Source organism: Nitrospira sp. Kam-Ns4a (genome assembly GCF_965152595.1).
On the sequence record NZ_OZ224218.1, the window covers coordinates 3,879,475 to 3,925,625 of the forward strand.

The window sequence follows — 46,151 nt, forward strand, 5'->3', positions numbered from 1 at the left end:
GGAACATCCGCAGCAGGATCGCGAAGGCCGCGCCCTTGGGGGCGATCGAGAGGAACGCGGTCACCGGCGTCGGCGCGCCATGGTAGGTGTCGGGAATCCACGAGTGGAACGGCACCGCGCCGATCTTGAAGCCCAGCGCGGCGAAGATCAGCAGGTACCCGATGACGAGCCCCGGAGTCACCCCGGCGCCGGCGATGTCCGAGAAGACCAGCTTGCCAGTCTCGCCGTACACCAGGCTGATCCCGTAGGCGAGCAGCGCGGCCGCGAACACCCCCAGAATGAAGAACTTGAGCCCCGCCTCGTTCGACGCCACGTCGTCCCGCAGGTAGGCGACGAGGACGTAGAAGCCGAACGTGGAAAACTCCAGCGTGATGAACACGGACAGCAGGTCGTTGGCCGAGGCCATGAACATCATGCCCAGGGCCGACATCAGCACGAGGAAGTAGTATTCGCCGCGGAAGAACCGGAACCGACGGACGTAGTCAATCGAAGCCAGGACGACCAGGATCGTGGCGCCGACCACGAAGATCTTGAAGAACACGGCCAGGCGGTCCACGACGAACATGTCGCGGAAGAGCGTCCCGCCGATCCCGGCGAGGTCGAACCAGAAGAGCGTGACCAGCACGCCGGCCAGGCCCGCGACGCTCAGATAGGCGAGCCGCTCTTTCGGCAGCCGCGGCATCGCGAAGTCCACGATCAGGACCACGCAGAGCCAGATCGTGAGCAGCAGCTCCGGCAGCATCAGGAGGAGATCCGAGCCGGACAGGGTCAGGTTGAAGGTCATTCTGCTCCTCGTGACGCGAGCACCCGGTGCGCTGCCGGGTACCCCTTGCATTCTGTGGAGCAACGGGGGCCCAACGGATCCTCGGTGACGGGTGACGGTCCATTGACCATTGACCGTTGACCGTTGACCATTGGCTGCGCGGCCACCGGCACGACCTTCGTGATGCGCGCGACCAGCGGGTCCACCCCGGACCGGATCACGTCGTAGAAGTGGCCGGGCACGATGCCGAAGGTGATGCTGCAGGCGATCATCAGCAGCAGCGGCAGGCGGTCCACGGTGGCGACGGCGTCGTGCGCGTGGGTGTAGTGCGCGTCCATCGGGCCGTAGAAGACGCCCCGCATCATCCGGAACAGGTAGGCCATCGTGAGCACGATCCCGACGACCGCCACGATCACCTGGAACGGATACTTGTTCCAGCTCCCGACGAGAATCATGATCTCCGCGATGAAGTTGACCGTCCCTGGCATGCCGATCGAGGCCATGCAGGCGACGAGGAAGCACCAGGCCACGAACGGCATGCGGTTGACCAGCCCGCCGAGCGAGGGGATGTCGCGCGTGTGCGTCTGATCATAGACCCAGCCGGCCATGGCGAACAGCATCCCGGTGGCGAGCGCGTGGGCGAACATGTAGAGCACCGCGCCCGTCAGGCTGATGTAGTCCAGCGCCGCCATGCCGAGAAAGACGTACCCCATGTGGCTGGAGCTGGAGTAGCCGATCACGTACTTGGTGTCCTTGGCGTAGAAGGCCACGAACCCGCCGTAGATGATGCTGAAGATGCAGAGCACCGCGGCGATCGGCATGAGCTCGCGGGTGGTCTCCGGCAGGATCTCGTACCCCACGCGGATGATCGAGAAGTGGCCCAGCTTCATCAGCACGCCCGCGTGCAGCATGCTGGTCGCGGCCGGCGCGGCGGCGTGCCCGACGGGCGACCAGGAGTGGAGCGGCCAGAGCGGCGCGATCGAGGCGAAGCCGAAGAAGATCAGCAGCCAGATGATGGTCGCGAGCGTCCCGGAGAAGTGCGCCTGCTCGCGCAGCACCAGGATGTCGAAGGTGTTCAGCCCGGAGAACTTGTAGATCAGCAGGATGCCCATCAGCGCGACGACCGCGCCCGCGGACAAAAAGAGGGTCAGCTTCATCGCGGCGTATTCCTTGCTGTTCGCCGCGAAGTTGAGGATGAACCCTACCGAGTCCCGTTTCTTTAACCCCTCGGGGTCGGTCATGTCCAGGTACCCCTTGGTGTGGCTGCCCCACACGCCGAGCAGGAGGTACATCGGGATCACCGACATCTCGTAGAAGAAGTACAGGAAGAACAGGTCCAGCGACATGAACACGCCGATCGTCGCCGCGGCGAGGATCAGCAGGAAGATGTAGAACTCCTTCGTGCGGTCCGTGATGTGCCAGGAGACGAAGACACCCGCGAAAAGCAGGATGGCCGAGGCCAGGACCAGCGGCGTGCCGATGCCGTCCACGCCCAGGTAGAAGGCGATGCCGAGCTCCTTCGACCACTCGTAGCGCTGGAGAAACTGGAACCCGCCCTTCACCGGATCGTAGGCGTAGAACAGATAGAACGAGGCGAGCAGGCAGATGCCGGCGGACACGGCCGCGACCAGCCGCACCTGGAGCGCCTGGCGGTTCGGGACGAAGATGAGCGCGATCGCCCCGGCAAACGGCGCGAACAGAATGATGAGAAGCGTGTAGTCGCTCATGCTACCCTTCGAGAGACGAGGCGAGGCCGGGGAGATACGGGACCGCGGAGAGCGCCCCGTCGCCCACTCGCCGCATCTCCGTGTCGGCCGGCCGCGGTTTCGCCTCGGGCCTCTCCGCCACCGCCGTCGTGCCCTTCTCCAATCGCTCGACCAGCGCCTGGACGGACCCGTTCATCATGCGCAGGAACGGCGCCGGGTAGAGTCCGATCCAGAAGATCATCACGCAGAGCGAGACGACGATCACCCGCTCCCGCACGTTCAGGTCCGGGACCGCCTGGCCGGCACCCCGGGTCAGCGGCCCGAACATCGCCCGCTCGTAGTACCAGAGGAAGTAGGCCGCACTGAAGATCACTCCGGTCACCGCGATCAGGCCGTACACCCACCAGGTCTTGAAGACGCCCAGCAGGATCAAGAACTCGCCGACGAACCCGTTCGTCCCCGGAAGCCCGATCGAGGCCAGCCCGATGATCAGCAGGAAGGTCGCGAGCAGGGGCGTCTTCGCCGCCAGTCCCCCAAAGGCCGAGAGGTCCGTGGTCTGCCACCGCGAGGCCAGGAAGCCAGCCAGGAAGAAAAGCCCTGCGGTGCTGAAGCCGAGGTTGATCATCGTCAACAGGCTACCCTGGAGCCCCTGGAAATTCAGCGCGAACAGGCCGACCACGCAGAACCCGAGGTGGCTGATGCTGCTGAAGGCCAGGAGCCGGCGGAAGTCGGGCTGGATCAGCGCGATAATCGCGCCGTAGAGGATCGCGGCGAGCCCCAGCGCCATCACGATGGTGACGACGGTCGCGTTCCGCGAGGCCTCCGGCAGCAGCGGAAAGCTAAACCGCAGGAACCCGTACGTGCCCAGCTTGATCCCTGCCAGGACCACCGACATCCCGATGGGCCCCTCCACGAGGGCATCGGGCAGCCAGGTGTGGAACGGGACGAGCGGCGCCTTGAAGGCCAATCCCATGAAGATCAGCCAGAAGATGAGGACCTGTTTCTCCGGCGAGATCGGCACGCTCAGCAGCTCGAGCAAATCGAACGTGAAGGCCGGCTCGCCGCGGCGCGGCACCGCCCACGCGTGATAGTTCAGGTCCAGGAGCACGAACCCGACGAGCATGAACACGCTGCCCAGCAGCGTGTAGAGCACGTACTTGAGCGCCGCCGCCTGCCGCTCCGCCCCACCGCCCCAGAGCTTGATCAGGAAGTAGCTGGGGATCAGCATCAGCTCCCAGAAGACGAAGAAGAGGATCAGGTCAATGGAGACGAAGATGCCGACGGTGGTCGTCTCCAGCGCAAGCAGCGCGATGAAGTACTCCTTGACCTGGGACCGCACCGTGTCCCAGGAGTAGAGGATGATCAGCGGGGTCAACAATGCGGTGACGCCGACGAAGAGGACGCTGATCCCGTCCACGGCCAGGTGGTAGCTGATCCCGAGCGGGGGAATCCAGCGCAGGCGCTCGGAGAACTGCATCGCCGCCGACTCCGGCACGAACCGGAGCAGCACGACCAGCGCGAGGATCAGCTCGACGAGCGAGACCGCCAGCGCCGCGGTCTTGATCAGCTCCGCCTCCTCCAGCAGCCAGAGCACAAGTGCGCCCGCCAGCGGGAGGAAGATCAGCAGCGACAGGATGGGGAAGCCGAAGGTTAGCTCTTCAAGCATGAGTACCCAGCCGGGAGCAAGCAGCGAGCAGCCAAGAGCCCGGCACTCTTCGCCCGGTGCGACTCTCTCTATTCGCTATTCGCTTCATTGCCTATTTCAGGGCCACGCCGATCCCCGACGAGCTGGTCCACCAGAGCAGGACCAAATGGACGAGCAGGAACAGGCCCGCCACGATGATCGCCGCGTAGTGGTGCACCAGCCCGCTTTGGAGCTTCCGCCAGGTGCGTGCGGCCAGATGGTTCCCGTACCCGATGACGTTGATGGTCCCGTAGATCACGTGCTTCTCGAACCAGGTGCTCCCCACCGAGCCGGCCTCCGTCAACCGGCCGACACCGCGGACGATGCCGTCCACCACCGTCCGATCGAACCAGTCCCACAGCCGGCCAAGCCGCTTGGTCGGCTCCACGACAATCGCGTCGTACAGCTCGTCCACATAGTACTTATTGAGCAGCGTCGTGTAGAGGCCTGGCAGGCGAGCGGCCCACTCATCCGCCGCCTCCGGCCGGACCGCGTAGAGGTAGTGCGCCAGCCCCCACCCGGCCAGCGCGATCACCGTGGCCACGCCCATCAGGGTCACGACCAGCCCGAAGCCGGCCTGGGACCCGTTGCTCCCCGCATGCCCCGGGTCGCTTCCGCCGGCGCCCGAGACGGCCGTCACCGGCTCGAGGAAATGGTGGAACCAGCCGGCCTCCGGCGGCACGCCCGGGAAGCCCCCCACCACCGAGAGTGCCGCCAGCACCACCAGCGGCCCCATCATGACCAGGGGAGACTCGTGGATGTGCTCGGCGGTGTGCGGATCCACCCGGCTCTCGCCGTAGAAAGTCAGGTAGGTCAGCCGGAACATGTAGAAGGCCGTCAGGAACGCGCCCAGGGCCGCGATCGCGTAGAGCGGGTAGTACCCGTGCACGAAGGCGTGGGCCATGATCTCGTCCTTGCTCCAGAACCCGGCCAAGGGGAAGATACCGGCGATCGCGAGCGTCCCGATTAGGAACACCGCGTGGGTGGCCGGGATCTTGGCCCGGAGGCCGCCCATCTTGCGGATATCCTGCTCACCGTGCAGGGCGTGGATAACCGATCCGGCCGACAGGAACAGGAGCGCCTTGAAGAACGCGTGCGTCACCAAGTGGAAGATCGCGGCCGCGTAGGCGCCGATGCCGCAGCCCAGGAACATATACCCGAGCTGGCTCACGGTCGAATAGGCGAGCACGCGCTTGATGTCGGTCTGGACGAGGCCGATCGTCGCCGCAAACAGGGCCGTGAAGCCGCCTACCCAGGCGACCGTGGTCATGGCAACTGGCGCCAGGTCGTAGAGCACGTGGTTGCGGACCACCATGTACACGCCGGCGGTCACCATCGTCGCGGCGTGGATCAGCGCGCTGACCGGCGTCGGGCCCTCCATCGCGTCGGGGAGCCATGTGTAGAGCGGCACCTGCGCGGATTTCCCGACCGCGCCGACGAGCAGGCAGAGCGCGATCGCCGTGGCCATGCCCGTCGAGAGCTGGCCGGCCTGGGCGAAGACTTGGCTGTAGTCGAGCGTCTTGAAGTTCACGAACACTAGGAAGATCGCCAGGAGGAACCCGGCGTCACCGATCCGGTTCACGACAAAGGCCTTCGTGGCGGCCTTCGCGGCGGACACCCGGTCGTAGTAGTAGCCGATCAGCAGGTACGAGCAGAGGCCGACGCCCTCCCACCCGATAAAGAGCACCAGGTAGTTGCTCCCCATCACCAGGAGCAGCATCGAGACCATGAAGAGGTTCATGTACGTGAAGAAGCGCGTGAAGCCCGCTTCGCCGTGCATGTACCCGACCGAGTACACGTGGATCAGGAAGCCGACTCCGGTCACGACCAGCACCATGATGCAGGTCAGGGGATCGATCAGGAAGGCCAGGTTGACCGTGAGGTCCCCGCCGAAGATCCACTTGTACACGACGACTTCGCGGCTGCCGCCGACCTCCAGCACATCGGCGAACACCGCGAGCGCGCAGAGGAACGACAGGCCGACGGAGCCCCAGGCCAGCCGGTGCGCGACCCCGTGGGAGTAGCGATGGCCCAGCAACCCGTTCAGCAGCACGGCCGCCAGCGGGACAGCCGGGATCAGGATGACGAGCAGCTCGAACATGTCACCACTTCAACAGATTCATCTCGTCCACGTTGGTGGAGATCTTGCCCCGGAACACGACGATGATGATGGCCAGCCCTACCGCCGCTTCCCCGGCGGCGATCGCGATCACGAAGAGCGCGACGATCTGGCCTGCCATGGACTCGAGGTAGTGCGAGAAGGCGACCAGGTTGATGTTCGCCGCGTTCAGCATGATCTCCACGGCCATCAGCACGATGATGAAGTTCCGCCGGACCAGGACGCCGATGAGCCCGGTCGCAAAGAGAATCGCGCTGACCGCCACGTATGCGCTGAGAGGCACCATAACTTACCCGGGATGCGCGCGGTGGCCGACGGGGAGGCGCGGCGACGGGGCGACGGGGCGATCTCCGCGTCTCCGCGTCCCCGCGTCTCTCATCGGAAATGCTCGCACGCGTCACTCGTCACGTTGATCGGCCGCCGTCGGCGTTTTCGCCAGCACGATGGCGCCGATGATCGCGCCGGTCAGGAACACCCCAATGATCTCGAAGGGGAGCAGGTACTCGCTGAACATCTTGATCCCGACCGCGTAGCTGTCCCCGCCCTTGAGCACCGCGGCCGCCGGGGCGTCGCCCTTGCTGCCACCGAAGGGCGACCGCAGGACCAGCAGGACCAGCTCCGCGGAGACTGCGACGGCCCCGAACAGGATCAGCGCGTAGCGGGTGTGGAGGTAGCGCTCCTCGGTTTTGAGGTTCAGCAGCATCAGCACGAACAGGTAGAGCACCAGGATCGCGCCCGCGTAGACGATGATCTGCACAGCGAAGAGGAATTCCGCGTTCAGCAGCACGAAGAGCCCGGCGACGTGCAGGAGTAGCGTCAGGAGGGCAAGTCCGCAGTGGACGGGATTCCGCAGGGCCACCGTGAGCACCCCCGCGACGATGCTCACGAGGGAGAAATAGGCGAAGAACAGCCAGACCATCGAGGCGACGATTCAGGTTAGGTGTTTGGGTGGCACCGGTTGCGTCGGCTTGACGACGGACTGGGGGAAAAAATAGCGGTAGTCGTGGAACATCTCGTCGTCTTTTTCCTGGTTGTGGGCGTAGAGATACTTCTTGGCGTCCTCCAGGTAGCGCTCGCCGATCTCGTAGAGGCGCTTCTTGTCGAACAGCAGGGTCCGCTTGTCGTGGGTCGAGTACTCGTACAGCTTGGTCATGGCCAGCGCGTTCACCGGGCAGGCCTCCACGCAGTACCCGCAGAACACGCACTTGGTGATGTCAATGTAGAACTCGCTCGCGTACCGCTTGAGCGGCAGGGTCTCGTCCTCGGCGCTGACGACCTTGATGCAGCGGGATGGGCAGGCGGCTTCGCAGAGGTCGCACCCGACGCAGCGCTCGGTCCCGTCGTCGTAGCGCAACAGGCCGAGGGCCCCGCGGTGCGTGTCCGGGATCGTCCGCTGCTCGCGCGGATACTGGAAGGTGATCGGCTTGTGGAACATGTGCTTGAAGGTGACCTTCATCGCCTCCCAGATCTCGGCGAACAGCGCCGCTTCCCAGATTTTCTTGATCCATGCGCCAGCGCCCATGCGACGTGCTCCCCCGGGACGGCCCTTTATACCCTTTCCAGGGTCACCCATGCAAACTTGAACGAGGGCACCCCGGTCGCCGGATCCACCTCAAGCGGCATGAGGTCCTTGACCGGCGGCTCGTTGAAGTGCTCCGGGAAGAAACAGGCCCCCGGCAGCACGGCCAGATCCGCCTGGACGCCCAACTCCAGGGACCCGCGATCGGACGTGATCCGGACCCGCGCGCCCTCGGCCAGGCCCAGGCGCTCCATGTCCTCGGCATTCATCCGGAGCCTGCCGGAGTTCGGCGAAAGCTGGACCAGCCCCGAGGCCTGCGTGGAGAGCTTCCCCGAATGGTAGAGGAGCTGGCCCATCGTCAGGGCAAACCGGTTGCCCGTGACGGGGAACGGGAGACGCGAGACGGTCGTCGCGTAGCGCGCTGCCACTTCGGCCACGTATCCGTCGGCGAGGTAGGCCTCCGGCGAGACGGCCGGCTTCTTCGGCTGCCCGAGGTTATAGTAGCCCGGGAGCAGCTTCATGATCTCGTGCTGGATGTCGTTCGGCGAGTCGTACTCGAAGGAGGCGCCCAGCCCCGTCGCAATCGCGGCCAGGATATGCCAGTCGGGGAGGCTCTCCCCGAGCGGCTCCATGGTCTGGCGCACCCGCTGGACCTTCCCGTCCTGGCTCGTCATCGTACCGTCCTTCTCGGCGAAGGTGCAGGCCGGCAGGACGATGTGCGCAAGTTGCGCCGTCTCGGTCAGGAAGGGGTCTTGGCAGACGAGCAGCTCCAGCCGCTCCAGGGCCTCCTGGACCCCCAGGGACGCCGGGAGCGTCGCGACCGGATTCTCCCCGATCACGTAGAGGGCCTTGATCTCGCCGCTCCGGCAGCGCGCCAGGATCTCCGTGAGCCCGCCACCGCTCCCCGCCGGCGGCAGGTCGGCCTGCCAGGCCTTCGCGAATTTTTCACGCGCGGCCGGGTCGTCGAAAGGCGCCTGGCCGGGCAGATACTCGAAGACCGCCCCGAGATCCACCGCGCCCTGCTCGTTCGCCTCCTCGGTCAGCGTGTTGATCCCGCAGCCGGGCCGCCCAAGCTTGCCGGTGATCCAGAGGAAGTCAATCAGGCTTAGGACGACCCCGTAGCCGCCAGCCCGCCGCACGACGCCCTCGCCGCAGAGGATGACCGCTCGTGGGGCCTCCGCGAAGATCGCGGCGGCCTCCTCGATCTCCGCCGCCGGAATCCCCGTCCGGTCGGCGATCGCGGCGAGCGAGGGGCCGGCCACCGCCTCCTTCAGCGCGGCGAAGGCCCGCGGGTGCCTGCCGACCGCCTCGGCATCCACGAGATCCTGCTCGATCGCGGCCTTCACCAATCCCTGCACGAACAGCCCCTCGGTGCCCGGTCTCACCAGCAAGGGGTGCGAGGCGAGCTTGGCGATGTTCGTCTGGGCGGAGTCCACGACGATGACCTGGGCCTTGTACACCCGGATCGCCTCCTTGACCCGCAGGCTGGCGACCGGGTTTGTCTCCGTGATATTCGCCCCGACCAGCAGGATCGCCTTGGCTTTGGTGAGGTCCACCGAGTCGTTGGTCATGCGCCCGACGCCCAGGGCGCGGCGCGCGGCGCGCACGAAGGCGATGTGGCCGTAGCGCGCGCTGCTGTCCAGCCAGTTGGTCCCGATCACCGCGCGCATGAGCTTCTGGAACAGGTACAGCTCCTCGTTGGTGCAGCGGGCGGTGATCAGGCCCGCGATGGCCCGCGGGCCGTGCTGGGCCTTGATCGCGGCGAGGCGGCCCACGACCTGCTGCACCGCCTCCAGCCACGGCATCTCCACCAATCGCCCGGCCCGCCCGTCCTGCCGCACGAGGGGCTGGAGCAGCCGGGCCTTGCTGTCAATGAACTGGAAGCCGAACCGGCCCCGCACGCAGAGCCCGCCGTGCCCCTTCGCCGTGTCCTCCCGGCTGCCCCACTTGTTTTTCCAGGAGAGCGGCGAGGTCACGCGGACGACGTCGGTGTCCTTGACCTCGACGAACATCTGGCAGCCATCGCCACAGTAGTTGCACGTTGTCAGGGTCTTCCGGAGCTGCCACGGCTTGTAGAGATATTTCGAATACTTGTTCGTGATCGCGCCGACCGGGCAGACCGCGAGGCAGTCCCCGCAGAACTCGCAGGACAGCGGGACGTCCCCCTTGGCCACCACCTGCGTGAACCCGCCCTTCTTGATGAACTGGAGCGCGTCCACCATCTGCACGTCCTTGCAGATGTTGATGCACTCGCCGCAGGCGATGCAGCGGTTCATGTTGAAGTCGAGGACGAGGCTGCGCGTATCCTCCGGGATCAGCTTCTGCTTGGCGTTGGCCAGGTTCGTGACTCCGTGGAGGAAGGCCATGTCCTGCAGCTCGCAGTGCCCGTCCGCGTCGCAGACCGGGCAGTCGAGCGGGTGGACGGACAGGTGCTTCTCCACCGCCTTCTTGCGAGCCAGGTGCAGGTCTTCGCCCTCGGTGCGGATGATCATGCCGGCCGTCGCCTTGGCGGTGCAGGAGCGCACCGGCGCCTTCTTGCCCTCCTGCATCACGAGGCACATGCCGCAGGAGCCGAAAGGATCGAAGGTGTAGTGGTAGCACATGGCCGGGATGATCCGGCCAGTGCTGGCGATCACGTCGTAGAGCGACACGCCGTCTTTCGCCGTGACCGTCTGGCCGTCAATGGTCAGCTCGATCGTCGCCGCTTCGACTTCCGGATTCGTGGCCGGTTTCAACGCCATGCCTCAGACCCCAATGGTGAATGGTGGATGGTCGATACGAAATCCTGTCTTCCTTGACCATCACCCATTGCTTCGTTCTTAGCGGTCGCACTCCCCCATCACGATGTCGTAGGTGCCGAAGATCGTGACCGCGTCGGCGATCATGTACCCGCGCGCCATGTGATCGAACGCCCCCATGTGGATGAAGGACGGAGCGCGGATCTTCAGCCGGTAGGGCTTCCCGCCGCCTGCGCTGACGATGTAGAAACCCAGTTCGCCCTTGTGCGCCTCGGTCCCGCAGTAGATCTCCCCCTTCGGGGCCTCGAAGCCCTGCGAGAAGAGCTTGAACTGCTGGATCATGGACTCTAGGTTCGTAAAGACCCGGTTCTTCGGCGGGAGCGTCACGCTCGGCACCTCGGCCATGATCGGGCCCTCGGCCGGCAACTGCTCCAGGCACTGCTTGACGATCTTCACGCTCTCGTACATCTCCATGACCCGGATCCAGTACCGGTCGTAGGTGTCGCCGTTCTTCCCGACCGGCACGCTGAACTCGCAGCGGGGATAGGCCGCGTAGGGTTCGTACTTGCGGAGGTCGTAGTCCACGCCGGAGCCCCGGAGCGTCGGCCCGCTGAGCCCGAAGTTGACCGCGTCTTCGGCCGAGATCACGGCGACGCCCTTGGTCCGGGCCAGCCAGATGCGATTCTTCTCCAGGAACACGACGTACTCGTCAATCTTCGGCGGGAAGTAGTCCAGGAACCGCCGGAGCTTCTCCAGGAGGGATGGGGTGAAGTCCCGCTCCACGCCGCCGATCCGATACCAGCTCGTCGTCAGCCGCGCCCCGCATAGCTCGTCGAACCAGTCCAAAAGGATCTCCCGGTCGCGGAACGTATAGAAGAAGACCGTCATGGCCCCGATATCCAGGGCCTGGGTCCCCAGCCAGAACAGATGGCCGATGATCCGCTGGACCTCCGCCACGATCGTCCGCAGGTACTCGGCCCGCTCTGGGACCGTGATATTCATGAGCTTCTCAACGGCCCGGCAGTAGGCGAAGTTGTTGTACATCGCGCAGATGTAGTCGAGCCGGTCCGTGTGCGGGATAAACTGGTGGTAGGTGCCCTCCTCGGCCAGCTTCTCCACGCCGCGGTGCAGGAAGCCCATCACCGGCGTCGCCTTGACGATCCGCTCCCCCTCCAGCTCGAGGATGACCTTCAGCACGCCATGGGTGCTCGGGTGCTGCGGCCCCATGTTCAGCAGCAGTTCCTCGGTCCGGAGCGTCGGGAGCGTCTCGGTCTCCGGATGCGCCGGGTCCGCGACCTTGTAGACGATCGTTCTCTGGTCTTCGAGCTTCATGATTCCAAGCTGGCAGCACGCAGCGGAGAGCCAGCAGCTCTGAGCGGTTCGCTACTCGCTGGTCGCCATTCGCTAGGGCTTTGCCTCGTTCAAGAACTCGAACGTGTCGCGCCAGCCCTTGCCCCGGACCGGGAAGTCCTTCCGGAGCGGATACCCCTCGTCGTAGTCGTCCGGCATGAGTATCCGCCGCAAGTCCGGATGGTTCTTAAAGCGGATGCCCATCATGTCGTAGACCTCCCGCTCCATGAACTCCGCCCCCTTCCAGATGTCCGTGAGGGACTGGACCTCGCAGTCGGCCTCAGGCACACGGGTCTTGAGCCGGATGCGGTGCCGCTTGCGGATCGAGTAGAACTCGTAGACGACCTCGAACCGCTCCTCGTCGTCCGGCCAGTCCACCGAGCTGACGTGGACGATGTAGTCGAAGTCCAGCTCAGGATCGTCGTGAAGGAAGCGGGCCACGTCGTGGAGCGCCTCCCGCGTGACGGTGACGGCCAGGTCGCCCCGCCATTCGACGGCCTTGACGAATCCCCCGGGGAACTTATGCTGGATCCGCTCCGCGATCGGATGCATCTTAACTGCCGTGATGGGTGATCGGTGATGCGCAAGGGCGCCTCGTCGGCCCGCCCTCTAGCCTATCACTCATCACCCATCACCCTTTCACCGCGGCCGGTTGTTTCGTGAACACCCGCCTCTGCATGATGCGCTCCTGCAGCTTGAGGATGCCGTCGAAGAGCGCCTCCGGCGTCGGCGGGCAGCCAGGCACATAGATGTCCACCGGCACGAACCGGTCCACGCCCTGCACTACGCTGTAGCTGTCGTAGATGTTGCCTGACGTGGCGCAGGAGCCCATGGCGATCACGTACTTAGGCTCGGGCATTTGGTCGTAGATCTTCCGGATCACCGGCGCCATCCGGCGACAGACCGTGCCGGCTACGATCATGAGATCCGACTGACGCGGGGAGGCACGGAACACCCCCGCCCCATAGCGGTCCATGTCGTAGCGGGAGGACACCGCGGCGATCATCTCGATGGCGCAGCAGGCGAGCCCAAAGGTCATCGGCCAGAGCGAGCCCTTCCGGGCCCAGTTCACGGCCTTCTCCACGGTCGTCGTGATGACGTCCAGCTGCCCGTCCTTCTCGTGCCGTCCGATCTGAATCAGTCCCATTCCAGCGCGCCCTTCTTCCAGGCATAGATGTAGCCGACCAAGAACAAGCCGATGAAGATCAGCATCTCGATCAGCCCGATCAGGCCGATGTCGTAGAAGCTCACGGCCCAGGGATACAGGAAGATGACCTCGATATCGAAAATAACGAACAACATCGCAAAGATATAGTAGCGGACCGGGAAGGGCATCCGCGCGTCAGAAAAGGGCTCGCTCCCGCATTCATAGGGGCTGAGCTTCTCCGGCTCAGGATACTTCGGCTGCAGCAGATAGCTGAGCAGCAGCGTCACCACGCCGAAGGCCAACGCGATCCCGATGAACAGCAAAATCGGGAAATAGCGCGTCAGATACTCGATCAACAGCGTAGATTCCGGCACCGCCCCCTCGCGCGAAAATCATTGACTTCTAACGCGGAATTGTCATCCTAGCCCCCGTTTCCTTGAATTTCAAGCGCGAAAAGGACCTACCGGGCTACCACCGAAAGCCCTACCGGGCCCTTCCCTGTGTAGAACCGTGAGGTCGAGCGCCCTGTTCGTCGGCTCTCGCTGGAGGCGAGACGGAGATTGTTTTTTGTGAAGGAAGGGGCCGGCGCGAAGTTCGTCCGGGGATCAGGAGGCCTTCGTCATCTTATCGGGCGGCGTTCGAAGGCCGGTCGGTTTCGCGCCGGATGCCGCATCCCATTCGGCCTCGAGCGGAGGGACGGCCTTGGCCTTCTTGCGCCGGTGGATTTGCGTCTCGATCCGCCGGGCTGGCAGCCCACCCGAGGTCGGCTGCTTCTCTCTGTCGGATCCTGGCTTCTGCATGGAAGCCTCCGCTGTCGTGCAGGGACGGTTCACGGTACCACTGGAGCTCTCAGGCAGTCAAATTTGCGCATCCGCCCGGCATTGCTTGACAATCCACCATCCTCTGGTATCGTGAAGCGGGCGAAGCCGTCACTGTCCAGTGCGCAGGAGGCGCGATGCTGAGGAACCTGTCCTGCGGATCAGTGCTCGCGGTCACCTGGCTGATTGCGTCTCCGCCACCGGCGCTCCAGGCCGCAGCGGGTCCAGAAACCGTCCGCATCGGAGAGCCGGCTCTGAGGTTCTCAGCCGGATTCATTCGCAAGGAGTTGCCCAAGGATGGGGTGGTCCTCGAGGCGACGGGCAACAAACGCCTGTATGCGGCGGGCGATCGCCTCAACCTGAAGCTGGCCCGGTCACAGGAGGCCGCGCCGGGCGCGTTCTACACGGTCTATCGCTGGGTCCATGAAGTCTTCCATCCCTGGAGCGGGGAGTACCTGGGCGACCTCTACACCATGGCCGCTGTCGTCCGGGTCATAGAGGTCAAAGACGATCTTGCCGTCACTGTCGTCGAGCGAATCTACGACAGCATCTCGCCCGGGTACGGCGTCATGCGTTTCGAACCACCGGCGCCGGAGGGGCGCGAGCCCTCGGATCAGATGAGCCCGACGGGGACCGGCACGATCGTGGCCCTGCCGCCACAGCAGACGATGATCGGGAAGGGCAGCCTCGTCTATATCGACTGGGGCCGGCGCGACGGCCTGCGTGCCGGCGACCGGTTGGAGGTCTTCCGGCTGCCGCCGGGGCGCCCGCGAGTAGTGATCGGCACGCTCAAGGTGCTCCACGCGGAGGAGGTCACGGCCTCAGCACTCATCCTCCAGTCCATCGAGCCTCTCCAACTCGGCGATCGGCTCTCGTTTAAGGAGGCGGCGCCGCCACCCGAGATGGAGCCGAAGCAGGTGCTGGAATCCGGCCTCGGTGAGCCCAGCCGGCCGGCCCCGGAGATCCCGAGCCGGGAGATCGCCAGCGAAGCCGCCGGCGCGCCCGGCTTGGCGACCCCGCAACTCCTGGCCGACCTGGCAAGCCGACTGGAATTCGACCCGGGCCAGGTCCTGCCCACCGCATCCACGCGGCCCTACCTCGACGCGATCGCGAGCCTGCTGCGGGGCTTGCCGGATCAGCAGGTCCGCATCGAGGGGCACGCCGACGACCAACCGATCGGCCGGGCACTGCTGGCCATCTTCCCGTCCAACCAGGAGCTGTCTGTCGCGCGGGCCGAGGCGGTCGCGCACTACCTCGTCGAGAAGGGCGGCGTGGACCAGACCCGCCTCGCCACCGCTGGATTCGGGGAGACCAGGCCCATCGCGTCGAACCGGACGGAGGCCGGGCGGAAGAAGAACCGCCGAATCGAGATCCGTCTCGTGTCCCCGGAAGGCTCCGCCGGCAGCGCGCCCGGGCCCACCCCGGTGGGGCACACCGGCGCGTCTAAAGGGAATCCCTAGCCCCCAGCGGCTTGACACGCGGCTGACGCGGATGCTAGGCTGGCGCGTCTTCTTCGCGCCCCGCCGCGAACGCGCCTTCGTCCGCCAACGGGTTCGCCGGTACCGATTGTGATCAAGAGTTCTGTCGCGCGCCGTTACGCCAAGGCTCTGTTCGACCTCCTGGACACCGGAAGCGTGGAGCCGACCCGCGCCGGGCTGACCGCGCTGGGGGCGGCTCTGTCCGCCTCCGCGACCCTGCACCACGTGCTGGCGTCGCCGGCCACCAGCTTCGAGGAGAAGCTGGAGGTCCTGACCGCGTTGGGCCAGCGGGTCGGGTGCCCGACCGTCGTGACCTCGTTCCTGTCCCAGCTCGTCAAGAAGAACCGCGTCCGGTTTCTGCCCGAGATCGCAGAAGCCTTTGCGGCGCTCGCCGACCAGGCGCGCGGCGCCCGGCGGGTCGCCGTCACCTCGGCCCGGCCGCTCGACGCCGCGGAGGCCGACCGGATCCGGGCCCGGTTGAAGGACCTGCTCCGCCAAGACGTGGAGCTGGAGTTTCGGACGGACCCAGCGCTGATCGCCGGCGTCCAGGTCCGCATCGGGAGCACCGTGTTCGACAGCAGCGTGAGGGCCCGGCTGACCGCGATGAAGGCCCTCCTCTCCAAGGAGTAGCGGCATGCAGATCAAGACGGAAGAGATCACCACGATCATCAAGGAGAAGATCAAGGGCTTCGACCAGCGCGTCGAGGTCAAGGAGCGCGGGTCGGTGATCCAGGTGGGCGACGGCATCGCCAAGATCTACGGGCTCGAGGGCGCCATGGCCGGCGAGCTGCTCGAATTCCCGGGCGGCCTCTACGGCATCACCTTGAACCTCGAAGAGGACAGCGTCGGCGCCGTGCTCATGGGCGACGACACCGGGATCAAGGAAGGCGACCCGGTCAAGCGCACCGGGCGCATCGCGGAGGTCCCCGTGGGCGAGGCGCTGATCGGCCGCGTGGTCAACGCGCTCGGCCAGCCCCTGGACGGGAAGGGCCCGATCAAGGCCACGGCGACGCGCCGGATCGAGGTTCGCGCGCCGGGGGTGGTGACCCGGCAGTCTGTCCGCGAGCCGCTCCAGACCGGCCTCAAGGCCATTGACGCGATGATACCGATCGGCCGCGGCCAGCGCGAGCTCATCATCGGCGACCGGCAGACCGGCAAGACCGCGATCGCCGTGGACACGATCATCAACCAGAAAGGCCAGAACGTCTTTTGCATCTACGTCGCGATCGGCCAGAAGCGCTCCACCGTCGCTCGGGTGATCAAGACGCTGGAGGAGCATGGCGCGATGGAGTACAGCATGGTCGTCTCGGCGACCGCGAGCGAGGCCGCGTCGCTGCAGTTCATCGCCCCCTACGCCGGCGTCGCCATGGGCGAGTATTTCCGCGACAGCGGACGGCACGCCCTGATCGTCTACGACGACCTCTCCAAGCACGCGACCGCGTACCGCCAGCTCTCGCTGTTGCTGCGGCGGCCGCCGGGCCGCGAAGCCTACCCGGGCGACGTCTTTTACCTGCACTCGCGCCTGCTGGAGCGGGCCGCCAAGCTCAACGATAAGCTGGGCGGCGGCAGCCTCACCGCGCTCCCGATCATCGAGACGCAGGCGGGCGACGTGTCCGCCTACATTCCGACGAACGTCATCTCGATCACCGACGGACAGATCTACCTCGCGGCCGACCTCTTCTATTCCGGCATCCGGCCCGCGATCAACGTCGGCCTCTCCGTCTCCCGGGTCGGCGGCGCGGCCCAGATCAAGACCATGAAGCAGGTCGCCGGCACCCTGCGGCTGGACCTGGCCCAGTACCGCGAGATGGCGGCCTTCGCCCAATTCGGGAGCGAGCTGGACAAGGCCACCCAGCAGCAGCTCGCGCGCGGCGTCCGGATGGTCGAGCTGCTCAAGCAGGGCCAGTACAAGCCTATGCCGGTGGCCGATCAAGTCCTGTCCATCTTCGCCGGCGTGAATGGCTTCCTCGACGACGTCGCCGTGGACAAAATCCAGTCGTTCGAGGCGGACCTGCTCCGCTACGTCGCCGAGCACCACCCACAGATCAAGAAGGACCTGGTGTCGAAGCCCAAGATTGACGAGGCTCTCGCCGGCGAGCTGAAGCAGATCATCACGACCTTCAAGCAGAAGATGGGATACGGCGCGAAGCCATAAGCCCGTCAATGGTCATTAGACAGGGGTCATTCGTCAAATGGAAAAAGCGCAGTACTGGGTTCCTCCTCCAGTGACCAGTGACCAGTGACCATGTGACCCGAATCACCCATGCCGAGTCTTCAGAGCTACCGGCGCAAGATCGCCGCGGTCAAGAACACGCAGAAGATCACCAAGGCCATGAAGATGGTGGCTGCGGCCAAGCTCAAGCGCGCGCAGGAGCGCATCCTCGCCGCGCGGCCGTACGCCCACAAGCTTCGGAGCGTGCTCGCGGACCTGAGCCAGCGGGTCAACCGGGCCTCTCACCCGCTGCTCCAGAAGCGGGCCGGCCGGCAGATCGAGGTCCTGGTCGTCACCAGCGACCGCGGCCTCTGCGGCGCGTTCAACGCGAACATCCTCCGCAAGGCGATGGAGTTCATCCGTGAGGTCGAGGCGCGCGGAGTTGCCGTGACCGTGAGCCTCGTCGGGCGGAAGGGCCGGGACTACTTCCGCCGGCGGCCCTGGCCGATTCGGCAGCAGTGGGTCGGCGTCTTCGACCGGTTGACCTACGAGCACGGGCTCGACGTGGGGCAGGATCTGATCGAGCACTACGTCAAGGGCACCTTCGACGAGCTGCACGTCATCTACAACGAGTTCAAGTCGGCCATCCAGCAGCGGGTGGTGGTCGAGAAGCTGTTCCCGATCGACCCGTTCGAGCAGGCCAGCGAAGGGCTCTCCGGCGGCAGCTATCTCTACGAGCCCGACGAAGACGAGCTGCTCGCCGCGCTCCTGCCCAAGCACTTCCACTGGCAGGCGTACCGGATCCTGCTCGAATCGTCGGCCGCCGAGCACGGCGCCCGTATGGCGGCCATGGACGGGGCGACGCGCAACGCCGGCGAGCTGATCAAAAAGCTGACGCTCTACTACAACAAGACCCGGCAGGCCGCGATCACGAAGGAGCTGATGGACATCGTCGGCGGCGCCGAGGCGCTGAAGGGGTAAGGAGCGATATGAGCACAGGTAAGGTCGTCCAGGTCATCGGTCCCGTGGTGGACGTGGAGTTCCCCCAGGGGCACCTTCCGAACATCTATAACGCGCTCCGGATCGAGCAGGACGAAGATCTGGCGAGCGGCCGGCCGGAGATCCGGTTGACGCTCGAGGTCGCCCAGCATCTCGGCGAAAACCGGGTCCGCACGGTCGCCATGTCCTCGACGGACGGGCTGGTCCGCGGCATGCCGGTCCGCGACACGGGCGCTCCGATCTCCGTGCCGGTCGGCCGCGAGACGCTGGGCCGTCTGATCAATGTCCTGGGCGAACCCGTGGACGAGCGCGGGCCGATCAAGGCCAAGAAGACCTATCCGATTCACCGCCAGGCCCCGCCGCTCGAAGAGCAGGAGACCAAGACCGAGGTGCTGGAGACCGGGATCAAGGTGGTGGACCTGCTCGAGCCCTATGCCAAGGGCGGCAAGGTGGGCCTCTTCGGCGGTGCGGGCGTGGGCAAAACGGTCATCATCATGGAGCTGATCAACAACATCGCGCTGCACCACGGCGGCTTCTCGGTCTTCGCCGGCGTAGGGGAGCGGACGCGCGAGGGCAACGACCTCTGGCACGAGATGCAGGAATCCAAGGTCATTGACCCGGACGACTACACCAAGTCCAAGGCCGCGCTCGTGTACGGGCAGATGAACGAGCCGCCGGGCGCGCGGCTGCGCGTCGGGCTCACCGGCCTCACGATCGCGGAGTACTTCCGCGACGAGGAGCACCAGGACGTGCTCCTGTTCATCGACAACATCTTCCGTTTCACGCAGGCCGGCTCCGAGGTGTCCGCGCTGCTCGGCCGCATGCCTTCCGCGGTGGGCTACCAGCCGACGCTGGGCACCGAGATGGGCGCCCTGCAGGAGCGCATCACCTCGACCAAGCGGGGCTCGATCACGTCGGTCCAGGCCATCTACGTGCCCGCCGACGACCTCACCGACCCGGCGCCGGCCACAGCCTTCGCCCACCTGGACGCGACGACCGTGCTCTCCCGCCAGCTCGCGGAGCTCGGCATCTACCCCGCCGTGGACCCGCTGGACTCCACGTCGCGGATCCTCGACCCCCAGATCGTCGGTGAAGAGCACTACCGGGTCGCGCGCGCCGTCCAGTCGGTGCTGCAGCGGTACAAGGACCTCCAGGACATCATCGCGATCCTGGGCATGGACGAGCTGTCGGAGGAGGACAAGCTCATCGTCGCCCGGGCCCGGAAGATCCAGCGGTTCCTGTCACAGCCGTTCCACGTAGCCGAGGCCTTCACCGGCACCAAGGGCACGTATGTCAAGCTCAAGGACACAGTCCGGGGCTTCAAGGAGATCGTGGAGGGCAAATACGACGACCTGCCCGAGCAGGCCTTCTACATGGTAGGAACGATCGAAGAGGTCGTGGAGAAGGCCGAGAGGCTGGGGTACAAACGAGCGTGACGCGGTCGTGCGGGTGATGGTCGGTGGTCAGTGGTCGATGAATACGCGGGGCCCTTCACGGACCCCTGGCCCCTGACCCCTGGCCCCGACCACGGACCCTTGCCTGAAAGGACCTCGATGGCCGGAAAGGTACTACTAGAGGTCGTCACCCCTGAGCGCCTCCTGTTGAGCAAGGAGGTGGACGAGGTCATCGCGCCGGGCGCCGAAGGGGACTTCGGCGTGCTGCCGGGCCACTGCCACTTTCTCTCGACGCTGCGGATCGGCGAGCTGCGGTACCGGGTCGGAGAGGCGGTCTCCTACATGTCCGTCCTCTGGGGCTTCGCCGAGGTCACGCCACGGAAGGTCACGATCCTGGCCGAGATCGCCGAGAAGGCCGAGGACATTGACGTGGAGCGGGCGGAGGCGGCCGTCCGTGCCGCCGAGCAAAAGCTCGAGCAGGGCGGCCTGCTCCCGTCCGAGGTCGAGCAGGTCCGCGTCAGCCTGGAGAAGGCCCGCCTCCGGCGGAAGCTCGCCGAACGCGCCCGCCAGAAGTAACGCGCCCGCTCCTTGCCAGGCCGGCTCTTGACTCACTACCCCTCCTCTAGTACCGTATCCGGAGGTTTCACTTCGGAACCATTCTGGTGGCTCCTCAGGAGAGGGCATGGCCACGCTCACCATCAAGAACATTCCGGATCGAGTGGTCAAACGCCTGAAGGCACGGGCGGCCGAACATCGTCGGAGCCTGAATCACGAGGTCATTGCCTGCCTGGAAGCGGCCGCTCAAGCCACGCCTGTTGATCCCGACGCATTCTTAGCCCGCGTTCGGCTGATCCGACGGAAACCCGCAAATTTCAGGCTGACCGATCGGACCCTGACGCAACTCAAGACCGCTGGCCGGCCATGATCGTCGCTGACACCAACCTGCTGGTGTACCTCTATGTCGAGGGCCAGCGAACGGGACAAGCGGAGGCTGTCCTGGTTAAAGACCCCGTGTGGGCCGCGCCGCTCCTGTGGCGGTCTGAGTTTCGCAACACCTTGGCGGGGTTGATTCGCAGGAAGGCGTTGGCACTGGAGGATGCGTTGCGGATCGTGGACGATGCGGAGCAGGCCATCACCGGACGCGAGTACAGCGTACTCTCCCAGCACGTCCTGCAGCTTGCCGCCCGGTCCGGGTGCTCCGCCTATGACTGCGAATTCGTTGCGCTGGCCCAGGACCTGGGCATTTCTTTTGTCACATCCGACCGCCAGGTGCTGGCGGCGTTCCCTGGCACGGCGGTATCCCTGGACCGGTTCACCGCCTAGAGTCCACTCCTCCCAACCAACGACAATCGAGAATTCCGCTAAACGCGCCTGCGCGCGAAGCGGCTCCATGCTTCCCCTTCCTACGCTCTATGCCACCCCGGCTCTCACCAGGCATGTCTCTTCGCTCCGCCAACCTCGTTCACAAGGTTACCGTTGACAACTACTCGCACATTTACGCACATCTTCCAGGGAATGATCAATGCCCAGGACCACCGTCATCATCTACCAGGAGGATGATGGAACGGTGCCGCTGCTGGATTGGATGGACACTGGCAAGATCTCCGTCGGCCGGAAGCCGATTACCTCAGGGACGGAATCTACGAGCTCCGCGGGATGCTCCAAGGTGCCCAGTACCGCGTGCTCTATTTCTTCCATGGCACGACTGCGGTGGTGTTATCCCGTTGGCCGGTCAAGGAGCGAGTCGTCCCAGTGGCGGAGATCGAATTGGCCATCAAGCGAAAGAGAAGGTTTGCGATGGACCCGCAAGGGCATACCCACCGGGAGGGCTAGTCATGCCGGGTGCGAGGAAAAGACGGACGACCGACGAGGTCGAGATCCCTCACCGTCAGTATTATAGAGGAAAGCCGAAGCGGCTCGCCGGGTTGAAATTCGGTTCGTGCCGGCTTCCGGCAATTGCATGCAGCATTGCCGGCGACAATATCCAAGTCGAAAGCGGCGGAATCGAAGCAGCGGACGAAGTGCCTGCCACTGAGACGTGGTAACCGCCATGGCGGAACGCGGAATCGAATATCATGACCCACCGATCGCGCTCCGTCGAGTCCCTAAATGTTCGCCAGTTCGACGTGGTGGTAGCCATGACACCGTGGATCGCCGATCAATTGCAACGGCTTGGTGTCGACTTTGCTCCACTGCAGTCAGTCAACGTAGACGACCCGTATGGCAAGGGCCTCGCCGAGTACCGGAAAGTGGCAGACCACATCGAGCAGGCATTGCACCGGCTTGCGCCGGAGCTGCGCTGACGTCGTGCACACGATGACGGACATGGAATACTTGCAGGATGGAATCCGTCGAATCAAGGCGGGCGAGGTACAGACCGGCTCGCACGCGGCCGGAATCTTTGGTCGTTGCGCAGCACGGACGTGACCACGGTCGCGCCGATTTGCCAGACCCTGAGCGCGATCAGAACGTCGTCCATCGGCCCGAGCCGGTCTCCCAGGCCGCGCCCGTCCCCGTGGAGGCCACAATACAGGTATCCCGCGCGGCCAACCAGGGGGCGCCCTGAGAGAGAATCCGCCAACCTCGAGGCCAAGCCGCCGCAACGTCGGCCGTGGGCGCCGCGAGCCGGAAGCAAACCTGGCTGTATGTTGCAGCGATCACGTAGTTGGGCTATGCTGGTCATCGGTGTTCCGATGGCCCAGTCTGATACCAGGGCTCGTTCTCGCTTCTCCCGAAGCCGGCGCCCTCCCCGTGCGTACGAGGCTATCTCGAGCCTGCCCCAGTTCCCGCTGCTGCACACGCTCGTCACGATCATCCTCTGCTACCACCTGCTGTTCAGTCGGGAGACGACCCTCACCCCCGAGGAGACCCACGTCACCGTCGCCCTCCTGCTGGGCTGTGCCGTCCTGCTCTGGCGACTTCCCGCCCCGCTCCTGGGAACCAACTGGTTCGTCGCCACGTGGATCCTGGGCGTCACCCCCTGACCGTCGCCATCATGCATCTTTCGGGCCACAGGAGCTCCGATCTCTACATCATCTTTTTCCTGATCATCCTCCTGGCGGCGTTCGCGCCGAGCTTGAAGCAGACCATCGCGCTTTCGGTCCTTCTATGCCTCGGCTACGGATTCGTGCTGTATTCATCGGTCGAGGGGTTCGGATCCCTGTCCGAATCCCATTTTCTTCGCTTTCCGCTTCTGCTCATCATCGGAACTTTCTACGGACACAGCCTCGACCTGTTACGCCAGGAGCGCCAGGCAATGTGGGCGCTCCGGCAACGGCAACAGGCGACGGAGGCGGCTTATCAGGAGAGCGTGGAACGGCTGGATCTTGTGTTGAACCAGGCCCACGACGCTGTCTTCTTCGTCGAGCCGACCGGGGTCATTCGCTGGTGCAACCGCCAGGCCATGGCGATCACCGGACAGGCGAAGGAGCACCTGATCGGACAATCGCTCGTGACGCTCCTATCGCCCGAGTCCGCACGCGCCATGGAGGAGCGCCTGGCGACCGTGGAGGCAGGCGAGCGGGTGCGGCCCCCGCTGGAGGTCCAGCTTGCCCGCGCCGACGGCGCAACGGCCTGGTTGGAGGTCAACGCCACGGTCATCGCGCCGAGCCGGGACATGACCGGACGGCTCCTCCTGGCCCGCGACATCACGGAGCGGAAGCGCGCCGTGGAGGAGAACAGCTCCTCGAAACGCAGCTTCGGCAGGCGCACAAGCTGGAAGCGCTGGGCCAATTGGCCGGCGGCGTCGCCCACGACTTCAACAACCTCCTCACAGTCATCATCGGCAACAGCGAGTTCCTCGCCACGCACCTGCCCCGCGACCACCCCCGCTTCAAGCATGTGGAGCAGATTCGGCAGGCGGCGACGCAGGCGTCAGCCTTGACGAGACAACTGCTGGCCTTCAGCCGCCGGCAGGTCCTGGAGCCGGAGGTGCTCAATCCCAACGACATCGTGATCGGCTTGCAGGACATGCTCCGCCGGCTCATTGGCGAGGACATCGAGTTGGTCACGAGGCTGGGCCTGGATGTGGGCCGAATTCGGGCCGATCGGGGGCAAATCGAACAGGTGCTGCTGAACCTCGCGCTCAATGCGCGGGACGCCATGCCCCAGGGCGGACGGCTCACCATCGAAACCGCCAACGTCCGGCTCGACGAGCGCACGGCGTTCCAGTACTTCCCCGCGCCGCCCGGCCCGTACGTCCTGTTGGCGATCTCGGACACCGGCTGCGGCATGGACGAGGCAACCCAGTCCCGTATCTTCGAGCCGTTCTTTACGACGAAAGAAAAGGGAAAAGGGACGGGGTTGGGGTTGTCCACCGTTACGGAATCGTGCAACAGAGCGGCGGCGCGTTGTGGATGACCACTGAGCCGGGACGGGGCACCACGTTCAAGGTCGGGCTGCCGCGGGTGGAGGCTCCGTTGACGCCCCCTGAGGACGTATCCGGAGCCATGGGCGCCCGCCGGGGCTCCGGAACGGTCCTGCTCGTCGAGGACGACGAGATGATCCGGACCCTGGCGTCCCACGCCCTACACGAGCACGGGTACGCGGTGCTCGAGGCCGCGACCGGCGAGGAAGCCGTTCGCCTCTGTCGCGAGCGCCGCGATTCGCTTCATCTGGTCATCACCGACGTGGTCTTGCCAGGCATCAGCGGCTACGAGCTGGCGCAACGCCTGAAGGGGCTGCAAGCGGACATCAAAGTGGTTTACATCTCCGGCTATCCGGGCCACACCCTCGACCGATACGGTCCGGTGGACAGCAGCTCTCCGCTCTTGCAGAAGCCCTTCTCTCTGGACCGCCTGGTCCAGACGGTGCACGAAATGCTGGCAAGCTAGCCGCTACCCGACCAACCTCTTCCGGATGGCGTACTGGATGAGCTCCGCAGTATTGCGAAGCTGAAGCTTCTGCAGGATGCGGGCGCGGTAGGTGCTGACGGTCTTCACGCTGATCCTGAGATCCGCCGCAGTCTCCGTGACGGTCTTGGCCGAGCCCAGCAGCCGCAACACCTCGAACTCCCGGGTGGATAGCGTGGTATAGCTCGGCGCCTTCGATGGGTCGCCTACCGGCTCGACGGCCTGCCCGGCCAGTCGGGCGGTCACGTACTTCCCGCCGGCCACCAGCGTACGGATCGCCCCGATCAACTCCTTCCGCGAGCTGTCCTTCGTGAGATAGCCGTCCGCGCCCGCGGCGAGCGCGCGCGGGCCGAACAGGTGCTCATCGTGCATCGTGAGCACGAGGACGCGGAGATGAGGATGTTCGCGCTTGATGACCCGGAGGACCTCGATGCCGCTCGGGCCCGGCATGCTGATGTCCAAGAGCACCACGTCGCACGCTTGCCGCCGGACCAGATCGAGCAGCTCGCGTCCGTCCGACGCTTCGCCAGCGACCTCGATGTTCGGCTCCGCGCTGAGCAGCTCCCGGAATCCCTGGCGGACCAAGTGATGGTCATCGGCCAGCACCACGCGAATGCGTCTCGACGGCATAGGCTCCTCGGTTACTCATGACGAATCGTGCCAGCGCGCTAGGATAGCGGGTTTTTGCGTCCATGCACAGGCCCGGAAGCCCCATGGCTCGGACACCCTCTCGACCCTTCGGCTGTCCTGGTTCATTCGACACTTTCCACCCGATGCCGCTTCCCGTTCTCCGGTCTCGAGGGCCTTCGTCAGACACGGACCGGGCGGCCACACGCTCGGGGACGCCCTTGTAATCTACCCGGCGATGTGGCAGGTTGACCCACCGCCCGCCGATTGCAGAGGCGCTGATTGCGAGAGAGAGTCGAGACCCGCATCGAGCTTGTTGTGACTCCGGGAGAGGCCCCGAAACGGCTCGACCGGTTCCTCGCCAACCGGCAGCCGGGCCTCTCCCGCTCGGCCGTGCAGCGCCTGATTGACGAGGGGCGCGCCGCAGTGAACGGAGCCCCCGCCAAGGCCAGCTACAGGATCCGGCCCGGCGATGTGATCACCCTCGCTGTCCCGCGGCCCGAGCCCCTCGCCCTCCTCCCCGAGCCAATCCCGCTCACGATCCTGTACGAGGACGAGGCCCTCTTGGTGCTGGACAAGCCGGCCGGGCTGGTCGTCCACCCGGCCCCGGGCCACTGGAGCGGCACCCTGGTCAACGCGCTGCTTTATCATCTGAGCGCACCGGGCTCGCCGGACGGGTCGCTCTCCACGATCGGCGGCCAGGAGCGGCCCGGACTGGTGCACCGACTGGACAAGGACACCTCGGGCGTGATGATCGTGGCCAAGACGGACGAGGCCCACCGCGGGCTCGCCGCGCAGTTCAAACAGCACACCATCACCCGGATCTACGAAGCCTTGATCTGGGGAGTCCCCAAGAAGCCCGCCGGGGTGATTGACCTGGCCATCGGTCGGGACGTCAAGGAGCGCAAGAAATTCTCCGCGCGCACCGCCAGACCGAAGCTGTCAGTGACGGAATACCGCGTGGTCGAGCGGATGGGCAAGCTGGCCGCCCGGGTCGAGCTCTTTCCCAAGACCGGCCGGACGCACCAGCTCCGGGTGCATCTCTCGTCCCTCGGCCACCCGATCTTGGGCGATCCGGTCTACGGCGGGCGGAAGGTGGCAGCACCGGAGGGGATACCCGTGCCCCGCGTCATGCTCCATGCCCGAACGCTCGGCTTTACGCACCCGGCCACCCGCGCGTATTGTGAATTCGCCGCGCCGCTGCCGCCCGACATGGAGGCGGTGCGGGACGCGCTCGCCGCGCGCGCCGGCGCGCCGGCGGCGAAGCCCGGACGAACCGGCGCTTGACAGTGGCCGGGCGCCGAGGTATCACTCAGCGACCCTGCAGGGAAAAACCGTGGACGCGAGCGAAGTGCTGGACGTGGTAGGCGCCCTCGTGGCGTCCTTCAAGACCTACAGCGCCAAGGTGCCCGCCGTCCTCCACATGCCAGTCGTCCCGGGCGGGCTCCGGCCCTCACCCGAGGCGGTGGAGGCCTACGAGAAGACCGTCTATCGGTTCCGCCAGCAGGCGACGGACCCCGCGTTTCGGCGGCTCAACGAAATCTTCATTGACTCCCTGGAAGCCTTCGAGTCCGGGTGGATCCTGAGAGGCGTACAGAACCTCCTGCTGGCGCTCGACCAGCTCGAGCTCATGCAGACGGAAAAGACGATGCCTCTCACCAAGCCCCAGGCGGACCGGCTGCGCGAGTATCGGACCACCCTGCACAAGATCATGCCGGGCAACAAGCCGGAGCTGGACGGCGCGGGGAAAGGCCTCCAGTAAAGCAGTGATCGGGGATCAGTCTTCAATGGCCCATCTTGGGGCCGGCGGCGTTGGCGCCCTGGGAGACCAGCGTGATCCGAACGGTCTGTTGGCAGTGGGGACACTTCATGCGCATCGTCAGCTCGTCGGGATATTCAACCTCTTCGTCCTTGACCCACATGAGGCGGCTGCAGCGCGGACAGGTTTTCACGACCATGGGGGTCCTCAGACGGCTCCGTGACAACCGGCGGTACTCTAATACGGAAGGGCCGTCCCGCTCAAGCCCATGATCACCTTTTCCGACCGTAAGGACCTGGACCCCGCGCAGCTCCTGCGTCTCTTCGACCAGGCGCCTTGGGCCAAGGGCCGCACCCTGGAGGACGCCCGCGAGATGCTGGCCAGTACCGACCTGGCGATCTCCGCCTGGGACGGCGACCGGCTGGTCGGGTTCGGACGCGTCCTGACCGACTACGTCTACCGGGCCTCCATCTGGGACGTGATCGTGGACCAGGCCTACCAGGGCCAGGACATCGGCAGCGCCCTCATGCAGCAGATCCTCCAGCACCCCAGCCTCAAGCGGGTCGAGCTGTTCTGGCTCTGCACGCGGGACAAACAGGCCTTCTACGAGAAGCTCGGCTTCTCTTCCAAGGAGCAGACCGGGATGGTCTGGGCCCGGGCGCCGCAAGCCCGGCTGGAGTAACGTCACGCCGCCGCGCGGCGGAGCCGCTTGGGGGAGAAGAGCACGGAGAGGAAGAAGACCGTCGTGGCGAGGAGCACGATGGCGGGGCCGGAGGGGAGGTCCCAGGCGTAGGAGAGCAGCACGCCGCCGACCGCGGAGAGCGTCCCGATGGCGACCGCGTAGCCCGTCATCTGTGCGAGGCTGTGCGTCAATTGGTAGGCCGTGGAGGCCGGGATCAGCACCATGGCGAAGACCAGGATCGCCCCCACGATCTTGAGCGCGACCACGACGGTGAGCGCGACCAACGTCAGGAGCAGGTAGAAGATCCGTCGGGCCGGCACGCCGGAGGCCTCCGCCATCTCCTGATCGAAGGCGATGAAGTACAGCTCCTTGGCGAAGGCGGCGATCACGCCCAGAACCAGCAACCCCAGCGCGACGATGCCCTCCAGCTCTTCCGTCGTCACCGAGAGCACGCTCCCGAACAGGTAGCCGTACACCTCGGCGTTATACGTCTTCATCAGCCCAATGAACAGGATCGCCAGCGCCATGGTGGCCGTGTAGAGGATCCCGATCGAGACATCCAGCTTCATCCGGCCGGTTTCCTCCATGAACCCGCTGATCCAGGCCGTGGCCAGGCCGAAGGCGACCGCGAGCGGGAACGGCGGCAGACCGAGCAGGTAGGCGAGCGCGACGCCTGCGAAGGCGGCATGGGAGGTGCCCGCCCCGATAAAGGCCAGCCCCCGGAGCACGACGAACACGCCGATCAGGGAGCAGACCGCCCCGACCGTCGCCGCGGCCAGCAGCGACCGCTGCATGAAGTCGTAGGCCAGCAGTTCGAGCATGGGCCAGGGGCTCAGGGCGAGTGGCTAGCGGCTAGGAGGGCCGGATTGAGGAAATTCTTACCCCCCCTGCCTCTCGCCACAGGCCCCTCGCCATCTTTCAGTGGTGGTGATAGTCCTCGACGAGGATCAGGTCCTTCTCGGTGATGACCAGCTCCTTGCCATACACCTGGCTGAGGAGCTCGGGCCGGAGCACCTCCTCCGGCGGGCCCGCGGCGTACAGCCGGGTCTTGAGCAACACCAGCCGGTCCACATACGACCGGATCATGTTGATGTCGTGCGTGATCAGCAGGACCGTCAACCCCAGGTCCCGGTGGAGCCGGCGGATCAAGTCCAGGACGCTGTGCTGGGTCGTGATATCAATGCCGGTGGTCGGCTCATCCAGCAGCAGGACCTGCGGCTGTTGCGCGAGCGCCCGCGCGATCAGCACCCGCTGCTGTTGCCCGCCCGACAGGTGTCCCAAGGGCGCGTCCTTGTACTCCAGCATGCCGACGTTGGCGAGCGCCTCCAGCGCCAGCTCACGGTCCCGCTGCGCCGGCCGGCGAAGCAACCCGAGCGCGCCGTACCGCCCCATCATCACCGCCTCGAGCACGGTGATCGGAAAGTTTCGATCCAGGGCTCCCTTCTGGGGCAGGTAGCCGATCCGCGCCCGGTGGTGGCACCGCAACTCTTCGCAGGCACAGTCGAAAATCTGGAGGCTCCCCGCGAGCGGGCGCAGGAGGCCGAGCACAGCCCGGCAGAGGGTGGTCTTGCCCGAGCCGTTCGGCCCGATGACGCCGATGAACTCGCCCTCCGCGATCTCGAGCGAGATGTCCTTGAGGGCGATCACGCCCGGAAACCCGAAGGTCGCGCGAGAGAAGCGAATGATGCTGGGGGCAGTCATGAAATGAACCAGCGACACGCCATCCGGCGGCCCCGCGGAGCCGCTGGCGCCGGCTATGGCGCGTCCAGGGCCTGGGTCAATTGGAGCACGTCGTAGCGTAGCATATCCAGATAGGTTTCGGTGCCGGGCAGGCCGCCGGGCAGCGGGGTCAGCAGCACGACGCGGGCGCCGGTCTCCCGGGCAAGGAGCTCCGGGACCTTGCGGTTGAGCTGCGGCTCGGAGACGATCACCCGGATCCCCTGGCCGCGCATGCGCGCGATCAAGTCCTGGACGTGCCGCGCGGACGGCTCGGCGCCCGGCTGCGCGACGATTTCGCCCACGATCTCGAGGCCGAACCGGCGCGCGAAATACGGCCAGGCCGGATGATGGACGACGATGCGGCGCTGGCGGACCCGGCGGAGCCGGTCGGCCAGCTCGGCTTGGAGCTGGTCGAGCTGGCGCAGGTACGCCGCCAGATTGTTCCGGTAGTCGGCGGCATGCTCGGGGTCCACCCGGCTGAAGGCCTCCGCGATATGGCGCAGCATGACCTTGACGTTCTCAGGGTCCAGCCAGACGTGCGGGTTGCCCTCCGGGCGGTCGCCCTCGGTGGTCCGGCTCGGCCCTTCGTGGTCGCGGACCAAGGCGATGCCCCGCGAGGTCGTCACCCGCAGCAAGTCGCGGTTGCCGGCGTTCTCGACCAGCGCCCCCACCCAGACCTCCAACCCGACGCCGACCTCGAGCAGGACGCGCGCCTTCCGCACCGCGACGAGGTCGCTTGGTTTGGGCGAGTAGGTATGCTCGCTCTCCAGCCCGGACAGCAGCGACGTGACCCGGACGTGTGACCCGCCGACGCGCTCGGCCAGGTCCTTGAGCACGGGGATCGTCACGACAACATTGAACGGCGCGGCGGCCTGGGCTCCACAGGGGACCGCCAGCAGCCAAATCGCTGCGGCAAACAGGCGAAGCGGCGCGAGACGCACAGAGACAAGCGGCGGCATGCGCGGACCGTAGCATCACGCCTAGGGAAAGTCAACGCGCCCGGGTCCGTCTACCAGGTCGTCAAGGTCGCTTGACGGCGTCCGCCAGTTCGGCTAGCGTAGCGCCGCCCATGCATGTCATCGGCCTGATGTCCGGCACCTCGGGGGACGGCGTGGACGCGGCGCTGGTCTCGATCGAGGGCACCGGCCACGACCTCAAGGTCGCGCCGCTCGCGTCGCTGACGCTCCGCTATCCGCCCGCGCTCCGGCAGCGGCTGCTCGCCGCGGCGGCGGGTGGCACCGTGGCGGAGGTCTGCCACCTGAACGCGGTGCTGGGCGAATGGTTCGCCAGGGCGGCGCGGCGCGTGGCCGCGCGCGCCGGCCTCCGCCTCGCGGACGTGCACCTGATCGGCTCGCACGGGCAGACCATCCACCATCTCCCGAACCAGGTCCGGGAGCCCGGCGTCGGGTGGGTCCGCTCTACCCTTCAGATCGCCGAGCCCGCCGTGATCGCGGAGCGGACCGGGCTGACCACCGTCGCCGACTTCCGCCAGCGCGACCTCGCCGCCGGGGGGCAGGGGGCACCGCTGACGCCCTACGTCCATTACCTGCTGTTCCGCGACCCGGGGCGCTCCCGTCTGATCGTCAACTTGGGCGGTATCAGCAATGTCACGTACCTGCCGGCTGGTGGAGCGTTGACCGACGTGCTCGCCTTCGACACGGGCCCCGGCAACATGGTCCTCGACGCGCTCGTGCACCGGCTCACCGGGGGCCGGCAGACCATGGACCGGGACGGGCGGCGGGCGGGCCGGGGACGCGTGGACGCCGAGTTGCTCGCGACGCTCCTCGCTCATCCGTTCCTTCGGCGGCGGCCGCCCAAGTCCACGGGCCGCGAGGAGTTTGGCGAGCCGTTCCTCCGACGGCTCGTCGCGCTCCAGCGGCGGCGCCGCCGGCCAGGCCCGGATATCCTGGCGACCTGCGCGCTGTTTACGGCCATGACGGTTGGCGGCGCGCGCCGCTGGCTCCCCGGCCCCCTCGACGAGGTGATCGTCGGGGGCGGCGGCGCGCGGAATCGCACCGTCATGGCCGACCTGGCCGCCGTGTTCGCGCCGACGCCGGTGGCGCCGTTCGAGCGGCTCGGCTGGGACAGCAAGGCCTTCGAGGCGGTCGCGTTCGCCGTCCTGGCCTACCAGACCATTCGGGAGCACTGCGCCAACGTCCCGGCCGCGACGGGCGCGGCGCATCCCGTCCTGCTGGGGAAGATCGTACCCGCAGGCCCCGGTTGGATGGACCGCCTGTCCTCTGCGCTCGGCCGATCGGGAGTGCCGCGCCCGTGATCGTCCTCGCACTCGCCGCCCTTGGGCTGACCTTGCTGGGGCTGGTGGCCTGGTTTCGCATCAGGAAGCGACTGCCCGCCGGCGCTCGGCCCACGGCCGCTCGCTCCCCGATCCCGGACGGCGTGGTCCTCGACCCCCAACCGCTCCTGAGCCCGCCCGAAGCGACCTTCTACAACGTGCTGCGGCTGGCCGTGCAGGATCGTTACCTCGTGCTCGCCCAGGTCCCACTCTGGTGTCTGGCCGAGGTGAAGGCCGCGGACGCGGCGCAGCGGCGTGCCTTCCTGAGCACGCTCGCCTTCAAGCGGCTTGACTTCGCGCTCGTCCACCCCGGGACGCTGCTCGTGGAGAAGGTGATCGATCTGGACGATCCGGAGGCGGCCACGCCGCAGCGGCAGGCGCGCGCGAAGCTGATTGACGAGCTGTGCCGGGCGATCGGGGTCGAGGCCGTGCGGCTCAACGGAGCGACGACCTACACGCCGGCTGCATTGGCGACGGCGCTGGGGCTGGAGCCGGAGGAGTGAGGGCTCAGCCCGCCGCCGGTGGTCCTGGTCCAGGCCCCACGTGACCGAGACTGGGCAACCGTCCGAGTGCTCCCCGAAATCGAGCCGCCTAGCCTGCATTATTCATGAACACTTCTGCTGCAACCGCAGATTCGCGGCTGCGACAAGCCTGCGTGCGAATTTCAAGCACGCAGGCGGGCGGGCTCGCCGCTCAGTCAGTCAACGTGCTGCAGGGAGCACGCCTCCTTCCTTCGCGGCTCCACGCGCCCGTCTCGCCAGGCGACTCCGCGATTTCGCGACGAACCGCCAGTAGAGTCGAACATGGGCGCTGGCCTGGAGCCGCTCTCGATGGTGTCGATGCACGCATCTACCCCAACCACAGCGGTCAGGAGTTTCCCCCATCCGCTCATCGACTTGTGTCGTCGCCGCAAGAAGTGCCGCACCCGCGTTGCGCCAGACCGATCCACCGCCCGATACGCCATCAGACGCGTCCCATAGGAGAAAGAGGCCGCCCAACCCCGCAACACGCTGTTGAGTTCGGCTCGTACTGGCTCCCAGGGGAGCTGATTGCCCGAGCCTAGGATCTGTCGGATGCGCCTCTTGATCCCTTGCACCGCCCTCTTGGCCGGGGCTGCTCCCAGATACCAGTGGCCGTCTTTGCGATAGGGCTGCGGCCCGAAGGTATAGCCCAGGCACGTGAACGGCTCACGCCGCCCATTGCACAGGCGCGTCTTCTGCTCGTTCAACGTCAACCCCATCGGCTGGAACCACTGCCGGGGCTGCGCCAGGACTTCGGCGGCCCCCTGCCGACACAGCACCACGACGTCGTCGGCAGAGTTGACCAGTCGTGCCCCGTAGCGCCGGTCCAGTCCGGCGTGGCGGAACGCTTGCAGGTAGCGGTTCATGTAGAGGTTCGCGAGCAACGGCGGCACCCGCTTGGCGGGTACCCGCCCGCCTTGCGGGATGCCCCGCGTCGCCCGCTTGCCTCCCGGGTACCGCCATCCGTCGCGCCCCGTCCGCTCGGCCACCGGCGCTTTCAGCCACCGCTTCAGCAGCCGGAGCAGTTTCCGATCGCTGATCCGGCGTGCCAACGCCTGCATCAAGGCCGCGTGCGGGATCGTGTCGAAGTCCTGCGACACATCCGCATCGACCACCTGCGTCTGCCCGGCACACAGCGCCCGGTGGACGGTTGCCACCGCCGCGCGCGCCGTGCGCCCCGGACGATAGCCATAGGCCGTGGGTTCCATGTCCGCCTCAAAGATCGGGGGCAGGATCAGCAGGACGGCCGTCTGCCCCACCCGATCCCGAATCGTCGGAATCCCGAGTGGCCGCTCCCCGCCGGCGGGTTTGGGAATCCGCACCCGTCGCACGGGCTGCGGGCGGTCGGTCTCCGTCCGCAGGGCCTCCTGCACGGCGGCCAGCCATCGCTCCCGTCCCGCTGCCTCAATGGCCTCGAACGTCTCTCCATCCACGCCCGACGCTCCGTCGCGTTGTTTCGCGAGGGCGTAGGCATGGGCCAAGATGTCCGCCCGATAGACCTTGTCGTACAGCAGGGAGAAGCGATAGGTCGGCGCCTGCTTGGCTTTGGTGCCCAGTGCCTCTTGGAGTCGCCGGATCGTACGTGGAGTTGCCAGGCTCACGCCAATCTCCTGATCCTTCTCTCGGTGAGGCACGCCTCGAACCAGGGCTCCTTCCCTCCTCGGCGGTTGTGTTGTCCGCCGAGTGCCATCGGTCCGATGAGCCCCTCCGACTTCCCGCCCGGCTCCACCCTCGTGATGGAGCGAGGCCTGCGCGGCCCCGCCGAGCGGGATCTCCCGTGTTGCCCTGTGTGCTGTGCCGACGTGCCACGCCCACTACCCCGGCGAGGAAGTCTGGGCTCATCGGTCGGGTGCTCCTCCAGACTCCAGCGGCCTTCCCGGTTATTCAGGCCGGTCGGCCCTCGCGACTGCACGTTCGAGGCCTGCTCAGGCTTCACCCGTGTTGCGGCCCGTCGGCTCGCTGACCCACCCACGGTGGGCCTCTGTCCCGAGGGCTTCAGTCGGTCAGTGACCCTTGCGACTGCCTTGGTAGCTACTGGGGTGTCCCGACAACTCCCCAGACAGGACTTGCACCTGTGAGACACACAGCGCCTTTTCACGGCGCACTGAATAATGCAGGCTAGGGTGATCTGTGGGCGCGGCGACGCGAACAGGCCGGGCGGTCCTCCCTCACCCGCGATGCCCGTGCTGATGTGCGCCGTGGTCGCCGGCGTGGGAATGGTCGTGGCCGCGCACGCCAACCGCATGCCGATGCGCGTGGCTATGCCGATGGCTGTGCTCATGGCTGTGGGCGGCGGCGCCCTCGTGGCGATGCTGGTGCGTGTGGCGATGGCTGTGCCGATGCGTGCCCTTCATGACATCCCTCCTCTGAAGCATCCGAAACGGCCGCGCGGCCTCCCAAGGTCCTCGGTGAATTATTCATTGGCCACGGGTTGAACGCAAGCGCTATTCAGGAGTCAGGGCGTGCGATGACCCCCGGCTCACGGCACCTTCGATTTCAACCAGCGGACGTACCAGGGCGCCAGGAGCATCGGCACGATGAACAGCACGACCAATCCGACCTCGATGCCCGGCGGCGACGGCAGGCCCCGCGTCACGAACGCGCAGAGCACGTCGTACCAGGCAATGCCGAGCCCCAGCATGATGAGGCACAGGCGACGCACCTTCGGGGAATAGTCGGAGACGACCCGGAGCACGCGCGGCGTCACGGTCACGCCGTAGGCTGCGGCGAGCCCCAGGTCCTGCACCAATCCACGCGCCAGATCGTGAGCCGGCATCAGCCGGTAGGTGCCGCGGCCGAGCAGGTAGACCGCCACCGCGTCATAGGCCACCAGGGCGAGGAAGCAGGAGCCGGCGATCACCAGCCCGACGGACAGCCACTTCGGCATCCGCGCCCTCCCGCTCGCCGGCTAGGCATCTCAGCGCTGCCGGCGCATGGCCCGTGCCAGGATCTCCCGCGCCGCATTATACCCCGCCGCGCCCATCACGCCGCCGCCCGGATGCGCCGCCGCGCCGCACAGGTACAGACCCGGGATCGGCGTCCGGTAATCCGCGTAGCCCGGCACCGGCCGGAAGCAGAACAACTGGCCCAGCGTCATCGCGCCGTGGAAGATGTTGCCGCCGGTCAGCCCGAACGTGCGCTCCAGGTCGAGCGGGGTGAGGATCTGCCGGTCAATCACCGCCGACTTGAAGTTCGGCGCGTACTCGGTCAGCAGATCGAAGCACCGGTCGGCCACCGGCTCGCGCAGCTCGTCCCAGGTCGCCCCGCGCAGCGCGTAGGGCATGTACTGGACAAACATCGTCATCAGGTGCAGGCCGTGCGGGGCGACCGTGGGATCCACGACCGACGGGATCGTGCACTCCAGGATCGGGCGCGCCGAGGGCCGCCCCGCCTTCGCGTCCTCATAGGCCCGCTCGATGTAGTCTAGGTCCGGGCAGATGTGGATCGTCCCCCGATGCTGGGGGCCTGGCCGAAGCCCGGGACGCGCCCGGAAGTCCGGCAGCGCCGACAGGGCCACGTTGATCTTCATCGAGGCGCTGCTGAAGTCGATGCGGTCCACCGCTTCGACGAAGTCGGGCGGGAGCAGGCCGGGCTCCACGAGGCGCGTAAACGTGCGCTTCGCGTCGGCGTTGCTCGCGACGACTGGCGCCGCGTACTCGTCCCCCGTCACGAGCGCCACCCCGCGGACAGCCCCGTCCCGGACGAGGATCCGGGCGACCTCGGCGTCGCAGCGGATCGTCACCCCGAGGTCCCGCGCCGCGGCGGCCAGCGCCTGGGTCAGCGCCCCCATCCCGCCGCGCACGTAGCCCCAGACCCCCCGCGCGCCGTTGGTCTCGCCCATCACGTGGTGGAACAGCACGTAGGCCGTCCCCGGCGTAGAGGGCGCCGCCATCGTGCCGATCACCGCGTCGGTCGCAAGCGTGGCCTTGAGCGGCTCGGACTCGAACCAGCGGTCCAGGATCGCCCGCGCGGGCCCCGTCAGCACCTCGATCGCCTCCCACAGCCGGCTCCCCATCGCCTGGAAGGCCCGCCCCACCTTGAAGAGGGTCCAGAGGTCCCGCACCCCGGGACTGACGATGTTGGGTGGCGTCAGCAGCAGCAAGGGCTCGACCGCCGCGGCGACGCGCTCGAGCATCCGCGTGTAGTGCGGATACCGTGCGGCGTCGCGCGGGCTGAACCTGGCGATCTCGTCGTAGGTCAGCTTCGGGTCCGGCCCGAGCAGGAGGCTGCGCCCATCCGGGAGCGGCGTGAACGAGGAGGGGTCGCGCGCGAGCACGGCGTAGCCGTACTCGCGCAGACGCAGGTCCCGGACGATCTCCGGGCGGAAGAGGCTCACGAGGTAGGCGGCGGTCGAGACCTTGAACCCGGGGAATACCTCCTCAGTGACGCAGGCGCCGCCGACGACGGAGCGCCGCTCGAGCACGAGGACCTTCCAGCCCGCCCGAGCCAGGTAGCAGGCCGTCACCAACCCGTTGTGGCCGGCCCCGACGATGATGGCGTCATATCTGGAATGAGTAGCCGCGCCCATCATAGGGCGCTATCGTAGCAAGTCGGCGGCAGAGGGTCGAGTCTGCAGAAGCACCCATGGCGAGCGCAGCTACGGGGTGAGGACCGTCGTGGCGGCGAAGTCCGGCGATTGCAGGGCCTGGCGGGCGAGCTGGGCTTCCGGCCTGTCCGGGAATTCCACCAGGACTCGGTTCAGGAGCGCCTGGGACGCCCGCGTCTGGCCGAGCCGGGCATGGCTCAACGCACTCTTGAGGAGGGCGGAGGCCAGCTTGGGGCTCTTGGGAAAGCGGGCGCGCACCCGCTCGAAGGCGGCGATGGCGTCCCGGTACCGGCCGAGCCGAAATTCGCACTCGCCCACCCAGTACTGGGCGCTCCCGGCGAGGGGCGAGTCCCCGTGCAGTTCGAGGAAGAAGCGGAATCCGGCGAGCGCGGCCTCGTAGTCCTGGCGCTGGAACTCCTGCATCACCCGGTCGTAGAGGTGGCGTGCCGGCTGGTCCGCCTCGGGTGGCGCGGCCAGCCCGGCCGCGACCATCACGAACAGGAGCGCCAGCCCCAACACCGCGGCGAGGATCTTGGTCAGCAGCGTTTCCATGCTCCGCACAGCGTGCAGGGCGCGTACCAAGAGGCCGCGCTCCCCGCTCGCTCACACCGCCGAAGCCAAGTCCTTGTTTTCCCGTGCGGGCTGCGCCGCGGCCGGCTCTGGGCGTGCCGGCCGACGCCGGCCGCCCTGCGCCTGGCCTGTTGGAAAAACCAAACAGGTGTGGGCGCGGCGATCCCACACCCAGCCCCGAGGCCCGTGCCTCCGCTGCTTCCGCCTCCAGGGGGCGCACAAGTTCTTCCTGGAGGCCAAGAAACCGGCCGTCAACCTGCAAGAGGGCATCAGCCCTGCCTACCAGCTCCGCCGCTACGCCTGGTCCGCCAAGCTGCCGCTCTCGAATCCTGACCGATTTCGAAGAGTTCGCCGTCTACGACTGCCGCACTCGCCCACGCCCGACCGACGAGCCTGCGACGGGTCGCATCCTGTACCTGACCTACCAAGACTGTCCCACCCGCTGGGACGCGATCGCCTCGATCTTCGCCAAGGACCCGATCCTCAAGGGGTCCTGCGATAAAGCCCTAGCGAAAGAGCACGCAGTCCCGAACAGAGGGAGTCCATCGCGATGAGACAATTCAAGCTCATCGTGGAAAAGCATCCTGACGGCTATGTGGCCTATCCCCTGGGTCTCAAGGGGATGGTAGCGGGCGAGGGAAGCACCGACGAGGACGCCTTGGCTGATGTGAAATCGGCCCTCCGCTTCCACATCGAGACCTTTGGGAAGGATGTCCGCGAGGGCGAGTCGCCTGTGTTAGAGGGCGCGTCAGGCTGGGTTGGAGTCGCTGTGCCGGTGGTCATCGAAGGAACCGGGGCGGCGCCGCACGCCTTGACTTCAGGCTAGAGCGAGTCGAATAATGCCGCGCCGTGCCCAGCGATCACCCCGAACGGCTGCCAGACCGGGAGGAGCCCGCGTCGGACCCCACGCAGGCGGCCGAGGCGCCGCCGCTCCGCGACCCGCCGCCCAATCCGGCCGGGGGCCGGACGCTCATCGTGGACCCGCACGACCCCACGGCCTTTTCCCTGCCCAGCGCCGCCTTGGAGGCAGCCGGCCCCGACGACCAGATCTTCATCCGACCCGGCCTGTATGAAGACAAGCTCTTTATCGTCGAGCGGCGCATCCTCTTGATCGGCGCTGGCCGGGATCAGGTGCGGATCTTCAGCCGGCGCGGCGGCCCGCTCTACCTCCAGCGCGTGACCGGCGGCCGGATCAGCGGCATCACGTTCCGGTACGTCGGGAGCGACCAGCACTCGGCCGTCAACGTGCTGGATTCCGTCTGCACGATCAGCCACTGCCGGGCGATGGACGGCGTGCTCTCGAGCATGGTCCTCTATGGTCCGCACTGCCGGCCCAGCGTGGTGGACAACGAGGTCTGCGGGAGCCGCGAGTCGGGCATCTTCGTCTTTGCGGGCGCCTGTCCCTACGTCGCGCAGAACCACTGTCACGACAACCATCACTTCGGCATCGCCGTGCGCGATCCCGGCAGCCGCCCCGACCTCGTCCGGAACGTCTGCCGCGCGAACCTGCTCAGCGGGATGCTCCTCTTCCACCACGCAGCCGCCATGGTGCTGGACAACACCTGCCAGGACAACGACCACTGGGGTACTGGTCGCCACGCCTGACTGCGAGACGACGCCCGAGCTGGAGCGCCTGCCCCAGACGAACCGGCTGGCGCCCAATCCCCGCGGGCCGCTGGTGGTGCGGCCCGACCCGCTGGCGGAGATCGGCCGATGACTTTGCCGCCTGCGAGCGGGGCGAGCCCGGCACAAGGATTGAGGATCGCGACCAGCTGCGGTAAGCTGGCGGAGTGAGGCGGGCGCGGAGGGCGTCAGCACCTCGCGAGCGGACGCCCCACGCCCGCTCCGGTTCCGGGGGCGATGGGATGCCTGTGACAGCCTACAACGGCGTGGTAATCCCCTCGTTCATGTACGGGACGGCCTGGAAGAAGGAGGCCACGGCCCGACTCGTGCAGGCGGCGGTGGAGGCCGGGTTTCGCGCCATTGACACGGCCAATCAGTTGATCCATTACGACGAGGCGCAGGTCGGGGAAGCTCTCCGGGCGCTGGAGCGGAAGGGGATCCGCCGGGACGGCTTGTTTCTCCAGACCAAGTTTACGCCGCTCTCGAGTCAGGACCACCGCACCCCCTACGATCCCTCGGCCGACCTCACCACCCAGGTCCGCCAGTCGTTCGCCAGCTCCTTGCAGCATTTGCACACCGACTACCTCGATTCCTATGTCCTGCACGGACCCTATTCACGGTACGGGCTGGGCGAGGCGGATTGGGAGGTGTGGGGCGCCATCGAGGCGCTCTACGACGCGGGCCAGACCAGAATGATCGGCGTCAGTAACGTCACGGCCGTCCAGCTCGCCCAGCTCTGCGAGCGGGCGCGGCATAAGCCCATGGTCGTCCAGAACCGGTGCTTCGCGGCGTTCGGCTGGGACAAAGAGGTGCGGGATCTCTGCCGGGCCCACGGGATCGTCTATCAAGGATTCTCGCTGCTGACCGCCAACCGGGAAGTCCTCGCCGACCCGGTCGTGCGCGCGATCGCGCAACGGCTGGGGACCGGCCCCGCCCAGGTGATCTTCCGGTTCGCCATGCAGATCGGGATGCTTCCGTTGACTGGGACCACGAACCCGCAGCACATGAGCGAGGACCTCGCGGCCGAGCAGCTCACGCTCTCTCCCGACGAGCTGCACCAGATCGAGACGATCGCGCTGTAGCCTCATTTCTTGTTCAGCCGCACGACGATCGCCCCCATCACGTCGCCCTTCCGGAAGCTCCGCCAGGGGCTCTTGGGATGCGCGTTGTGGCAGTCCACGCAAGACTGCACCACGGCGAGGTCGGCCGCCAGGCCCTTGAACTGGTTCCCTTCCGCGAAGGTGACCAAGCGCTGGCTGCGGTTGGTCGCCAGCTTCATCAGCGCGTCGGCCTCGGCCTGCGTCTTCGGCAGGTTGGCCCGGTTGATCGGCGTGAGCCCGATCAGCCCCACTTCGAACGATTCGATCTCGGAGCCGGCGGCCTTCACGAACTGGGCGGGGAGCGGAATCGCATGGGAGTCCGCCATCCAGTCCTCCCGGGGCACGATCCCGCCCTCGCGCGTGTGCTCGATCACGCTGAGCACGTAGGTCGCCCGAAACGCGCGCACCGTCTCCAAGAGATATTGCGCGACTGTTTCATAGGGCATATCGGCCGCCCGCCCAACCGACGCCACAGCCGCCACGCCCATCACGACAGCCGCCGCCACCGCCTTGAGTCCCCGCCATCGGGTCATCGCCGGATCCTTTCTTATCTGAACCAGGCCAATGCTCGCGCCCGACCGAAGCCGCGGCATGCCTACTCCCCTTCCCGCCCGATTGTCAAGCGCACTTTTTCCCGTCCGACCTGGTAAAACTTGCACGGCGGAGCCCCCGGCGCCGGGCCGGCCGCGCCGCGACCGGCACTATAGCGGGATCGCCAACCTCGCGCGAAGTAGTAGGGTCGCCTAAGATTGTCCCAAGGGGCGCGGGCGGGGGCCGACGCGTGGTGCGGCCGAGGAGCCGGGCGGGCCGGGCCCGCTCATTCGGTGATGACCGTGACCTCGACCCGGCGGTTGGCGGCGCGGTTCTCGACCGTGAGGTTGTCGGCCACCGGTCGGAACTCGGCGTAGCCGGTGGCCGACACCTGCTGCGGGCGCAGGTTGAACCGCTCGGTCAGCAGCCGGACGACCGCCACGGCGCGGCCCGCGGACAGCTCCCAGTTGGACGGAAACTGGGCGGTGCGGATCGGCACGTTGTCCGTGTGGCCCTCGACCCGGATCTCCCGGACCGGTTGGGTCGTCGTCCCGAGCGCGTCGGCCAGCGCGGCGAGCAGGGGAAGCGCCTCGGGCTTGACCGCGGCCTGTCCGCTCTCGAACAGGAGGCTGTCCGCGATCGCGATCATGATGCCGTCCTCCACCTCGTTGACCGAGATGCGGCCCTTGAACTCGCTCTCCCCGATGGTCTTGGCCAGGATGGCCTTGACCTGCCGCATGAACTGCATCCGAGGGCTGATCGCCGGAATGAGGGCCGACTCTGAGGTGCCGATCTCGTAGCGCCGGTTCGAGAGCGGCGCGTCCGAGATCGGCACCAGCGCCTCCTTCATGGACTGGCTGAAGATCCGGAACTTGCCTTCGTTGATCATCGAAATCGAGTACATCACGACGAAGAAGGCGAAGAGGAGCGTGATGAAGTCCGCGTAGGAGACGAGCCAGCGCTCGTGGTTCTCGTGCTCCTCGTGATGGGGTTTCCTAGCCATGGCGGCGACTCACAGGCGCAGTTCTCAGTCCTCAGCCCATCCCCCGTCACCCATCACCGGTCCCCCTGTTCACTGGGCCGCTGGCTCTCGGGGAGGTAGCCTTGCAGCTTCTCCTGGAGCAACCGCGGGTTCTCGCCCTGCGCGACCCCGATCAGGCCCTCGATGACAAGCGTACGGGCCAGCACCTCCTGTTTGAGCTTCAGTTTCAGCTTGTTCCCCAGCGGCAGGAACAGGAGGTTGGCCGAGCCCACGCCGTACACGGTGGCCACGAAGGCCACCGCGATGCCGGCGCCCAGCTTCGACGGATCCGAGAGGTTCTCCATGACGTGGATCAGCCCCAGCACGGCGCCGATGATGCCGATGGTCGGCGCGTAGCCGCCCGCCGACTCCCAGAGCTTCGCGGCGGTCAGCGCCGCCTCCTCGTGCTGCGCCACCTCGGTTTCGAGAATCTCCCGGATGACGTTGGGGTCCGTGCCGTCCACGATCAACTGGACGCCCCGGCTGAAGAAGGGGTCGTGCAGCTCTTTGAGCTTCCCCTCGAGCGCGAGCAGCCCCTGCTTGCGCGCGAGGTTGCCGAGGTCCGTGATCCGGGCGATCTGCGCCTGGAGATCGTGCCGCGGCTCGCGGAAAGCCAGGCCCAGCAGCCCCAGGCTCCGCAGCACCACGGGCAACGGATGCTGCACGCAGACGGCGCCCAGCGTCCCGCCGATGACGATAATGAACGCCGTGAGCTGGAGGATCGAGCCAACGTGGCCGCCTTCGAGGACCTGCCCGCCGAGGATCGCTCCCACGGCGATGATGATCCCGAGCAGGGTGAGGATGTCCACGTCCCGGTCTCTCTAATAAAGCCCAACGGACAGCAACCGTGCGCAACGAGCGGCGCGCGACGAATCCGCCAGACGCCCCTTGCGCTGCCGCGCGTCCTCTGGTAGCGTACGGCCGACGCCCACCCGCCCGGAGGAGCCATGACGCCGACCGAGAGCCTGATGCTCGATGCGAAGCAAGCGATCCTCGAGGAGCAGCACCGCCGGTTCCGCGCCCTGCAACAGGACGGGCGCGTCGAGGAGGCCCTGCAGCAGTTCCACGTGACGCTCGCCTGCGCCTCGGACCTGCTGAGCTATTCCCTCGCCATCCTCGAGGGCGTCCTGGCCAGGCAGCGGCGGCCCGGGCAGCCCCCCGCCGCGCCGTCCGGCCGCGTCACTCCCTGACGCTGTCCAGCGCGGCCTGCTCCGCCGGGGTGAGCAGCCGGTTGAGGTCCAGCAGGGTCAGCAGCCGGTCGTTGATCCGGCCGACGCCCTGGATGAACTCGGCGCCCACCGAGGAGCCGAGCGACGGTGGCGGCTCGACGGCGCTCCGCGGGATCCGCAGCACCTCGGTCACCGAATCCACGATCAGCCCGACCACCCGGCCCCGCACGTTCACGACCACGATTCGCGACCGCGAGGTCCGCTCCGCGTCCGGGACGCCGAACCGCCGCCGCAGATCCAGCACCGGGATGATGCGGCCGCGCAGGTTGATCACGCCCTCCACGAAGTGGGGCGCCTTGGGGACCCGGGTGATGTCCACCATTCGGTTGATTTCTTGCACGCTGAGGATGTCCACCGCGAACTCTTCGCGGTCGAGCCGGCACGTGACGAGCTGGATGAATTCGTCGCCGTCTGCCTGGTCGGCGTCCGCCGGTTCCGTCACCGTGGGCCCGTGCCGGGGCGCTTCGGCCTGTTGGGCGATCATCGGGTCCTCCTCCGAAAGCGAGCTCGGCTATTCGCTATTGGCTGTGCGCTATCTCTTATCGGTGAGCTTGAAGCCACCCACCATAGTCTGCAATTCGGTGGCGAGCTGGCTCAAGTCGTGGCTGGCCTTCGCCGACTCCGTCGCCCCGCCCGCCGTCTCCCGCGTCACCTTCGCCACCGTCTCCAAATCCCCCGCAATCTGCTGCGTCGCCACCGACTGCTCCTCCGCCGCCACCGCAATCTGCCGAATCATGTCCGCCGTCCCCGTCACCATCTCCGCGATCCGCGCCAACGCCTCCCCCGTCCGGTTCACCAGCGCCACCCCGCTCGTCACCTTCTGCGTGCCCTCCTCCATCGAGGCCACCGCCCCCTTCGTGTCCTGCTGGATGTGCCGGATCATGTCCCCGATCTCCTTCGTCGCCTTCGTCGTCCGCTCCGCCAGCTTCCGCACCTCGTCGGCCACCACCGCAAAGCCCCGCCCCTGCTCCCCCGCCCGCGCCGCCTCGATCGCCGCGTTCAGCGCCAGCAGGTTCGTCTGGTCCGCAATGTCCTCGATCACCCGCACAATCTCCCCGATCTGATCCGAGGACTTGCCCAGCGCCGCAATGATCGCCGCCGACTGCGTCACCGCGTCGGCGATCTGCTGCATCCCCGCCACCGTGTTGGTGACCACCTCGCGCCCGCTCTTGGCCGTCTGCACGGTCTCCTGGGCCATGGCGGCGGCCTTGCCGCTGTGCTGCGCCACCTCGCCCACCGTCGCGGTCATCTCCTCGACCGCCGTGGCCGTCTGCGTCGTGCGCGCCGTCAGGCTCTCCGCCCCCTTCGACATCTGCTCGGCCGTCGCCGAGAGCTGCACCGCCGCCGACGCCACCTTGTCCGTCACCTGCGCCACCTTCCCGATCATCCCCCGCAACTTGGGCACCACCTCGTTGAACCGCTGGCCCAGCCGGCCCAGCTCGTCGTCGCTGGTCACCGCCACCTGGACCGTCAGGTCGCCCTTGGCGAGCCGATCCATCCCTTCCACGAGCCGACGGATGGGGATGAGCAGCCGCCAGGCCAGCAACAGCGAGAAGGCGATCGTGCTCGCCACGACCAGACCCAAGGCCACCGTCGCCGTCATGCGCATCGCGCCGAGGCGCTGCTGGGCCTCCTTCGCGAACCCCTCCTCCAGCGCCGTCAAGGCGGCCGAGACCGCCTCGTCCCGCTTGAAGAATTCCTCCAGGAAGGTGTTTCCCACCACCCGATCAAATTGGATGTAGGCCTCCGCCATCTTCAGGCCGTGTTCGAAGAGGGCCGCCAGTGCGGCGTCCACGGCCTGGAGCCGGTCCTTGACTTCCACGGAATCCCCGTATTGCTGCCCAAGCTTCTTCGCTTTCTCCCGGTACCGCTCGTGCCGCGCCTTGACCGCATCCTGGGCCTGGGGTTGCTGGGTCAGGCTGTATTCCCGCAGCCCCATCCGCACCAGGTTCGCCTCCAGGCGCAGCGCCGCCACGTCCTGGGCGCCGGCCGAGGCCCGCGCGGCCTGATCGACCGAAGCGGCGTTGAAGAGCAGGATGCCGACGATGGGGCAGAGCGCCAGGCCCAGCCCCATCAGAATCTTCGTTCGCAACCCGCATCGCTGGATGATTGTCCGATGCTCCGCCCTCGCGTCCATGGCTACCCCCTTCCCTCCCCCTGCGAGGAGGCGGTCGGCTGTCCGATGTCCGGCCAGCCGACCCTACTTGACCGGCATGATCACGCTGATGGCGCCGGCGAGATCCCCTTCCCTGTAGCCTTCCTTCTTCATGCCGGTAATGTCTTTCTCGCCCGCGGGCGCGCCGTGGCAGGCCAGGCAAGATTTGGCGGCGTATTCGGGGGACATGTACCGCATCACCTGCTTGCCCTCCATGGCGACGGTCTTCACGTATTCCTTCCCCTTGGGGTAGCCGGAATCCGCGAACTGCTTGAGGACCTCGCTTTCGAACTCGTCCGGCTTGTTGCCGGCAAACCGGTAGTGGATGGACGTCTGCTTGAGCCGGATGCCCGTTTTCTGTCCGAACTTCTCGCCCGCCTTTCGGCCCCAGAGCGCCGGGAGGAACCCCTTGAACCCGATGCCCGGCTTGTTGATCAGCGGCTGAGCCTCGCCGACCACCTCCTTGCCGGACTCCAGCAAGATCGTCAGCAGCTTGCCCGGCTCGCCGGCCGGCGGCTTGCTCAGATCAATCTTGGTCATCTCCTTGTATTTCGCGACCCACTTCTCCTCGAAGTACTGGGGCGTGAACCCCTTGTCGCCCTTGCCGGCGTCGTTGATGAGGTCCTGATGGTCCGAGACGACCATCCGGCCGGCCTTCAGCAGCTTCACCAACAGGTCGGCAGTCTTGGCCTCGTCCGCCGCGTACCCGGGCGCGGCCCCGCACACCAGCCCGATCAGCATCAATCCCGTCAGACTCCCGAGCCACACACGTCCGTTCATGGCACCCTCCCTGGATGACAGGGAAATCCCTTCCGGATCCCCCCGGTTGAGCAGTCACGGACCGTCTGGTCCTCCTCCAAGGGCCGCCGCGCCGCTCGGGGTCCTGCGGGCACTGGATGGGGACGCCGTCCTTTCTCCGCCCTACCCGATGCGCCGCTTGTCGGCCGTCGCAATCCTGAAGCCGCTCACGATGGTCTGCAATTCGGTGGCGAGCTGGCTCAAGTCGTGGCTGGCCTTCGCCGACTCCGTCGCCCCGCCCGCCGTCTCCCGCGTCACCG

The 46,151-nt window shown here is 66.7% G+C and carries 51 protein-coding genes (1 of these 51 running past the window's edge); 23 read left to right on the top strand and 28 right to left on the bottom strand.

What is annotated here, in order from left to right; all coding sequences use genetic code 11:
- From ACWHYQ_RS19275 to ACWHYQ_RS19335, 13 genes are all read right to left on the bottom strand, one after another.
- Positions 1 to 784, bottom strand: the 5' portion of a protein-coding gene (locus tag ACWHYQ_RS19275; protein WP_447973709.1) for an NADH-quinone oxidoreductase subunit N. The gene continues 710 nt to the left of window position 1, outside the view; 784 of the gene's 1,494 nt are visible here — the first part of the coding sequence; the start codon lies at positions 782 to 784; the stop codon falls past the left edge of the window.
- A complete protein-coding gene (locus ACWHYQ_RS19280) occupies positions 781 to 2,490 on the bottom strand; it encodes a complex I subunit 4 family protein (protein ID WP_447973710.1) in 1,710 nt (569 codons plus the stop codon). The genes ACWHYQ_RS19275 and ACWHYQ_RS19280 overlap by 4 nt, the downstream gene beginning before the upstream one ends.
- Position 2,491: 1 nt before the next feature.
- A complete protein-coding gene (locus ACWHYQ_RS19285; RefSeq protein WP_447973711.1) occupies positions 2,492 to 4,135 on the bottom strand; it encodes a complex I subunit 4 family protein in 1,644 nt (547 codons plus the stop codon).
- A gap of 91 nt (positions 4,136 to 4,226) precedes the next feature.
- Positions 4,227 to 6,254, bottom strand: coding sequence for an NADH-quinone oxidoreductase subunit L (nuoL, locus tag ACWHYQ_RS19290; RefSeq protein ID WP_447973712.1), 2,028 nt, complete (start codon positions 6,252 to 6,254; stop codon positions 4,227 to 4,229).
- A 1-nt stretch (position 6,255) separates the two neighbouring features.
- On the bottom strand, positions 6,256 to 6,558 hold the full coding sequence (gene nuoK, locus ACWHYQ_RS19295; protein ID WP_447973713.1) for an NADH-quinone oxidoreductase subunit NuoK: 303 nt from the start codon (positions 6,556 to 6,558) through the stop codon (positions 6,256 to 6,258).
- A gap of 111 nt (positions 6,559 to 6,669) precedes the next feature.
- Positions 6,670 to 7,191: an NADH-quinone oxidoreductase subunit J family protein gene (locus tag ACWHYQ_RS19300; protein WP_447973714.1), complete on the bottom strand. Its 522-nt coding sequence runs from the start codon at positions 7,189 to 7,191 to the stop codon at positions 6,670 to 6,672.
- A gap of 12 nt (positions 7,192 to 7,203) precedes the next feature.
- Positions 7,204 to 7,794: an NADH-quinone oxidoreductase subunit NuoI gene (gene nuoI / locus ACWHYQ_RS19305; RefSeq protein WP_447973715.1), complete on the bottom strand. Its 591-nt coding sequence runs from the start codon at positions 7,792 to 7,794 to the stop codon at positions 7,204 to 7,206.
- 26 nt (positions 7,795 to 7,820) lie between these two features.
- Positions 7,821 to 10,532 carry a molybdopterin-dependent oxidoreductase gene (locus ACWHYQ_RS19310; RefSeq protein WP_447973716.1) on the bottom strand — a complete coding sequence of 904 codons (2,712 nt, stop codon included), beginning with the start codon at positions 10,530 to 10,532 and terminating at the stop codon, positions 7,821 to 7,823.
- A gap of 78 nt (positions 10,533 to 10,610) precedes the next feature.
- Positions 10,611 to 11,861 (bottom strand): NADH dehydrogenase (quinone) subunit D, encoded by a 1,251-nt coding sequence (gene nuoD / locus ACWHYQ_RS19315; RefSeq protein WP_447973717.1) that lies wholly within the window; start codon positions 11,859 to 11,861, stop codon positions 10,611 to 10,613.
- A 72-nt stretch (positions 11,862 to 11,933) separates the two neighbouring features.
- Positions 11,934 to 12,431 carry an NADH-quinone oxidoreductase subunit C gene (locus ACWHYQ_RS19320; RefSeq protein WP_447973718.1) on the bottom strand — a complete coding sequence of 166 codons (498 nt, stop codon included), beginning with the start codon at positions 12,429 to 12,431 and terminating at the stop codon, positions 11,934 to 11,936.
- A gap of 79 nt (positions 12,432 to 12,510) precedes the next feature.
- Complete coding sequence (locus ACWHYQ_RS19325) at positions 12,511 to 13,026, bottom strand: NADH-quinone oxidoreductase subunit B (protein ID WP_447973719.1); 516 nt, start codon at positions 13,024 to 13,026, stop codon at positions 12,511 to 12,513.
- A complete protein-coding gene (locus ACWHYQ_RS19330; RefSeq protein ID WP_447973720.1) occupies positions 13,017 to 13,400 on the bottom strand; it encodes an NADH-quinone oxidoreductase subunit A in 384 nt (127 codons plus the stop codon). The genes ACWHYQ_RS19325 and ACWHYQ_RS19330 overlap by 10 nt, the downstream gene beginning before the upstream one ends.
- 231 nt (positions 13,401 to 13,631) lie before the next feature.
- Positions 13,632 to 13,826, bottom strand: coding sequence for a hypothetical protein (locus ACWHYQ_RS19335; RefSeq protein WP_447973721.1), 195 nt, complete (start codon positions 13,824 to 13,826; stop codon positions 13,632 to 13,634).
- Between the two features lie 155 nt (positions 13,827 to 13,981).
- On the opposite strand from ACWHYQ_RS19335, the gene ACWHYQ_RS19340 reads away from it, so the two are divergent.
- The 14 genes from ACWHYQ_RS19340 to ACWHYQ_RS19405 all read left to right on the top strand — a co-directional run bounded on the left by ACWHYQ_RS19340 (position 13,982) and on the right by ACWHYQ_RS19405 (position 24,699).
- On the top strand, positions 13,982 to 15,304 hold the full coding sequence (locus ACWHYQ_RS19340; protein ID WP_447973722.1) for an OmpA family protein: 1,323 nt from the start codon (positions 13,982 to 13,984) through the stop codon (positions 15,302 to 15,304).
- Between the two features lie 108 nt (positions 15,305 to 15,412).
- Positions 15,413 to 15,952: an ATP synthase F1 subunit delta gene (gene atpH, locus ACWHYQ_RS19345; RefSeq protein ID WP_447973723.1), complete on the top strand. Its 540-nt coding sequence runs from the start codon at positions 15,413 to 15,415 to the stop codon at positions 15,950 to 15,952.
- A 4-nt stretch (positions 15,953 to 15,956) separates the two neighbouring features.
- Positions 15,957 to 17,477 carry a F0F1 ATP synthase subunit alpha gene (atpA, locus tag ACWHYQ_RS19350; RefSeq protein WP_447973724.1) on the top strand — a complete coding sequence of 507 codons (1,521 nt, stop codon included), beginning with the start codon at positions 15,957 to 15,959 and terminating at the stop codon, positions 17,475 to 17,477.
- Between the two features lie 108 nt (positions 17,478 to 17,585).
- The gene (gene atpG, locus ACWHYQ_RS19355) at positions 17,586 to 18,455 is read left to right on the top strand and encodes an ATP synthase F1 subunit gamma (protein WP_447973725.1); all 870 of its coding nucleotides are present in this window, start codon (positions 17,586 to 17,588) and stop codon (positions 18,453 to 18,455) included.
- Positions 18,456 to 18,463: 8 nt separating this feature from the next.
- Positions 18,464 to 19,909 (top strand): F0F1 ATP synthase subunit beta, encoded by a 1,446-nt coding sequence (gene atpD / locus ACWHYQ_RS19360; RefSeq protein WP_447973726.1) that lies wholly within the window; start codon positions 18,464 to 18,466, stop codon positions 19,907 to 19,909.
- A 117-nt stretch (positions 19,910 to 20,026) separates the two neighbouring features.
- The gene (locus ACWHYQ_RS19365; RefSeq protein WP_447973727.1) at positions 20,027 to 20,443 is read left to right on the top strand and encodes a F0F1 ATP synthase subunit epsilon; all 417 of its coding nucleotides are present in this window, start codon (positions 20,027 to 20,029) and stop codon (positions 20,441 to 20,443) included.
- A 106-nt stretch (positions 20,444 to 20,549) separates the two neighbouring features.
- Positions 20,550 to 20,792: a FitA-like ribbon-helix-helix domain-containing protein gene (locus ACWHYQ_RS19370; protein ID WP_447973728.1), complete on the top strand. Its 243-nt coding sequence runs from the start codon at positions 20,550 to 20,552 to the stop codon at positions 20,790 to 20,792.
- On the top strand, positions 20,789 to 21,190 hold the full coding sequence (locus ACWHYQ_RS19375; RefSeq protein WP_447973729.1) for a type II toxin-antitoxin system VapC family toxin: 402 nt from the start codon (positions 20,789 to 20,791) through the stop codon (positions 21,188 to 21,190). Before ACWHYQ_RS19370 ends, ACWHYQ_RS19375 begins: the two co-directional genes overlap by 4 nt.
- A 333-nt stretch (positions 21,191 to 21,523) precedes the next feature.
- Positions 21,524 to 21,700 (top strand): hypothetical protein, encoded by a 177-nt coding sequence (locus tag ACWHYQ_RS19380; protein WP_447973730.1) that lies wholly within the window; start codon positions 21,524 to 21,526, stop codon positions 21,698 to 21,700.
- 242 nt (positions 21,701 to 21,942) lie between these two features.
- Entirely contained in the window at positions 21,943 to 22,170 is a 228-nt protein-coding gene (locus tag ACWHYQ_RS19385) for an arsenate-mycothiol transferase ArsC (RefSeq protein ID WP_447973731.1), read from the top strand.
- Positions 22,171 to 22,560: 390 nt separating this feature from the next.
- Positions 22,561 to 22,851 carry a hypothetical protein gene (locus ACWHYQ_RS19390; RefSeq protein ID WP_447973732.1) on the top strand — a complete coding sequence of 97 codons (291 nt, stop codon included), beginning with the start codon at positions 22,561 to 22,563 and terminating at the stop codon, positions 22,849 to 22,851.
- 11 nt (positions 22,852 to 22,862) lie between these two features.
- The gene (locus ACWHYQ_RS19395; protein ID WP_447973733.1) at positions 22,863 to 23,750 is read left to right on the top strand and encodes a PAS domain-containing protein; all 888 of its coding nucleotides are present in this window, start codon (positions 22,863 to 22,865) and stop codon (positions 23,748 to 23,750) included.
- Entirely contained in the window at positions 23,648 to 24,226 is a 579-nt protein-coding gene (locus ACWHYQ_RS19400; RefSeq protein WP_447975605.1) for an ATP-binding protein, read from the top strand. The genes ACWHYQ_RS19395 and ACWHYQ_RS19400 overlap by 103 nt, the downstream gene beginning before the upstream one ends.
- Positions 24,223 to 24,699, top strand: a complete 477-nt coding sequence (locus ACWHYQ_RS19405) for a response regulator (protein WP_447973734.1) — start codon at positions 24,223 to 24,225, stop codon at positions 24,697 to 24,699. The genes ACWHYQ_RS19400 and ACWHYQ_RS19405 overlap by 4 nt, the downstream gene beginning before the upstream one ends.
- Before the next feature lie 3 nt (positions 24,700 to 24,702).
- Here the strand turns inward: ACWHYQ_RS19405 and ACWHYQ_RS19410 are convergent, their stop codons facing one another.
- Complete coding sequence (locus tag ACWHYQ_RS19410) at positions 24,703 to 25,347, bottom strand: response regulator (protein WP_447973735.1); 645 nt, start codon at positions 25,345 to 25,347, stop codon at positions 24,703 to 24,705.
- A gap of 315 nt (positions 25,348 to 25,662) precedes the next feature.
- Between ACWHYQ_RS19410 and ACWHYQ_RS19415 the strand changes: the two genes are divergently transcribed.
- Both ACWHYQ_RS19415 and ACWHYQ_RS19420 read left to right on the top strand, forming a co-directional pair.
- Positions 25,663 to 26,631: an RluA family pseudouridine synthase gene (locus ACWHYQ_RS19415; protein ID WP_447973736.1), complete on the top strand. Its 969-nt coding sequence runs from the start codon at positions 25,663 to 25,665 to the stop codon at positions 26,629 to 26,631.
- Positions 26,632 to 26,680: 49 nt separating this feature from the next.
- Entirely contained in the window at positions 26,681 to 27,106 is a 426-nt protein-coding gene (locus ACWHYQ_RS19420; protein ID WP_447973737.1) for a hypothetical protein, read from the top strand.
- A gap of 22 nt (positions 27,107 to 27,128) precedes the next feature.
- On the opposite strand, the gene ACWHYQ_RS19425 is transcribed toward ACWHYQ_RS19420, so the two are convergent.
- Positions 27,129 to 27,302 (bottom strand): hypothetical protein, encoded by a 174-nt coding sequence (locus ACWHYQ_RS19425; protein WP_447973738.1) that lies wholly within the window; start codon positions 27,300 to 27,302, stop codon positions 27,129 to 27,131.
- A 69-nt stretch (positions 27,303 to 27,371) separates the two neighbouring features.
- On the opposite strand from ACWHYQ_RS19425, the gene ACWHYQ_RS19430 reads away from it, so the two are divergent.
- Complete coding sequence (locus ACWHYQ_RS19430; RefSeq protein ID WP_447973739.1) at positions 27,372 to 27,785, top strand: GNAT family N-acetyltransferase; 414 nt, start codon at positions 27,372 to 27,374, stop codon at positions 27,783 to 27,785.
- Positions 27,786 to 27,787: 2 nt separating this feature from the next.
- Here the strand turns inward: ACWHYQ_RS19430 and ACWHYQ_RS19435 are convergent, their stop codons facing one another.
- The 3 genes from ACWHYQ_RS19435 to ACWHYQ_RS19445 form a co-directional block, all read right to left on the bottom strand.
- Positions 27,788 to 28,606 carry a metal ABC transporter permease gene (locus ACWHYQ_RS19435; RefSeq protein ID WP_447973740.1) on the bottom strand — a complete coding sequence of 273 codons (819 nt, stop codon included), beginning with the start codon at positions 28,604 to 28,606 and terminating at the stop codon, positions 27,788 to 27,790.
- 97 nt (positions 28,607 to 28,703) lie between these two features.
- Entirely contained in the window at positions 28,704 to 29,486 is a 783-nt protein-coding gene (locus ACWHYQ_RS19440; RefSeq protein ID WP_447973741.1) for a metal ABC transporter ATP-binding protein, read from the bottom strand.
- A gap of 53 nt (positions 29,487 to 29,539) precedes the next feature.
- Positions 29,540 to 30,463 carry a metal ABC transporter substrate-binding protein gene (locus ACWHYQ_RS19445; RefSeq protein WP_447973742.1) on the bottom strand — a complete coding sequence of 308 codons (924 nt, stop codon included), beginning with the start codon at positions 30,461 to 30,463 and terminating at the stop codon, positions 29,540 to 29,542.
- Positions 30,464 to 30,573: 110 nt separating this feature from the next.
- Between ACWHYQ_RS19445 and ACWHYQ_RS19450 the strand changes: the two genes are divergently transcribed.
- Entirely contained in the window at positions 30,574 to 31,779 is a 1,206-nt protein-coding gene (locus ACWHYQ_RS19450) for an anhydro-N-acetylmuramic acid kinase (protein ID WP_447973743.1), read from the top strand.
- The gene (locus ACWHYQ_RS19455; RefSeq protein WP_447973744.1) at positions 31,776 to 32,300 is read left to right on the top strand and encodes a DUF2726 domain-containing protein; all 525 of its coding nucleotides are present in this window, start codon (positions 31,776 to 31,778) and stop codon (positions 32,298 to 32,300) included. Before ACWHYQ_RS19450 ends, ACWHYQ_RS19455 begins: the two co-directional genes overlap by 4 nt.
- A gap of 194 nt (positions 32,301 to 32,494) precedes the next feature.
- Here ACWHYQ_RS19455 and ACWHYQ_RS19460 read toward each other — a convergent pair whose 3' ends face one another.
- The 4 genes from ACWHYQ_RS19460 to ybgF form a co-directional block, all read right to left on the bottom strand.
- Entirely contained in the window at positions 32,495 to 33,919 is a 1,425-nt protein-coding gene (locus ACWHYQ_RS19460; RefSeq protein WP_447973745.1) for a reverse transcriptase domain-containing protein, read from the bottom strand.
- Between the two features lie 878 nt (positions 33,920 to 34,797).
- Entirely contained in the window at positions 34,798 to 35,205 is a 408-nt protein-coding gene (locus ACWHYQ_RS19465; RefSeq protein ID WP_447973746.1) for a hypothetical protein, read from the bottom strand.
- Positions 35,206 to 35,235: 30 nt separating this feature from the next.
- Positions 35,236 to 36,849, bottom strand: coding sequence for a phytoene desaturase family protein (locus ACWHYQ_RS19470; protein WP_447973747.1), 1,614 nt, complete (start codon positions 36,847 to 36,849; stop codon positions 35,236 to 35,238).
- A gap of 66 nt (positions 36,850 to 36,915) precedes the next feature.
- On the bottom strand, positions 36,916 to 37,416 hold the full coding sequence (gene ybgF, locus ACWHYQ_RS19475) for a tol-pal system protein YbgF (RefSeq protein WP_447973748.1): 501 nt from the start codon (positions 37,414 to 37,416) through the stop codon (positions 36,916 to 36,918).
- 568 nt (positions 37,417 to 37,984) lie between these two features.
- Between ybgF and ACWHYQ_RS19480 the strand changes: the two genes are divergently transcribed.
- The 3 genes from ACWHYQ_RS19480 (at position 37,985) to ACWHYQ_RS19490 (ending at position 40,139) form a co-directional block, all read left to right on the top strand.
- Positions 37,985 to 38,260: a type II toxin-antitoxin system HicB family antitoxin gene (locus tag ACWHYQ_RS19480; protein ID WP_447973749.1), complete on the top strand. Its 276-nt coding sequence runs from the start codon at positions 37,985 to 37,987 to the stop codon at positions 38,258 to 38,260.
- Positions 38,261 to 38,283: 23 nt separating this feature from the next.
- A complete protein-coding gene (locus tag ACWHYQ_RS19485; RefSeq protein ID WP_447973750.1) occupies positions 38,284 to 39,039 on the top strand; it encodes a right-handed parallel beta-helix repeat-containing protein in 756 nt (251 codons plus the stop codon).
- A gap of 260 nt (positions 39,040 to 39,299) precedes the next feature.
- Positions 39,300 to 40,139 carry an aldo/keto reductase family protein gene (locus ACWHYQ_RS19490; RefSeq protein ID WP_447973751.1) on the top strand — a complete coding sequence of 280 codons (840 nt, stop codon included), beginning with the start codon at positions 39,300 to 39,302 and terminating at the stop codon, positions 40,137 to 40,139.
- A gap of 2 nt (positions 40,140 to 40,141) precedes the next feature.
- Here ACWHYQ_RS19490 and ACWHYQ_RS19495 read toward each other — a convergent pair whose 3' ends face one another.
- The 3 genes from ACWHYQ_RS19495 to ACWHYQ_RS19505 all read right to left on the bottom strand — a co-directional run bounded on the left by ACWHYQ_RS19495 (position 40,142) and on the right by ACWHYQ_RS19505 (position 42,518).
- The gene (locus tag ACWHYQ_RS19495) at positions 40,142 to 40,690 is read right to left on the bottom strand and encodes a c-type heme family protein (protein ID WP_447973752.1); all 549 of its coding nucleotides are present in this window, start codon (positions 40,688 to 40,690) and stop codon (positions 40,142 to 40,144) included.
- A 284-nt stretch (positions 40,691 to 40,974) separates the two neighbouring features.
- Positions 40,975 to 41,691 carry a flagellar motor protein MotB gene (locus ACWHYQ_RS19500; protein ID WP_447973753.1) on the bottom strand — a complete coding sequence of 239 codons (717 nt, stop codon included), beginning with the start codon at positions 41,689 to 41,691 and terminating at the stop codon, positions 40,975 to 40,977.
- Between the two features lie 53 nt (positions 41,692 to 41,744).
- Positions 41,745 to 42,518 carry a flagellar motor protein gene (locus tag ACWHYQ_RS19505; protein ID WP_447973754.1) on the bottom strand — a complete coding sequence of 258 codons (774 nt, stop codon included), beginning with the start codon at positions 42,516 to 42,518 and terminating at the stop codon, positions 41,745 to 41,747.
- A 138-nt stretch (positions 42,519 to 42,656) separates the two neighbouring features.
- On the opposite strand from ACWHYQ_RS19505, the gene ACWHYQ_RS19510 reads away from it, so the two are divergent.
- Positions 42,657 to 42,899, top strand: coding sequence for a hypothetical protein (locus ACWHYQ_RS19510; protein ID WP_447973755.1), 243 nt, complete (start codon positions 42,657 to 42,659; stop codon positions 42,897 to 42,899).
- Here the strand turns inward: ACWHYQ_RS19510 and ACWHYQ_RS19515 are convergent.
- The 3 genes from ACWHYQ_RS19515 to ACWHYQ_RS19525 form a co-directional block, all read right to left on the bottom strand.
- Positions 42,889 to 43,422 (bottom strand): chemotaxis protein CheW, encoded by a 534-nt coding sequence (locus tag ACWHYQ_RS19515; protein ID WP_447973756.1) that lies wholly within the window; start codon positions 43,420 to 43,422, stop codon positions 42,889 to 42,891. The genes ACWHYQ_RS19510 and ACWHYQ_RS19515 overlap by 11 nt on opposite strands.
- A gap of 48 nt (positions 43,423 to 43,470) precedes the next feature.
- The gene (locus ACWHYQ_RS19520; protein WP_447973757.1) at positions 43,471 to 45,075 is read right to left on the bottom strand and encodes a methyl-accepting chemotaxis protein; all 1,605 of its coding nucleotides are present in this window, start codon (positions 45,073 to 45,075) and stop codon (positions 43,471 to 43,473) included.
- 63 nt (positions 45,076 to 45,138) lie between these two features.
- Positions 45,139 to 45,873: a Tll0287-like domain-containing protein gene (locus ACWHYQ_RS19525; RefSeq protein ID WP_447973758.1), complete on the bottom strand. Its 735-nt coding sequence runs from the start codon at positions 45,871 to 45,873 to the stop codon at positions 45,139 to 45,141.
- Positions 45,874 to 46,151 lie beyond the last annotated feature (278 nt).

Bases quoted from the DNA above. Each gene is read 5' to 3' on its own strand.
- ACWHYQ_RS19510 (WP_447973755.1), top strand. From the start codon at position 42,657: ATGACGCCGACCGAGAGCCTGATGCTCGATGCGAAGCAAGCGATCCTC.
- atpG (WP_447973725.1), top strand. From the start codon at position 17,586: ATGCCGAGTCTTCAGAGCTACCGGCGCAAGATCGCCGCGGTCAAGAAC.
- ACWHYQ_RS19490 (WP_447973751.1), top strand. From the start codon at position 39,300: ATGCCTGTGACAGCCTACAACGGCGTGGTAATCCCCTCGTTCATGTAC.
- ACWHYQ_RS19465 (WP_447973746.1), bottom strand. From the start codon at position 35,205: ATGCCGAAGTGGCTGTCCGTCGGGCTGGTGATCGCCGGCTCCTGCTTC.
- ACWHYQ_RS19450 (WP_447973743.1), top strand. From the start codon at position 30,574: ATGCATGTCATCGGCCTGATGTCCGGCACCTCGGGGGACGGCGTGGAC.
- ACWHYQ_RS19370 (WP_447973728.1), top strand. From the start codon at position 20,550: ATGGCCACGCTCACCATCAAGAACATTCCGGATCGAGTGGTCAAACGC.
- ACWHYQ_RS19425 (WP_447973738.1), bottom strand. From the start codon at position 27,302: ATGGTCGTGAAAACCTGTCCGCGCTGCAGCCGCCTCATGTGGGTCAAG.
- ACWHYQ_RS19390 (WP_447973732.1), top strand. From the start codon at position 22,561: ATGGCCCAGTCTGATACCAGGGCTCGTTCTCGCTTCTCCCGAAGCCGG.
- ACWHYQ_RS19380 (WP_447973730.1), top strand. From the start codon at position 21,524: ATGCTCCAAGGTGCCCAGTACCGCGTGCTCTATTTCTTCCATGGCACG.
- ACWHYQ_RS19375 (WP_447973729.1), top strand. From the start codon at position 20,789: ATGATCGTCGCTGACACCAACCTGCTGGTGTACCTCTATGTCGAGGGC.
- ybgF (WP_447973748.1), bottom strand. From the start codon at position 37,416: ATGGAAACGCTGCTGACCAAGATCCTCGCCGCGGTGTTGGGGCTGGCG.
- nuoL (WP_447973712.1), bottom strand. From the start codon at position 6,254: ATGTTCGAGCTGCTCGTCATCCTGATCCCGGCTGTCCCGCTGGCGGCC.
- nuoK (WP_447973713.1), bottom strand. From the start codon at position 6,558: ATGGTGCCTCTCAGCGCATACGTGGCGGTCAGCGCGATTCTCTTTGCG.
- nuoD (WP_447973717.1), bottom strand. From the start codon at position 11,861: ATGAAGCTCGAAGACCAGAGAACGATCGTCTACAAGGTCGCGGACCCG.
- ACWHYQ_RS19500 (WP_447973753.1), bottom strand. From the start codon at position 41,691: ATGGCTAGGAAACCCCATCACGAGGAGCACGAGAACCACGAGCGCTGG.
- ACWHYQ_RS19480 (WP_447973749.1), top strand. From the start codon at position 37,985: ATGAGACAATTCAAGCTCATCGTGGAAAAGCATCCTGACGGCTATGTG.
- ACWHYQ_RS19365 (WP_447973727.1), top strand. From the start codon at position 20,027: ATGGCCGGAAAGGTACTACTAGAGGTCGTCACCCCTGAGCGCCTCCTG.
- atpA (WP_447973724.1), top strand. From the start codon at position 15,957: ATGCAGATCAAGACGGAAGAGATCACCACGATCATCAAGGAGAAGATC.
- ACWHYQ_RS19340 (WP_447973722.1), top strand. From the start codon at position 13,982: ATGCTGAGGAACCTGTCCTGCGGATCAGTGCTCGCGGTCACCTGGCTG.
- ACWHYQ_RS19430 (WP_447973739.1), top strand. From the start codon at position 27,372: ATGATCACCTTTTCCGACCGTAAGGACCTGGACCCCGCGCAGCTCCTG.
- ACWHYQ_RS19285 (WP_447973711.1), bottom strand. From the start codon at position 4,135: ATGCTTGAAGAGCTAACCTTCGGCTTCCCCATCCTGTCGCTGCTGATC.
- ACWHYQ_RS19470 (WP_447973747.1), bottom strand. From the start codon at position 36,849: ATGATGGGCGCGGCTACTCATTCCAGATATGACGCCATCATCGTCGGG.
- nuoI (WP_447973715.1), bottom strand. From the start codon at position 7,794: ATGGGCGCTGGCGCATGGATCAAGAAAATCTGGGAAGCGGCGCTGTTC.
- ACWHYQ_RS19335 (WP_447973721.1), bottom strand. From the start codon at position 13,826: ATGCAGAAGCCAGGATCCGACAGAGAGAAGCAGCCGACCTCGGGTGGG.
- ACWHYQ_RS19520 (WP_447973757.1), bottom strand. From the start codon at position 45,075: ATGGACGCGAGGGCGGAGCATCGGACAATCATCCAGCGATGCGGGTTG.
- ACWHYQ_RS19320 (WP_447973718.1), bottom strand. From the start codon at position 12,431: ATGCATCCGATCGCGGAGCGGATCCAGCATAAGTTCCCCGGGGGATTC.
- atpD (WP_447973726.1), top strand. From the start codon at position 18,464: ATGAGCACAGGTAAGGTCGTCCAGGTCATCGGTCCCGTGGTGGACGTG.
- ACWHYQ_RS19515 (WP_447973756.1), bottom strand. From the start codon at position 43,422: ATGATCGCCCAACAGGCCGAAGCGCCCCGGCACGGGCCCACGGTGACG.
- ACWHYQ_RS19395 (WP_447973733.1), top strand. From the start codon at position 22,863: ATGCATCTTTCGGGCCACAGGAGCTCCGATCTCTACATCATCTTTTTC.
- ACWHYQ_RS19495 (WP_447973752.1), bottom strand. From the start codon at position 40,690: ATGACCCGATGGCGGGGACTCAAGGCGGTGGCGGCGGCTGTCGTGATG.
- ACWHYQ_RS19405 (WP_447973734.1), top strand. From the start codon at position 24,223: ATGACCACTGAGCCGGGACGGGGCACCACGTTCAAGGTCGGGCTGCCG.
- ACWHYQ_RS19410 (WP_447973735.1), bottom strand. From the start codon at position 25,347: ATGCCGTCGAGACGCATTCGCGTGGTGCTGGCCGATGACCATCACTTG.
- ACWHYQ_RS19435 (WP_447973740.1), bottom strand. From the start codon at position 28,606: ATGCTCGAACTGCTGGCCTACGACTTCATGCAGCGGTCGCTGCTGGCC.
- ACWHYQ_RS19300 (WP_447973714.1), bottom strand. From the start codon at position 7,191: ATGGTCTGGCTGTTCTTCGCCTATTTCTCCCTCGTGAGCATCGTCGCG.
- ACWHYQ_RS19280 (WP_447973710.1), bottom strand. From the start codon at position 2,490: ATGAGCGACTACACGCTTCTCATCATTCTGTTCGCGCCGTTTGCCGGG.
- ACWHYQ_RS19385 (WP_447973731.1), top strand. From the start codon at position 21,943: ATGACCCACCGATCGCGCTCCGTCGAGTCCCTAAATGTTCGCCAGTTC.
- ACWHYQ_RS19445 (WP_447973742.1), bottom strand. From the start codon at position 30,463: ATGCCGCCGCTTGTCTCTGTGCGTCTCGCGCCGCTTCGCCTGTTTGCC.
- ACWHYQ_RS19325 (WP_447973719.1), bottom strand. From the start codon at position 13,026: ATGGGACTGATTCAGATCGGACGGCACGAGAAGGACGGGCAGCTGGAC.
- ACWHYQ_RS19440 (WP_447973741.1), bottom strand. From the start codon at position 29,486: ATGACTGCCCCCAGCATCATTCGCTTCTCTCGCGCGACCTTCGGGTTT.
- ACWHYQ_RS19525 (WP_447973758.1), bottom strand. From the start codon at position 45,873: ATGAACGGACGTGTGTGGCTCGGGAGTCTGACGGGATTGATGCTGATC.
- ACWHYQ_RS19310 (WP_447973716.1), bottom strand. From the start codon at position 10,532: ATGGCGTTGAAACCGGCCACGAATCCGGAAGTCGAAGCGGCGACGATC.